Source organism: Aeromonas sp. Y318-1 (assembly GCF_027706125.1).
GTDB lineage: Bacteria > Pseudomonadota > Gammaproteobacteria > Enterobacterales > Aeromonadaceae > Aeromonas > Aeromonas hydrophila.
Genome location: NZ_JAPDCM010000002.1, coordinates 230319 through 287989, shown reverse-complemented (window position 1 = coordinate 287989; position 57671 = coordinate 230319). Strand labels below are relative to the sequence as shown.

45 protein-coding genes and 3 pseudogenes (2 of these 48 cut by a window edge) are annotated in these 57671 nt (G+C 55.2%); 14 read left to right on the top strand and 34 right to left on the bottom strand.

Annotation, left to right across the window (positions count from 1 at the left end):
* The 6 genes from OKB87_RS03795 to OKB87_RS03770 all read right to left on the bottom strand — a co-directional run.
* On the bottom strand, window positions 1–66 hold the beginning of the coding sequence (locus OKB87_RS03795) for a hypothetical protein (RefSeq protein ID WP_270826530.1). Its footprint begins 1314 nt before the window's first position; the window shows 66 of its 1380 coding nt (coding positions 1–66); it begins with the start codon at window positions 64–66; its stop codon lies off the left edge, out of view.
* Between the two features lie 59 nt (window positions 67–125).
* On the bottom strand, window positions 126–581 hold the full coding sequence (locus OKB87_RS03790; protein WP_103260388.1) for a hypothetical protein: 456 nt from the start codon (window positions 579–581) through the stop codon (window positions 126–128).
* Between the two features lie 24 nt (window positions 582–605).
* Window positions 606–782, bottom strand: a complete 177-nt coding sequence (locus tag OKB87_RS03785; protein ID WP_270826529.1) for a hypothetical protein — start codon at window positions 780–782, stop codon at window positions 606–608.
* 132 nt (window positions 783–914) lie between these two features.
* Window positions 915–2120, bottom strand: a complete 1206-nt coding sequence (locus OKB87_RS03780) for a site-specific integrase (RefSeq protein WP_270826528.1) — start codon at window positions 2118–2120, stop codon at window positions 915–917.
* An 88-nt stretch (window positions 2121–2208) separates the two neighbouring features.
* Window positions 2209–2754, bottom strand: a complete 546-nt coding sequence (locus tag OKB87_RS03775) for a hypothetical protein (RefSeq protein ID WP_270826527.1) — start codon at window positions 2752–2754, stop codon at window positions 2209–2211.
* 196 nt (window positions 2755–2950) lie between these two features.
* Complete coding sequence (locus OKB87_RS03770; RefSeq protein ID WP_270826526.1) at window positions 2951–3325, bottom strand: hypothetical protein; 375 nt, start codon at window positions 3323–3325, stop codon at window positions 2951–2953.
* 258 nt (window positions 3326–3583) lie between these two features.
* Here OKB87_RS03770 and OKB87_RS03765 point away from each other — a divergent pair.
* Window positions 3584–3802, top strand: a pseudogene (locus tag OKB87_RS03765) (DUF6444 domain-containing protein); the annotation flags it as partial.
* A gap of 116 nt (window positions 3803–3918) precedes the next feature.
* Here the strand turns inward: OKB87_RS03765 and OKB87_RS03760 are convergent.
* The 6 genes from OKB87_RS03760 to OKB87_RS03740 form a co-directional block, all read right to left on the bottom strand.
* A complete protein-coding gene (locus OKB87_RS03760) occupies window positions 3919–4515 on the bottom strand; it encodes a hypothetical protein (RefSeq protein WP_270826525.1) in 597 nt (198 codons plus the stop codon).
* A 428-nt stretch (window positions 4516–4943) separates the two neighbouring features.
* Window positions 4944–6389, bottom strand: a complete 1446-nt coding sequence (locus OKB87_RS03755) for a hypothetical protein (RefSeq protein ID WP_270826524.1) — start codon at window positions 6387–6389, stop codon at window positions 4944–4946.
* A 160-nt stretch (window positions 6390–6549) separates the two neighbouring features.
* Window positions 6550–7239: a hypothetical protein gene (locus tag OKB87_RS03750; RefSeq protein WP_270826523.1), complete on the bottom strand. Its 690-nt coding sequence runs from the start codon at window positions 7237–7239 to the stop codon at window positions 6550–6552.
* A gap of 10 nt (window positions 7240–7249) precedes the next feature.
* On the bottom strand, window positions 7250–7576 hold the full coding sequence (locus OKB87_RS23660; RefSeq protein WP_442866074.1) for a TM2 domain-containing protein: 327 nt from the start codon (window positions 7574–7576) through the stop codon (window positions 7250–7252).
* A 132-nt stretch (window positions 7577–7708) separates the two neighbouring features.
* Window positions 7709–7918: a hypothetical protein gene (locus tag OKB87_RS03745; protein ID WP_270826522.1), complete on the bottom strand. Its 210-nt coding sequence runs from the start codon at window positions 7916–7918 to the stop codon at window positions 7709–7711.
* 126 nt (window positions 7919–8044) lie between these two features.
* Window positions 8045–8938 (bottom strand): helix-turn-helix transcriptional regulator, encoded by an 894-nt coding sequence (locus tag OKB87_RS03740; protein ID WP_270826521.1) that lies wholly within the window; start codon window positions 8936–8938, stop codon window positions 8045–8047.
* Window positions 8939–9345: 407 nt separating this feature from the next.
* Between OKB87_RS03740 and OKB87_RS03735 the strand changes: the two genes are divergently transcribed.
* The 3 genes from OKB87_RS03735 to OKB87_RS03725 all read left to right on the top strand — a co-directional run bounded on the left by OKB87_RS03735 (window position 9346) and on the right by OKB87_RS03725 (window position 17440).
* The gene (locus OKB87_RS03735; protein WP_270826519.1) at window positions 9346–14658 is read left to right on the top strand and encodes a DUF4011 domain-containing protein; all 5313 of its coding nucleotides are present in this window, start codon (window positions 9346–9348) and stop codon (window positions 14656–14658) included.
* A 323-nt stretch (window positions 14659–14981) separates the two neighbouring features.
* Window positions 14982–15719: a hypothetical protein gene (locus OKB87_RS03730; protein ID WP_270826518.1), complete on the top strand. Its 738-nt coding sequence runs from the start codon at window positions 14982–14984 to the stop codon at window positions 15717–15719.
* Window positions 15707–17440 carry a hypothetical protein gene (locus OKB87_RS03725; protein WP_270826517.1) on the top strand — a complete coding sequence of 578 codons (1734 nt, stop codon included), beginning with the start codon at window positions 15707–15709 and terminating at the stop codon, window positions 17438–17440. The genes OKB87_RS03730 and OKB87_RS03725 overlap by 13 nt, the downstream gene beginning before the upstream one ends.
* A 195-nt stretch (window positions 17441–17635) precedes the next feature.
* Here OKB87_RS03725 and OKB87_RS03720 read toward each other — a convergent pair whose 3' ends face one another.
* The 6 genes and pseudogenes from OKB87_RS03720 to OKB87_RS23650 all read right to left on the bottom strand — a co-directional run.
* Entirely contained in the window at window positions 17636–18211 is a 576-nt protein-coding gene (locus OKB87_RS03720; RefSeq protein ID WP_270826516.1) for a hypothetical protein, read from the bottom strand.
* A 116-nt stretch (window positions 18212–18327) separates the two neighbouring features.
* Window positions 18328–19827 carry a hypothetical protein gene (locus tag OKB87_RS03715; protein ID WP_270826515.1) on the bottom strand — a complete coding sequence of 500 codons (1500 nt, stop codon included), beginning with the start codon at window positions 19825–19827 and terminating at the stop codon, window positions 18328–18330.
* A gap of 196 nt (window positions 19828–20023) precedes the next feature.
* A complete protein-coding gene (locus tag OKB87_RS03710) occupies window positions 20024–20806 on the bottom strand; it encodes a nuclease-related domain-containing protein (protein ID WP_234932820.1) in 783 nt (260 codons plus the stop codon).
* 586 nt (window positions 20807–21392) lie between these two features.
* Window positions 21393–26987, bottom strand: coding sequence for a sacsin N-terminal ATP-binding-like domain-containing protein (locus OKB87_RS03705; RefSeq protein WP_270826514.1), 5595 nt, complete (start codon window positions 26985–26987; stop codon window positions 21393–21395).
* Between the two features lie 805 nt (window positions 26988–27792).
* Window positions 27793–28140, bottom strand: a pseudogene (locus OKB87_RS23655) (methyl-accepting chemotaxis protein); the annotation flags it as partial.
* Between the two features lie 177 nt (window positions 28141–28317).
* A pseudogene (locus OKB87_RS23650) lies at window positions 28318–28986 on the bottom strand (PAS domain-containing protein); the annotation flags it as partial.
* Window positions 28987–29679: 693 nt separating this feature from the next.
* Here OKB87_RS23650 and OKB87_RS03695 point away from each other — a divergent pair.
* The gene (locus OKB87_RS03695; RefSeq protein WP_270826512.1) at window positions 29680–31701 is read left to right on the top strand and encodes a methyl-accepting chemotaxis protein; all 2022 of its coding nucleotides are present in this window, start codon (window positions 29680–29682) and stop codon (window positions 31699–31701) included.
* Between the two features lie 153 nt (window positions 31702–31854).
* Here the strand turns inward: OKB87_RS03695 and OKB87_RS03690 are convergent, their stop codons facing one another.
* From OKB87_RS03690 to OKB87_RS03680, 3 genes are read right to left on the bottom strand one after another with little or no spacing between them, the layout of a single operon-like run.
* Entirely contained in the window at window positions 31855–33846 is a 1992-nt protein-coding gene (locus OKB87_RS03690; protein WP_270826511.1) for an MtrB/PioB family decaheme-associated outer membrane protein, read from the bottom strand.
* Between the two features lie 11 nt (window positions 33847–33857).
* Window positions 33858–34829 carry a DmsE family decaheme c-type cytochrome gene (locus OKB87_RS03685; RefSeq protein WP_077097851.1) on the bottom strand — a complete coding sequence of 324 codons (972 nt, stop codon included), beginning with the start codon at window positions 34827–34829 and terminating at the stop codon, window positions 33858–33860.
* Window positions 34830–34884: 55 nt separating this feature from the next.
* Entirely contained in the window at window positions 34885–36999 is a 2115-nt protein-coding gene (locus OKB87_RS03680; protein WP_171280788.1) for an OmcA/MtrC family decaheme c-type cytochrome, read from the bottom strand.
* A 247-nt stretch (window positions 37000–37246) separates the two neighbouring features.
* Here OKB87_RS03680 and pdsA point away from each other — a divergent pair, with 247 nt between their 5' ends.
* The 4 genes from pdsA to netD all read left to right on the top strand — a co-directional run bounded on the left by pdsA (window position 37247) and on the right by netD (window position 40304).
* Entirely contained in the window at window positions 37247–37858 is a 612-nt protein-coding gene (pdsA, locus tag OKB87_RS03675) for a periplasmic diheme shuttle PdsA (RefSeq protein WP_021469996.1), read from the top strand.
* 149 nt (window positions 37859–38007) lie between these two features.
* Window positions 38008–38637 (top strand): Nrf-like electron transfer protein NetB, encoded by a 630-nt coding sequence (gene netB / locus OKB87_RS03670; protein ID WP_270826510.1) that lies wholly within the window; start codon window positions 38008–38010, stop codon window positions 38635–38637.
* Window positions 38634–39302 carry an Nrf-like electron transfer protein NetC gene (gene netC / locus OKB87_RS03665; RefSeq protein WP_270826509.1) on the top strand — a complete coding sequence of 223 codons (669 nt, stop codon included), beginning with the start codon at window positions 38634–38636 and terminating at the stop codon, window positions 39300–39302. The genes netB and netC overlap by 4 nt, the downstream gene beginning before the upstream one ends.
* A gap of 48 nt (window positions 39303–39350) precedes the next feature.
* The gene (gene netD / locus OKB87_RS03660; RefSeq protein ID WP_270826508.1) at window positions 39351–40304 is read left to right on the top strand and encodes an Nrf-like electron transfer protein NetD; all 954 of its coding nucleotides are present in this window, start codon (window positions 39351–39353) and stop codon (window positions 40302–40304) included.
* 87 nt (window positions 40305–40391) lie between these two features.
* Here netD and lpxH read toward each other — a convergent pair whose 3' ends face one another.
* Genes lpxH through OKB87_RS03645 form a run of 3 tightly spaced genes read right to left on the bottom strand, consistent with a single transcriptional unit; the run spans window position 40392 to window position 42326 of the window.
* A complete protein-coding gene (gene lpxH, locus OKB87_RS03655; protein WP_270826507.1) occupies window positions 40392–41117 on the bottom strand; it encodes a UDP-2,3-diacylglucosamine diphosphatase in 726 nt (241 codons plus the stop codon).
* A complete protein-coding gene (locus OKB87_RS03650; protein WP_270826506.1) occupies window positions 41114–41839 on the bottom strand; it encodes a DUF4269 domain-containing protein in 726 nt (241 codons plus the stop codon). The genes lpxH and OKB87_RS03650 overlap by 4 nt, the downstream gene beginning before the upstream one ends.
* On the bottom strand, window positions 41829–42326 hold the full coding sequence (locus OKB87_RS03645) for a peptidylprolyl isomerase (protein WP_005302674.1): 498 nt from the start codon (window positions 42324–42326) through the stop codon (window positions 41829–41831). The genes OKB87_RS03650 and OKB87_RS03645 overlap by 11 nt, the downstream gene beginning before the upstream one ends.
* Window positions 42327–42516: 190 nt before the next feature.
* Here OKB87_RS03645 and cysS point away from each other — a divergent pair, with 190 nt between their 5' ends.
* Window positions 42517–43893, top strand: a complete 1377-nt coding sequence (gene cysS, locus OKB87_RS03640) for a cysteine--tRNA ligase (RefSeq protein WP_017782367.1) — start codon at window positions 42517–42519, stop codon at window positions 43891–43893.
* 158 nt (window positions 43894–44051) lie between these two features.
* Here the strand turns inward: cysS and OKB87_RS03635 are convergent, their stop codons facing one another.
* Genes OKB87_RS03635 through OKB87_RS03625 form a run of 3 tightly spaced genes read right to left on the bottom strand, consistent with a single transcriptional unit; the run spans window position 44052 to window position 47658 of the window.
* Window positions 44052–45983 (bottom strand): hypothetical protein, encoded by a 1932-nt coding sequence (locus OKB87_RS03635; RefSeq protein WP_270826505.1) that lies wholly within the window; start codon window positions 45981–45983, stop codon window positions 44052–44054.
* Window positions 45984–45985: 2 nt separating this feature from the next.
* Entirely contained in the window at window positions 45986–46459 is a 474-nt protein-coding gene (locus OKB87_RS03630; protein WP_270826504.1) for a hypothetical protein, read from the bottom strand.
* On the bottom strand, window positions 46456–47658 hold the full coding sequence (locus OKB87_RS03625) for an ABC-three component system protein (RefSeq protein ID WP_270826503.1): 1203 nt from the start codon (window positions 47656–47658) through the stop codon (window positions 46456–46458). Before OKB87_RS03625 ends, OKB87_RS03630 begins: the two co-directional genes overlap by 4 nt.
* Window positions 47659–48664: 1006 nt before the next feature.
* Here OKB87_RS03625 and OKB87_RS03620 point away from each other — a divergent pair.
* Both OKB87_RS03620 and OKB87_RS03615 read left to right on the top strand, forming a co-directional pair.
* Entirely contained in the window at window positions 48665–48973 is a 309-nt protein-coding gene (locus OKB87_RS03620; RefSeq protein ID WP_171283135.1) for a hypothetical protein, read from the top strand.
* Window positions 48974–49667: 694 nt separating this feature from the next.
* Entirely contained in the window at window positions 49668–50681 is a 1014-nt protein-coding gene (locus OKB87_RS03615) for a GGDEF domain-containing protein (protein WP_270826501.1), read from the top strand.
* A gap of 61 nt (window positions 50682–50742) precedes the next feature.
* Here the strand turns inward: OKB87_RS03615 and OKB87_RS03610 are convergent, their stop codons facing one another.
* The 7 genes from OKB87_RS03610 to OKB87_RS03580 all read right to left on the bottom strand — a co-directional run bounded on the left by OKB87_RS03610 (window position 50743) and on the right by OKB87_RS03580 (window position 56184).
* On the bottom strand, window positions 50743–51489 hold the full coding sequence (locus tag OKB87_RS03610; protein ID WP_011706560.1) for a substrate-binding periplasmic protein: 747 nt from the start codon (window positions 51487–51489) through the stop codon (window positions 50743–50745).
* Between the two features lie 100 nt (window positions 51490–51589).
* Window positions 51590–52336 (bottom strand): substrate-binding periplasmic protein, encoded by a 747-nt coding sequence (locus OKB87_RS03605; protein ID WP_270826499.1) that lies wholly within the window; start codon window positions 52334–52336, stop codon window positions 51590–51592.
* A gap of 73 nt (window positions 52337–52409) precedes the next feature.
* Window positions 52410–52907 (bottom strand): GDYXXLXY domain-containing protein, encoded by a 498-nt coding sequence (locus OKB87_RS03600; protein WP_017410864.1) that lies wholly within the window; start codon window positions 52905–52907, stop codon window positions 52410–52412.
* A complete protein-coding gene (locus tag OKB87_RS03595; protein ID WP_270826498.1) occupies window positions 52904–53911 on the bottom strand; it encodes a DUF4401 domain-containing protein in 1008 nt (335 codons plus the stop codon). Before OKB87_RS03595 ends, OKB87_RS03600 begins: the two co-directional genes overlap by 4 nt.
* The gene (locus OKB87_RS03590; RefSeq protein WP_270826497.1) at window positions 53904–54842 is read right to left on the bottom strand and encodes a DUF2157 domain-containing protein; all 939 of its coding nucleotides are present in this window, start codon (window positions 54840–54842) and stop codon (window positions 53904–53906) included. Before OKB87_RS03590 ends, OKB87_RS03595 begins: the two co-directional genes overlap by 8 nt.
* Window positions 54843–55040: 198 nt before the next feature.
* Window positions 55041–55598 (bottom strand): TMEM165/GDT1 family protein, encoded by a 558-nt coding sequence (locus tag OKB87_RS03585; RefSeq protein ID WP_270826496.1) that lies wholly within the window; start codon window positions 55596–55598, stop codon window positions 55041–55043.
* Between the two features lie 256 nt (window positions 55599–55854).
* Window positions 55855–56184, bottom strand: a complete 330-nt coding sequence (locus tag OKB87_RS03580; protein WP_226031955.1) for a translation initiation factor — start codon at window positions 56182–56184, stop codon at window positions 55855–55857.
* Window positions 56185–56303: 119 nt separating this feature from the next.
* On the opposite strand from OKB87_RS03580, the gene OKB87_RS03575 reads away from it, so the two are divergent.
* Window positions 56304–56531: a FeoA family protein gene (locus OKB87_RS03575; protein ID WP_005302641.1), complete on the top strand. Its 228-nt coding sequence runs from the start codon at window positions 56304–56306 to the stop codon at window positions 56529–56531.
* Between the two features lie 55 nt (window positions 56532–56586).
* Window positions 56587–57671 carry the 5' portion of a Fe(2+) transporter permease subunit FeoB gene (gene feoB / locus OKB87_RS03570; RefSeq protein ID WP_270826494.1) on the top strand. It continues 1189 nt past the right edge of the window, so 1085 of the gene's 2274 nt are visible here — the first part of the coding sequence; it begins with the start codon at window positions 56587–56589; its stop codon lies off the right edge, out of view.

The window sequence follows — 57671 nt, the reverse complement described above, 5'->3', positions numbered from 1 at the left end:
ATCTGCGTAGGGAAAGCTCACCGCTGTGTCTCCAGCATTATGTGCGGGGTTTTCTTGTCTTTTCATGCGTGTTGGCTCGTAAAAAAAGGGCCTCCTTGGAGACCCTTTATTGAAGAGGAATACGGTTAGGCGCTTAGCTGGCGTTCGATAGCCTCCATGTCCTCATCAAGTTCTTCTTTAGAGTCGCATGCAACCCACAGGGGCTTGGTGTCCGGCAACAGAAGGGAAATACTGATCCAGACATTGGCGTCTTTTACGATCGGGGTGCAACCGGCAATCAGGTCTGTTGCGACCAGTAACTTCTTGGTTCGGATGAACTTGCGCTTCTTTTGCTTGAGCACGAGACTAGAGACCTCTTTGAAGCGCTCCTCGATTTCTTGTCGGTCACTGCTCCTGTACATAATGGCCGGGTATGAGTTGCTGTCGGACCATGCCATCAGCGCATGTGGCTGGTCGGGATCATTGAGCTGCATGTGTGCAACGCGGCTGATCGTGCCGAGGTTCGTCAAACCATCGTTCACTTTGATGAATGCACCTACGATTTGATAGGCAGCGGTGTGTTGAGTGTTATTTGTGCTCATGAGAGCCTCCTGTAGTTAGGGTTGTTAATTTTGGTTTTGCAGTTGTTTACGTTCCCACTTCTCCACTTCACTGAGTGGGAAGCGGGTCTGCCGACCGATGGTTACAAACGGGGGTAACGTCTCAGGGGCGATGACCATCTGCTTGTCCAGCCAGCTTTTTGAGATGCGCCACCGCAGCGCTAACTCGCTTCGTGTCAACATATGTACACCGTCCATCACTGCCTCTCGTTTGCCTGTTCGTGCGACTGGATTGCAGTATTCAGAAGTTGACCCCCCAAAGCATTGACAACACATGCATTGCGGAATTTTGTGTGCATTGGTCACAAATGGGTCTTAATGATATTCTGCGCAACACAACTGCAACACAACTGCAACACAACTGCAACACACTGTGGGCTGTGGTATGTTTTCAGAGAGCCATTGCTGTTGAGTGGCATTGATATGAGGGAGTAAGTGGGTCGTGGTGCGTTGCTGATATCGCATCGCCATCTGTAGTGATGAGTGGTTCAGGGCCTGCGCAACCATGGCAATGTTACCCGTCTGTAGCATCAGTTCCGTGGCAAAGGTTCGGCGGAGATCATGAATGCAAAGGTCACTGATCCCTGCTGTAGCACAAATCCGCTGAAAGGCATGCCGTGGGTAGCTCATGTACCCTGAAGAGGATTGGGAGGAGGGGAAAAGGAACCTCTGTTTGTTGACCAGTAATTGCTGTGTTTCGATGAGCCTGATGGCATGAGACGTCAGGGCCACTTGGTGAGGTAATCCATTCTTGGTCGTAGGCAGGATCAGGTAAGCCTCATCGAGGTGCAAGTGGGCTTGTTCTATGGAGCACACCTCCCCAATTCGCATCCCTGTGTAGAGAGACAGTAATAGCGACCGACTTGCTTCCGAGTTTTGGGCATAACATGCATCGATAAAACGTGACCGTTCATCAAGGCTCAGGATCTGCTTGCGTTCATTATTTTCCTTGAGTTGCCGTAACCCATTCATCGGTGAGACAGAGAGGTATCCGTGCTCCACGGCCAAGGTCAGCATCCTCGACAGGGCAGACAAGATTTTGTTCACAGTGGCAGGCTTGAGGTGTTCAGCAAGTCGCCTTTGGAAGGCCACAATGGTTTGGCGATCCAGTGTTTTTAGACGACGGCTTCCAAACTCTGGCAGGATGTGTTTTCTGACCTTGGACAGCTCTGACTGTGTATTGCGCTTATGCAGCTGCAGATCGTCGAGGTAGGCGGTTTCAAAGATCTCTTGGAGGGTTTTGTTTTGTCCCAAGGGATACGTATTGCGGGCAAGTTTATGGAACCTCGCATGTACCTCATCCCTGGCCTCTTGTATGGAGATCTGCGGATAGGGGCCAATGGTCTCGAAGACCCGTTTGTAACGATGGGTTGTGTCGAAGACGAAAGACGTAGATAGAGCGTACCGGTACACGTATAGCTGCCTTACGTCAGCATCACGATATACCTGCTGCTTGCCATCCGCTGGCGGTGGTAAGGTCTCAAGTGCTCGTTTTGTTAGCTTCAGATTAGTAATGGACATAGATCCTCCTTCAGAAAAAGGAGGATGCTAGGCCATCGGGGATGGTTACATCATTGACATCACATGCATTCAGGAAATGCCATTTTTGTTAAGTAGCATTCTCATTATTTGTCGGCTCAGACAGGAGTGGTCCATCTTTTCCGATAATCTTATTAAGATAACGCCGCATCACTCTATTTTCATGCCGGGTTTTAAGGTTGTCGAGTTTCGGCCTAGAAGAGAGGTCGATTGGTGTGGCACCTTCATAAACAAAAACATCATCACAAATGCTTATCAAAACAAGCAATAGGTTGTTTATAGTGTATGTAAAGGGCTTCCCTGGCGTACTGTATAGTGCAGAGACGTGATCCCAATTTCTTTCCAAATAATATATGACTAACTTGAGGTATAGGTTTCTTGTGATAGTTCGAACGGCACTGTTGGTTATTTTTGTTCCTTGGAATCGCTCGTTCCTCATGTTTAAAATTGCATATGCATCAGGGGATTTAATCCAAGACCTGCGATCTTTCAGTTTCACTTCGTCGGCAGCTTCTGTCAGAGCCTGGAAAGCTGCGATGCTAAAAACCGTTCCTATAAACCCGGCTCTATCAATTACGTAGGCAGTGGAAGTGTTTACATCTATCTTAGCTAGCACGCGAATCGCATGTTCGATGAACAGCCCTCTGGCAAAGTGCGCTTTTATGTTCTTTCTCTTGGTTATATCATTTTCAATTTTAATATATGCGGGGATGTCTACTCTATCTAAGAATGATATCAGCAGAGTGGAAAGCCTTGTTGCGTATTCGGTGAGTGCATTATGCTCAGGGTAATAATAGGAATCCGTTGTTGATTTATAAATTTGGTCGCACTTTTAATAGTGCAATATACAAGCGTTTAGTTTCTCCAGTTAAACTTTCTCTTACGTCAGTTTTACCAAAAAGGCTTAAGCAAAAAGAAATTAAAGTTTCAGGCGTTTTCCTCTGTACATTAGACTTTTTAACGCTTTCGGCATGAAGGTAGTGCAGATATTTACTAAGTAGCTCTAAGTTGTAGTATTGTTCTAGACGAGAAGTTTCACTCTCAGAGTAAATTTTTATGGACTGCTTCTTTAACGTAACTTTATCTCCAGTGACGTCAAATACGAGATCAGGGGAATAATCAGGGTGATTTTCAAGAACATATGCGATATCTGGGTCGTTATCATCAACTAGATATTTGTGCTGCATAAAAAATCCTAAGGTGAGAATAACAGCTTCTAATAGTATTTTCCTGATTATCCATGATCCTCAAATCGCTGCAAGAGCTGGTATAGCATTGAAGGGTAAGCAGCTACCATGACGTTGCTTCCTAAATCATCCCTCAGGACATCCCCCTAGCTCGTAAGCGTTCACCGAGACCGCGTTGACACAACAAAAAGTGGGACGATCGTCTCTTGATCCCACTTACCTGCTTGCTTGATCCCGTCCGTCAGGCACGCTACATCTATGAGCAAAATCACCATACCTCCATCAGGCGTACCATCCACCCAGGAGCAGGCCAACGAATTGATTGGCAAGCTCCTCGATCGTATTGCCGAACTGGAGGATCGCCTCAAACAGAACAGTGGCAACTCTTCCAAGCCGCCTTCAAGCGATGGTCCTGAGGTTGTTCCGCCTGTTCGCAAGCGGCCTGCTTCCGGCAAGAAGCGCGGAGCCCAACCCGGCCTCTTTTGACTCAAATTCCACGATGGACCGAATCTTCAAGCGCTTGATTATCTAGGCCCACCAGTACGGTGGGCTTCTTCGTTGGTCTCTCCAACCAGAGGGATAGCAAATCGAGTTTACGTGGGATTGAAGATTAGGAAACGTTTTATTGCTTTTAAAATCGTCGGCCCATAATTAAGTAATATTTCCATAACTCCTCGCGCGTTGAACAACGAGATAGCACCCCAAGAACTCTGGCCAACACCTATATTCGAAAAATCAGCATGTTTTTTAAAATCAAAATCTTTTAATGCTGTTTTATACGATGAATTGTTATGCTTGAAAAAATATGAATAAAGCTTTTCGTTAACTGGCTTAGCAAACCGAATTTCTTGTTTGTTAATATGAGGAAAAACACCTTCACCAAAACGCGCCAGCAGTGTTCCGCCGACAACAGCTCCGCGCAGGCTGCTTGATGTCGCGTACAGCGTAGAGACAACGGCAATAATCGCGCAAATGGTCTCCTTGTCCCGCACGATAGAGGTATCCATCGCTAATTGGATGCTTTCTTGCAAGGTTCGTTTGTTGGTTTTCCCTAGCTTCTCTTGAACCCAGTCATCGATAGACTGAGCGGTTGTTAACAACTCCTCTCGATACTCAGGATTATCCGCTATTTCGCTGAGGGCATTTTCTGCCATATCAACAAATATCATCACGAGCGGTATTTCGACCATAGCTTTTCCATCTCTATCAAAAGCCCACACTCACCATACTATGTAGTAAAAACCATAAAGAGAACAAGTGTTTGGTATGTCATCGTGTGGAATGGGCAGCATTGAAGAGCAAGCAACTGCGGTGGGTTGCCATGACGTTGTTTCCTAAATCATCCCTCAGTGCCCTGGACCAGTACACTATGTATCCCCAATGGCGCTGTTACACCTATTACTTCTTCGTCAATAAATCAGATGGTTACGTACAATTGGCAATACGCATTTCAAGCGTGTTGCGCAGAATGATGGTTCTTCATGTAGGCGATTGAAGCCAAATCAGGGGATGCGTCTCGGCCATTAGTCAGGATCGTTCCGTTTTAGCTAAGCTGTGCGAAAAAGAGGCCAGTGCCGCCCGACCCTGACCTCTGTGTTTTCTGCTGTATGGTGCCGGATTACTGACAGGTTCCCCAGTTTACGCCGTCCGTGCCACATTCTAGGCTATGAGTACCGTCCGCATAGGTTGTCTGCTTCTGATAGAGGCCGCTGCTGTTGTGGCTGGTTTTGATGGTATTGCCATTTTCACTGGCCATCATGCTCTTGACCCAGCTAGCCGCCTCAGGATCTTGGGATGGTTCGTTATACTGATAGGGGAGTGCTTCAAGAGCAGCAGAGAGCTCACCCATATTCAGGGTGGATAGCTGCCCTTCCAGACCTACCCAGTCGTTCAGGAAGCTGAATGTGCCCGCCTGCCGGTTATAGATGAATTGGGTCGAGTAGCTCAGATCGTTGTTGCTGTAGTTGATGAAGGCGTAGCGGTGGATGATCGCTGCTGCCATATCGTCAGGTGCACAGTCGTTGAAGCTCTCTGCCGATGTTTTAGCCAGATTCACCAGTGTGTACGTCTTGGCGTTTGATCGGGCCGAGAGGGTTTCCTTGATGTCACAGCTATAGGGAGTGTTGTCCCCATGGCGCGACTCAAAGTCGTAGCGGGTTGTGTAGGTGTAGTTATTGCCTGTCACTTGGCGCTCTTCACCGTAGATGATGGTCTTGATAATTTGCGCGAAATCATCGCTTACCTTCACCAGCTCGGTGCTGCTCTGGGCTGCCCCTTGCAACTGGAGTTCACGATACCAAGCATCCGGATAAGCATTGTTGTGGTCGCGACTATCCCCCTTGTGGTAATCGACATAGACAAAGGTGGCGTCCGGGTTTTCCCGTTTCAAGGTTTCTGTCTCGGTAAAAGACTGCTGCAAGCCGTGCACGATCTCCTGGGCCAGCGTGGCTGTCTCGCTATCACCGCTGGCGATGAAGTCCGCATACAGCTTCTGCTCAGAGATGTTGTAGTGACTGACAACACGGCTGACGGCCTGTTTCATCGAGGCGATCAACTGCTCCTGCTTTTGCCGGTTCGCCATGACGGTCTGGCAAGTCGTCTGTGATTGGGCTGCCAGCTCACTTTCTACACTGCTCCAGAGCACCGTGGTCAGCGGCGTCACATGGTAGACATCATCCTTGGTGATGGGGGCAAAGGTGGGAGGAAGGACCATCTGATAGGCTTCTGTTACCGGGCCAAGATCCTGGTCCACGGCATCTACCGGCACATCGACCACCAAGGGGGCGTATTGAGCGCAGGTTTGCAGGTCTACCGGCAGCTCTAACCGATAATCACCGGCATCATTGGTGGTTGTCTTGGGTTCACCATCATCCCACTGACGGTTGAAATTGAGATCGAGATAGACGGTAGCGCCTTGAATGTATCCATCAATCGCCTTTCCTGACATCGCCAAGGAGGCACTCGGTGGGGTTGGACTATCCGTGTTTCCACCGTCGCTACCACCACCACCGCCACAGCCTGACAAAGTAGCCATCAACACCATGGCCAAGGGGGTTTTCTTCATTTTTAGTTTCCCGTTTATTATTGGTATGCGATAACGCCCAGAGCATGGTCCGTTATCATCGTGATAATTTTATCTCGGTGTACGGCTATAAAATGTTGATTAGCCTCTGATTTATTAGTTTCTATTCACCGTGCTTGTTGTTGTTTTTGGCTTCTGTGCATCAAGGTGCAGACAGTCCTGTCTCGCACACGATGACTTCGCACTCTGATGGGTCAGGGAAGTCTCCGCCGTCGTCGGTGACATATATCTTGTCGACATGAACGCGGTAGTTACCCGCCGGGGTCAGCAGTGGGTTTTCATACATGCCCTGATAATCGACAGAGACAGTGGTCGCACCATGGGATCTCAATGTGACGCGTCCATTGGGGGCGATAGTGATGGATTGTTGAATCCCACTTTCACCCCCGAAGTTGAAATAGCGGGTTCCCGTGAACGGCAGCGCCACGGCTTGTTGCTGTGGATCCCCGGTATGGTCAGAGCCTCTGGCGCTCTGGCACATTTTCTCTAGCAGCAGATCCAGCATTCCCTCCGGCTGGGGTCGTCCGTTAATCTCCAGCGCCTCCACAGAAAAACCATCGGCTTGCATCCAGACCTGCACCATGGCCCGTGCGGGCTGATTAGCATAGGTGATGGTGCCGCTGACATTCACCAACTTCCGACCATCCGCTGCTTCCCCGCCGGTCCACTCGGGATCTTCGAAGAAGCTGTTGACCATCTTCTCGACGGTGATGTTCGGGCACATTTCCAGCTCGCTTTCCTTGACAGTCGCTACATCCAACATGCTGAGCAAACCGGCATGTACTTCCGCCGAACAGAGCATCAGTAAAGCGATAGCTAATTGCTTATTCATGCTGGGTTCCTCACCAGACCCATGAGAATGCGAATACATGGCGGTAGTTATAACGACGGTCAAACTCCTCTTGTGTCAGGCATAAAACACGAATGAACTCGATCACGGACAAGACCAGGGGAAGGCCGGTGGTGCAAAGCGCGAGGTAGATAAGCCCCCAACCCCAATTCCCGGTGTAGAACTTATGCAGAGCAATGCCGCCGCCCAAGAATGCGAGCACAGCGGTGAGCCCCTTGCGCTTGCCACGGTGCGCAACGGCGTTTGCGCCGTTTAGCGGTGCCTGCGGGGGAGTGGGTACGGCAGAGGGGCGCGGGGAAACTGCTGCCCCCTCTTTAATCGGCCATGCTGCAATATTGATAGGCTTCAGCAGCTCATCCGTGATTGCCCTGGCTTTCTTCTTGGCGGCACCGAAGGTATCGATGGCATCGACAAATGAGCCATTGAGGGTGAGCTGTATGACCTCATTGCCTTAGGAAGCGAAATTCACGGTGATGCGCATACCGAATGGGTTAAAGCCATATTTCCAGGCGGCTTCGATCCTGCCTTGGGTGCGCTCGACGGTTTTTAACGTCCCGCCCTGGGCTTGCAAATGGGCGGCGACATGCTCGAAGAGTGGCTCATAGGGACTGGTGGAGCAAAGAGTGTTGTCGGACACTTTTTGCAGGCTGATTGTGTTCATGCATGACTCCTTGGATATCGACTGCGGGATGGTTGACGACAATGTGAAACAGCGGCGACAGGTGGTGTCGCGGCATGTCAGGCGGTGTCGCCAGATGTATAAACTGGGATCTTTGTCACACATGGGTCAGGGTGGGGCCTGACTCATCAGGGTCAATAAATGGCGTAAATCACGGACGATCTGCTCATGGATAAAACCGGGCGAGATCACGGTGAGCCCCGGCATCCAGGATTTGATGACAGGCAGAATTTGATTGGCATCGAGCACACGACTGCTCAATAACAGCGCACCGTCATCCAGGGTTTTGACAATCTCCTGCTCGGGCAGCAACGGGCGATGCAGAAAGTTGATGGCGATGGAGGCACTGGCCTTGAGGAGCACCTCGATCATGCCGGAGCGCCAGAGCGTTGGATCGGTATCGATCTGTCGCGCAATGAGCGGATCGCGGGTGAAGGTCTGTTGCGATAGCTCAACCAGCGCGATGTTGCTCAGCGGATAGGCTTGCAACCGCCCCTCGCTGACGCCGACCAAGTGCCAGGTGCCTTTATAGTTGACGAGCTGATAGGGGCTAAACAGTTGCTTGCGCTGGTCTTTGGTGATGAGCCAGCATTGCAGATGTTGGGTCAGTGCCTGCTCTAATACCGGTAACTGATGACTCAGTGAGTTGGTGGATTGGGCATCGAATCCCTTGATGGCGAAGAGGCTTGGGGTGTCTCTGTCCAGCAGCTGACCTAGACGATGTTCACTGGCGTGGGGGAACAAGTCGGTGATGCCCAACTGTTCGGCCAGCTTTCGCAGCTTTCCATCGCTCTTGTGATTGAGGAACCCAGGATCCAGCCAGTATTGCTGGTTGCGGTGCTCTATAGGTAGATAGCTGAGGCGTTGATTGAAATCCCGCTGCAGGATGCGCACGGTGACGTTGTACTCGGTGGCCAGATCACCCAGGTGCAGCTTCTCACCACTGTACAGGCGGGTGAGGAGCATACCGAGGCGTTGAGCAATCTTGTCGTGTTCGTGCATACCATCACAGAAGGGAAATAACCGTGTCGCGGATTATCCAAACAGGCCGCGACACGGCGTGACGAATTGGCTGACAGGCAGTTTTTCGCAAAACCCATCATCGGCGATGGGCTTTTGTCATCAGTAGAGGGGCTTTGTTATCAACCGGCGAGAAGCGGTTGAGCGGGCAACGATGGTCGTTTGTGTTCAGGAGGAACTAAATCCACCATGTATGTTTTTTAACCGCCCGGTGAGCCACAGCGCACAATAAGAAAGATGTGTTAATTTAGATTGTCTATACAACGGGTTGTCCGTTATGGTAGACCGCACAACCATTCCCTTTCTTTATGGAGGGTTTTTTTGTTTGTTTGGTAACACGGTTTCGAGTGATATGGTTTGTCTCTGATTGCGATATAAGGAAATAGTGAATGAGTGATACATCCGAGAATCTACCAAATGAAGGTGTTGTGGTTAATACGGAGGTGCAGTCCTCAGACACTTTATTTAGTAATTCATTTGAGATTGCAATTGAAGCGGCAAAGATAGTAAATTACGCCGCAGCTCAAAATAATATCCCACTAATTCAGTGTTTAATTATTCGCAACAAAAGCGAACAGTCGTTCAGACAGGTGGATTTTCAGATAAGTGTCAATCCGGCATTTTTTGAACCCAAGCGTTTCACCTTTGATATCTTCGGTGCTGAAGAGTCTCGAACCTTCAACTCAGTTCAACTAAAACTCTCGCTAAACCACGACTATCTATTCAATTTGGATGAGGCTGAGTCCGGTAATATCATAATTACCGTGTCTAAAGAAGGCGAAGAAGCTTTGGTTCACAACGAACCGATCCGTGTATTAGCTCGTAACGAGTGGGGAGCAACACTGGGTTTACCAGAGCTATTGGCTGCACATGTTCAACCCACGCCTATAGAAGTTGATCGCATACTGTCAGCCGCATCTTCTTTGCTTAAGTCATCCACAGGCTTGAGCATGAATGGATATCAGAGTAAAAACCGTGAGCATGTCTGGAAACAGGTAAATGCAATTTACCAAACTCTAGCAAACATGGGGTTCCATTACGCACCGCCACCTGCCTCTTTCGAACGAACAGGACAGAAAATTCGGACTACTGCCCAGATCCTCGATGGTAAAATGATGACCTGTCTGGATTCCAGCGTACTTTTGGCGGCTTGTTTGGAACAAGCGGGTTTGAACCCGGTAATTTTGGTCAAGGAAGGCCATGCTTGGGTTGGGGTCTGGTTAGTTGATTCGTATTTTTCCAACCCGGTAGAAGACTGTGCTCAAGATGTGAGAAAGAGAATTGCTTCCGGAGAATTTCTCACGCTTGAGACCACTGTGATTCCTCAGGCTGCTTCTATGAAAAAGGCTATTGCCGATGCAGCAAATTATCTGGAAGAAGCCCAGGAGCACACTTTTGAATACGCGATTGACATCAAGCGGGCTCGCCAGAATCACATTCGCCCGATGCGTACTATTGCTGCGCTAGGCAAAGGCACTGTCGACTATGGTGAGAGTTTTTCACCAGCGGGACCAATTATTGAAGATGTCCCAGAATTGCCGCCATTAGATCCAGGAGTCATAACCACCGAAAACGTAGTGACTGACAACACTCCGGAAGGTCGTATGGCAAACTGGAAGTCCAAACTGCTAGATCTGACTTTACGAAATCGTCTACTGAATTTCAAAACCAGCAAAAAATTCCTAAAAGTAGTGACTCATGATGCGGGGGATCTTGAAGACGCATTGGCAGCAGGTGGTGAATTCAAGCTCGTAGCCAAACGTTCAATGGCTGACATGGGCGACCCCCGAAGTGAGGAAGAATTTAAAGCCGAATACGGCATGACCTCGGCTGAGCAATATGCTAAATCGGCCCTACCAAAAAAAGAAATCTGTTTTGATGTAGAAAAAGAAAAACTGCAGGACTACGCCACTGTTATATTCCGTGAGGCTAAAAATTCCTTAGATGAGACCGGGTCCAACAGCCTATATATTGCGTTGGGTACTTTATGCTGGAAAGAAACCCCAGAAGCCGAGACTGTATTGAAGGCGCCAATTCTCCTAGTTCCAGTGAAATTGAAGCGCGGTGCGGTAGGCTCCGGCATCCGATTAGAACGTTTGGATGAGGAAACAATTTTTAACCCCACACTCTTACAAAAGCTGGCAATAACATTTGACATCTCTTTACCGTATCTCGACGGGCAACTTCCAAATGATGATTCCGGTGTAGACGTAGACAAGATTTTTGCGACATTAAGGAAGAAAGTTGAGGACCTGAAAGGTTTTGAAGTCATCGAGGACTCTTATCTTGGATTGTATTCTTTTGCTAAGTACCTCATGTGGAGAGATTTATCCAAAAGCTCTCAGGATTTACTCAAAAATAAGGTGGTAGACCATTTGGTTAACCATCACGGTGAAAATTTTCAGGATGACACAAAAGCGATCAGGCCTGAGGATTTGGATCGCGACTTCTCACCTCAATCTTTGTACACACCATTGTTGGCTGACTCGTCTCAATTGGCTGTCATCTGCACAGCCGAAAAGGGTCGAAACATGGTCGTTGAGGGACCGCCAGGAACGGGCAAGTCTCAGACTATTACCAACCTTATATCTCATTTCCTGGCCAATGGTAAGACTGTGCTCTTTGTAGCTGAGAAAATGGCTGCGTTGGAGGTAGTACACAACCGATTAACAGACATTGGGTTGGCTGAGTTCTGCCTAGAGCTGCATTCGACTAAAGCGAAGAAATCAGAGATTTCCAAGCAGTTTGTGAAGGTGCTCGAATGCGCGGACAACAAACTCGTTGCTGATTGGGAGTACGAGGCAGAGCGGTTGGCTGCGCTGAGAAACGAACTGAATGCCTTGGTTAGGGTGTTACATCAGACACATAGAAACGGTTTGACAGTGTACGAAGCTATGGGCTGGACGTTAGTGAGCGGCAAAGAACCAGCTCGCTTTGATTGGACTGACCCAGAGACACATGACTACAAGGAAAAATGCAGTCTGGAAGATTTTGTGGGAGATTTGGCAGCGTTGGCTACACGCCTTTCCAAAATATCGACTCACCCGCTCAATGAAGTAAAGAAGACAACTTGGACTCCTACTTGGCAGGACAGCCTATTGCAAACGGCTAAGCAATCCGTTGAGCAAGTGAGCGATATCGAGGCCAGCTTGCAGGATTTCTCCGCGCTCGTAAAAATCGAGGCTAATCAAGCGAGCTTGGATCAGTTGCAGTCCATTGATGAACTTGCCGCTGCTTTACTTAATGTTTCACAGGTGCCAATGGAGTCAGCTAGTCAAGCGTTCAGCACGCAAGAACGTAAGAAATTGGGCGAACTTATCCGGCATGGCGAGCAGCGTACCGCCCTATGGTCATTTTTCAAGAATTACGACGCGGAACTAAAAACGCTAAAAGCCGCGCCGTTAAAACTTCAATGGAGAGCGGCATCCCAAGATTGGTGGCCCAAGAAATGGTTTACTAAGCGGAAGGTTTCTAATCAGATTAGACTTTTTAGCCTTGATAAGTCGCGCGTTGCTGACGAGGAGATGGACGCGTTCCTTGATAATCTGGCCAAATTAAATGTAGAGGATCAGTACCTTCACGAAAATGCTGCAATCGGGTTAAGTTGCTTAGGAGCCGTTTTTAAGGCCGAGAATACCGACTGGAGTGAGGCGGCAGCCTACCTTCGCTGGATGGATGATCTGGCTTTATCTGTGCAAAAAGCCTTTGACGCACAGATAGAGCAGTTAGACGCCGCTCGAAGTTCGCTTCGAGTGCTGCTTTCTGATCAAAATGAGTCCTTTAGACCGGGTGGGCGGCTCTATAACGTGGCCCAGGCTTACAGGAATTCATATTCGGAGTTCATAGCGCTGTTTACCAGCCTTAGGGAGCTCACTGGTAATAGCGAATTTTTGGGGGGCTCGGCCAAAGTGGGTTTACTGGGTTGCATACGTTCAATGAATGCTCAGTGGCAGTCACATAAACAGGAAATCCAACCATGGTGTGTCTGGAATGACTCCCGTGCGAAGGCTTTGTTACTTGGATTGCAGGGCTTGATTGAGCAGGTCGAGCAAGGTGCAGTAGATCTTGCTGATCTTAAAGAACATTTTGTGGTGTCTTATGCTAGCTGGTGGCTAAAGTGCATTTTGGATAGAGAGCCGTTGCTCGCGAACTTTTCTGGCGCATCACAAGCCCATAAAATTGCAGAGTTCCAAAAGGCTGATGAGCGTTTCCAGAAACTCACCGTCCAGTATGTACAGGCCAAGTTGCGCGGCAAGATTCCAACTGGGTCAGAATTGACGGGTGACTTGAAAGGGGAAATAGGGTTTTTGCGCCATGAAGCGCAGAAGCAGAAGATGCATCGTCCGATAAGAGAGGTACTTAAAAAATCCTCCGCAGTGCTGCCACGCTTAAAACCCTGTTTACTGATGTCACCTCAGTCCGTTGCACAGTATCTAGACACGAGCACTCAGATGTTCGATGTAGTTATATTTGATGAAGCCTCGCAGATACCGACGTGGGACGCTGTTGGTGCAATATCACGCGGTAAGCAATTGATTTGTGTTGGTGATCCTAAACAGCTACCTCCGACCAACTTCTTTAGTGCTTCGGATGCCTCTGGAAACTTTGATGATGAAAGTCTCATCGAGATGGAATCTATTCTGGATGAATGTTTGTCCTGTGGCATGCCGTTGTCTCGGTTGGCTTGGCACTATCGTTCACGTAACGAAGGGTTGATTACATTCAGTAACCACCAGTATTACGGGTCGGATTTAGTTACTTTCCCAAGTCCCGTGGAAACGGATAACTCTGTGGAGTTTGTTGATTCGAAAGGGATATATGAGCCCGGCAAGTCGCGCACAAACAAAATTGAAGCTGCCAAGATCGTTGATGAGATCGAGCAGCACTATCTCTCAGGTGCTGGTAAGAAGTTCTCCATTGGAGTCATTACCTTTAACTCTACTCAACAGGCTCTGATAGAGAAACTAATGGATCAGCGGCGCCTTGCGAATCGGCAACTGGATGAGGCTATTGCACAGGTTGGCTCAGAAGAACTCTTCATCAAGAATTTGGAGAATGTTCAGGGTGATGAGCGTGACATCATCTTGTTCTCAATTACCTTTGCTAAGGATGCAAGTGGAAAGTTGAGTATGAATTTCGGTCCAATGAACAAGGAAGGGGGCCATCGCCGCCTTAACGTGGCTGTTACCCGTGCTCGACACAAAGTCAAGATATTCTCAAGCCTACGGCCAGAGGACATTGATCTATCGCGCACTAATGCCAGGGGGGTGGCAGATCTAAAAGCCTATCTGGACTTCGCTTTGCATGGCGCCCGTGTTTTGACTGAACAAGCCATACCAACTGGGCGGGAACCTGACAGTCCTTTTGAATATCAGGTCATTGACGCCTTGCGTAATCGTGGGTGGCGTGTTGTGCCACAAGTTGGTGTATCCGGTTATCGAATCGATCTGGCTGTAGTCAATCCTCATGCTCCAGGAAAATTTTTGCTGGGAGTAGAGTGCGATGGCGCTACTTATCATTCCGCACCGAGTGCTCGTGATCGAGATCGCTTGCGCCAAATGGTGCTTGAAGGTTTAGGCTGGAATATTCACCGTATTTGGTCGACTGACTGGTGGTTTAACCGAGAGATCCCCCTGAAAGCGCTTCTAGCACGGCTAGACGTATTGGAAGAGCAGGCGCGTCTTGAAGTACAACCGGGTTAAATGAAATTCTCTGGTGGGGGTATATACAGGGTTATGTGTATATCCCCAATAGTGTTGTTACACCTATCGATGATTTGCATATAAATCAAATAGTTACGCAACATAAGAAATGCGCATTGCTCATGGTTTGCGTCGGATAGTGCATTTCTCGCCTTGGGTAATTGAAGTTCACTCAGGAGTGAATCAGGGCCATAACCCTCCAGTCATCGCCTCATGGTAAGGCTGAAAAGTGTTTAGTGAACTTGGGGTGATTCAGCCATTTTTTCTTGGTGGGCTTGGATAGGTTGTTGTTGCTCCTGGAGCCGCACTGAAGGGAGTGAGTAGTGAAGAAAGCAACGTTACCCGCCATCGTCGTCACCGGTCTCTTAATGACCGGGTGCTCGACACAAGGCAACGCCGTAATACCTATCGTTGGGCCGCTGGCCAGTTTCGCGAGTTATGAGTCCGTAGGGTCGTTCGCTCTCAGTGGGGATCGCCCCTACCTCGGGAAGGTTCGTCGCAACAGATTAGATGGCACCTATGACATCACCACGGCGTACATGACCATCGGCGATCTCATCCGGGGGATGACCGGATTCAGCTCGCTCGAAAACTTTATCGACACATCTGCACGGACGGGGCTTGTCGTCGTGCGCGGGACCAGCGCCAACTGCCCCACAGCGCAATGGGCTGTGTGGTACGACGACCGCCAAACCGTAATCCACCCGTTCCCAGGATGCCAGCCGTACACCAAGAACACCGTAACCCGTAATGGGCAATACATCATGTTTGAAGACCCTGCAGGGAAAAGCGACTCGCTTTACGCATTCGACGTGCGCCAGGCCAAATTTGCTGAATACCGAGTGGCAACCCCTACCGAAACAAAGACAGCTCGCCAGAGCTCGCCAGCGCGTCCCAAGCAGACGGCAACGGCATCACGCAAACGCACCCCGGCAGCCAAGACCAGACCGGCCACCAGCACCCCTGCGGTCATTCGCCAGGCAACCTATCAGCCTGGCACCATTGAGATTAAGAAGGTCTCCAGCCAGACCACCCAGGAAGTGGTGACATGGGAGCAATAACATGGCGCTTTAAGGCGCTGCTTGGCACAAAACTGTTTTGGCTCACCCTGCTCTATCTGTTGTGCGAATTGGCGTTCAGCGCAAGCCTGCTGGAGCTATGCAGCCGGGAGGCAACCCTGGATGAGATCAACCAGCTCGAAAACGTCGGGCGGCTGCTGACGGGGGTGGCCATCTCGCTGCTGTTCATCGGGATGTTCATCGACAAACAGCACATACGACCCTCCCGTCGGATCCTTTGGTCGTTCGGGCTGGTACTCTTGTTCACGGGTCTGAACCATAAAGCGCAGGACGCCTTCATCGACCATCGGATTCAGACCGAGTTTGCTACCGCTGAAGCGAGAAAAGGCGCCTTTTTGCTGACCCTGGCGGGCCGTAGCCTCTCGAATGGCACCCTGAACTTACGCAGCATCCATACCCCGGAGGTGCTGGAGCACAAGTCATCCGTAATGGCATTCATTGCCATTTTCCCGGCATTGGCGTTCAACTACCCCAATGTCCAGGACGAGATGACCCTGCTGCTGAAAAAGGCGATCTCCATCAGCGTGACCAAGCCCTGCGACGCCCTCGATGATCGGACCAAATGCCTGGGGTCTCCAGCCCAGTTCAACAATGACACTTGGCCCCAGATCGTTCGGGGGGTGGAAGAACGCTATATGGAATATACCCGCGGCTATAACAAGGCCGTTGTAAGGACTAGCCCGGAGGCATTGAAGCAAGCAGCCACAGACGCTTGGGATGACTATCTGTTCCAGCTAAAACGTGCGGGGTTTACTAACCTGTTCACCAAACACGCCCGCCCTTACCAGGTCCCGTCCTCTAAATTTGCCCAGGTACGTCAAAAGGTGCGCGAGGCTGGGGTGCCAGTGCCGAATAACTGGCGCCCTACCGATCGCAAGACTTTCGAGGCTGTGGTGCGGCAGAAAGCCTATTGTGACACCTGGAAGGCTCTGGGCGACTCGATGGGGATCAGCAATCCCAGTCGCTACGTGACAATCGAATCGTTCATGCTGCTCAAACCGGTACAGGCCGCGGTGCGCGAGCAGCTGGGAGTAGACGGAATTAGGCGGATCCCGCTTGTGACGGAGTTTGCTGACATCGAGCGCCAGGTGTACCGCCCAATAGCAAACAGCATCATCGCCAGGCTACAAGCGCAGGTGGATTCGTCCACCGCTCGATTCGTGGGGCCGGGACCGCTGGCTGAGAAGGCCGATTCCGCGGTCAAGACCCTGGTGGTTGTTCCGCTGGCCCTGCTGTTGTCGCTGCTCGGGGGGTTTGGCCACATGATGAAGCTCACCACCTTGATCTTCCGCAGTTTGCTCGATGAGCAGAGCAAGGCTCGCACCTTGAAAGCCATGACCGCAGCTATAGCCCTGCTCTCAACGGGGGTGTCGGCTCTGTATTATGCAGCTAATCCCCTGGTCGAAGCCAAGGCATATCAGACCTTCTCCGCGGCAACTACCCTCAATAGCGGCAGAGCATTTTCGCTGGGGTTGGAGTTCATCATCCGGTTACAGGAGTTCGTCTACCCGGTTAACGCCGTTCTGCTCCAGCATTGTTATGTGATTATCCCCCTGGTTGGCTCCCTGGCGCTGTTATGTCTGTATCATTGCGCCGAGCCAAAGCGCACAATGCGAGAGGTTCAGGTCAACGTGGCCGCGCTTCAGAAACAATTACAGGCGGCGTTAAGCAATGAATCTCAACGAAAACGAAATGCAGCCTAGGTATCGCAATGATAACTTTCAAAGTCATTTTGTAGTGGTCAACTAAATCCGGACACATAGTTAAGCCGCTTTTCGGCTTCTGCTGGCGGTATCCCATCATTGTGTTGGTGTGGATCCGCCAGAAGAGTGTGAGAAGCAATATTCCGAACGGCTCAAAAGTGTCTAGCGAAGCCGGGGCGATTCAGAAGCAGCATTTTACTTAAGGGTCTCGCGCATTCCCGCGTTGAGCTGGCGGCCACCGTTCTCTGCATCACGGTCTTGCATCAATTTGATCGAGACCTCGTTGGCACCAATGGTGTAGGTTGCGCTGTAATTACCACACATGCTGTCGGTTACACATTCAAAAAACGGTACCGATTTATCCTTCACTGTGCGGATGATCACTGGCTTGACTTTCAAGGTATTGGTCGCCTGACTGACTAATTCCTCAAAGTCTGCCTTAGCCTGTCTGACAGAAGCAACGGAGTCGTCTTGGTACGATGCCTGGGTACCGCCGAAGGAGAACACTTTATGTTGGTAGACTGCATAGTAATACTCACCCGTAGTTGGTCGTCCTAAGAATCCCTCGCCTGCCTTGGGTTTGCCGCGAAATTCTTCATCAATGTCACTGCGCCAGTCGTAGCGTATCAGACCATCGTTGACCGCTTGGAGCGTGGTGATGGGTAGGCCGACAGTCAGGGTTTTAAAGCCCGTATTTGCGGCAATGGCGGGTGAGGCAATGAGACTGACGGCACAGGTCAAAGCAGAGAGCAGCGGGGTTTTATGTGGCATGGTGACTCCTCATGTAGAGAGTTGGTTGATGTGGGGTGAATCGCCACCAGTGATCTAGACACTTCCCAGCTGTAACGGGTTGCGATTCACTCTCGGTTTGCTAGCAATAATGTCAGTTACGCCTTGGCCTGACGCCACTTAGTTAGCCATCGATACTGTTCGGGATGAATGCGCAACAGCTCTGCGATAACTGCTTCACGCTTATCGGCTGTCATCTGGGTAAGAAGCGACCTGACATCCGACATAATGCTGTCACGGCCAGCGCCTCTGGCTTCCGCCTTGCAATACCACTCATGTCCCTCACTAATGTTGCCAAGCTCGATACAGACTGCACCAAGTAGTGTGCAGGGGCGAAAGTTGTTGGGTTGAAGGCGGTGAGCTTCAGCACCCATGTTCAATGCGGCAGCATGTTCGCCATGGTCACGCATCGCGCCACCATGCGTGGTGAGAATGGCGGATTTCAGCTTGGGCTGACCCTGCCTCTTGGCTGGGATGGCACTCAGCAGCGCAATCGCCTCATTCGATGCTGCGCATTTACGCAAGTGTCCGCTGGCATTGACTGCACTCCATGGGTTCTTGCTGTTGCGGTACTCCGCTAGCCAGTGATCAGCTTCGAGTCGGTTGTAGCTATGCAGAATCTCCTTTGTCTCGTACTCACGGCCATTGCTCTTGAGCCAGATGGTTTCAGTCTCCAGCAGCCGTGTACCTGCATCCAGCTTGAGAAGGATTGCCATGAGCTGTTTGAGGTGATGTGATTCGACATATCCAGTTACACCATACTTCTCCCTGAGTGCTTGGTTCTTCATCCGTGCGATGTACTTGGGGTCACTCTCACGCTGAATCCGCTCAGCCTCAAGTCGCACACTTCGGGCTTTCTGCTCGGCTTTATAACGTTCTTCATCTGCGGCCTTCTGAGCGGCGATCTCGCGTTGTTTCTGTTGCGCAAGCTCGTTTCGTTGCTCCTGTTCCGCTTTCCCTTTTTGGTCGAACTGCTCTTGGGAGAGTTCGCCGCTCAAGAAGCACAGCAAGGCATTCAACCCTCTGTTCAAGAGAAATTGTCTGTTAGCTGCTGATATCGTCGCGCCTTGTCCTGCCGCGACAAGGAGGCTGTGCAACCTGGCACCGCCCGTGATCGCACTGGTGATATCATCCACCCAGAATTGTCTGGCCAGTTCATGCGGGGGGAGGGACACAGAATTCTGGCCATCGGCCAGACCATTTTTGATCCGGAATTTCTGCAGGTAATCCCAAGTGGGATTTTGACTGGTCTTCTCTATATTAGCTTTGTCGTCTGGCTGAGCAGCCAAGGGCTTCGTGATTGAAGGTTGGTAGCGATGCACAATCTTTCGGCCCTTATAGTAAAGAGATTTAGAACGGCGCTGCTCTTGTTCTACCGCAGATTGGCGTCTGAACTCAGGGAGAGTCATATCGCCGTTGATAAAGCCCCTCAAGGCGTTGAGATCGTAGCTGGCTAGAATGTCGTAGCGGGGCGAAGTCAGAGGCTCATTCCTGAATATGGCTACGAGCAAACTATGGAGGTTATCGCCTATCGATATGGCAGCAGGAATGTCATCGACACCGTAATAAGTTGCGAGATCCATAGGCGAGATAGACATCGAGCACACTCCTTGTGCAAAAAAAGAATTAGTACAATAGCGCCGCTGACTTTTTACCTGCAATGGGTGGCTTCAAATTCATCGCAGCGAATCCCCCGGTGTTCCCCTATACCCAAAGGCCTCAAACTGAGGGGCATTCAAGGGTGGCGGGATAAGTTTGCTGACTGATGGCGTATCAGTTGGCAATCAAGCCCTGTTAGCCTGCCTTGGCGACGTCCCGTACTTTTTGCTCTACTTGGTGTGCTATGGCCTGAATCTGAGCCAGTTCTAGTGAGCCTGCTCTAAATTGGGGGAGTTGCTTGGGGAGTGCAGCGGCACTGACGATGTAGGGGAAGGTGATCTTCTGGCGTAAATCCACAAACCAGCCAGGCAGAACCAGAACGCCACCTACCGGGACTTCGGTCCCAGTTGCACTGTTGAGCCAGTTACGCACCGTGGTGACGTTACGGCGGACCTGTTCGAGCGGTGCTTTTTCAACATGATTTGGGAAGTGAAGCGCATCGTTTTCAACCCGCACCTTGAACTGTTTTTCTCCATTGTTGATGGGTTTGGAGCGGCCTTTAGTCTCGATGACAAAGACCCCGTTAGGGCAGATGATCAAATGGTCGATATTGAATCCATCAAACGGGATATCGTGGTAAACCCGATAGGGGTGCTGTTGGGGCCTAACGATTTGGTCCAACTCCTGCCCCACTGCCAGTTCACAGGAGTAACCCAGCTTGAGGTGCTGAACCTTGTTGGCCATTTTGTAAGTTTTGGTTGTGCCATAGATAAAGAGGCCCAGCATAACGACCCCGGAAATCAGCATCACAGTCGTGCTCATAGCTCTCTTATCGATGTAGCTCTGTAACAAGAGGTAGAACCCGATCATCATCATGGTCAATGGCGTGAATAGCATTTGGGAAAAGAGGTCTATCTGCAGATCCTGGATTTGCTGTTGCAGGGTGTGACCCGCAGGCCTGAGCAGGTCGGCGGTCAACGGGCTGACCCTATGTGAGCGAAGCCTTTTTCTTATTAACAAGATGATCCCGACAGATAAGAATATTGGGCACAAGAACAAGCCAGTAGTTGCCAGAACAGATACCGCGAGCGACGAGAATTCCATTTCATGCGTCTTTTGGGGATGTGGTGAGGACAGGTTAGCTGACCTATAGGAGTCTATCCATTGAGATGTGGGGCAAGTATCACAGTATCTGATTATCCCCAATGGAGATCTTACACCTTGTGGTGTTAGTGAGATAAAACAGAGAGTTACTGCGCCCCCTTTGTGCGCAAAGGGGATTTATTGCGCTTGAGTTGACTTTGACCGCTACAGATGAAACCTGAAAGCGGGTCTGCACGGGATTGCATCGACGGTGTGATCCCCCCTCATCTTTGTGAATTCTGTGATAAGTGGTTTGCAAAAGGGGGTTAGGAGCCGCGACAAAATACGTGCTCGTTCGGGTCAACGGTGCAGACCCGTAGCCTGTACTTGTGTGGGGCCACCATCTCATGACTGTAGCTTCTAGAACATCGCTTTAGACTATGTCTCGTGTCTAGGTAAGTCGGGGTAATTTACCATGATCTCACGACTTGGACCGATACCTGACCCGAGCATCCGCCTCCTCGATAACAAAGTGGGTTTGGTACATCGGATCGTACGGGTTTGGCAGCAACTGGAACGAGGGCGCCTTTGAAAGTGCGTTTGAAATACGTAGGATCAAGAAGATTTCTTTCTTCTGATATCGTGATTTTTTGGCCAGTCCCATCGCCAATCGGATTTCCGAGGAGCCCAGAGTGAAGCTCTTGCTTTCACCTTCGCTTGCTTTCACTTCGACATAGTAGGTTCGGTCCTGTAGTGTAACTACGAAGTCACACCCCCTTCCGTCATCCGTCTTGTTGTCAGGGAACACGTGAGCACTGTTACCTGAAACCCATGAAGTGGCCGAAACTGCTGATGCGCCATAGGTGTGCTGAAGCATCCGGAATGCGTGTATTTCGCCGCTCAGCCCGATCAGATTCTCCATCGATTTGGATAGGTGTTTTTGCTTCGGTTTGTTTAACGGTTCTCTGTCTCTGTCTCTGTCTCTGTCTTTGTCCTTCAGACGCGTCGCGACATTTTCAAGGGCGCTCAGCTTCTTGAGATCCACTGGTGTCAGATCGCCGAGGGCCGCAGCGGGAAACCCGGAGCAGATGTGCGTCCAGAGCCCTGAGAGGTTATCTTCAGACCCGTCGAACTCCTTGCCACAGACCTCGACGACCTTTTTTCGGCGGCGGGCATCTTCCCGTAGGGCGTCAAGTTGTGTGCTGGCGCTACGGAGATCCTCATTCGATAGGCCGAGCCGAACAATCAGGTCGTCGAAGCTGGAAGTAGCTGCGATCATAGACCAGAAAGCTGTTGAAGGGGCGTCAACGGGCAGCTTGCGCAAGAGCGACCAGACTTCCGGTTCATCCCAAACATGCGTGAAAGCTGTGGTTTCAACTTCGACAGATAGATGGTTAAGATACCCCTGAATCCTGCACTCCCAGTCGGAAGGGTTGGGGTAACCGCTCCCCAATGCCCAAGCAAGCCCTATTTGCTGTAGACGCATCAGTGATTGTCGAAGCAGCTCCCGATTGTCGCGAGCAGCCTGGAGCGGGTCGAGTGTCACGTCAATACCAACAACCACGAGCCGATCTATCAGATCTTCAACAGACAATGACTCCCGAACCGCCTCAATCTCTTCAGAGGTCGCACCCCATTGCTCGAGCAGTGGGGTAGTTGCTGAGTGGGCTTGGCTGAAACTGATATTCCAACAGCTGGTCTTGAACTCCTCTGGGCACGCTAAGGCATTTAGTTGTACCGTCAAAGCCCTGAATGTTCCTGCTTCTGGTCGCCTGGTGATAAGTGTGGCAAGCAAACACCTCAAAACTTGAGTAGAGGTCGCAAGGTGCGCATTGAATGTCGCCTGTGCATCGCTGTTCACCAAAGGTTTCAAATCGTGGAGCGCCAACGCAGCGTTCCATTCGGACATCTGAACAGCATCCCCAAAGAGATCAAATGCTTTACTGCCAAATTCAAACATATCTGCAGATTTACGGGCGATCTGAATTATGGTCTGGCCGTCAAATCGATCATCGCTGAGATTATCAATGAACTCGATAATGGCATCATCGGTGTCGATTTCTACTAGTTCGCCAATACTTGCATCAGGTCTCAGGAGCGTGAGCAATGGAACGAGCATTTCAATGATCTGACCGACATCGCCGCGCCAATGCTCGCGAACATCACGAAAGTGTCCCTCGGATAACTTGAGCTGTTCCAAGGCGTGGATGATGTCTTTGAGCTCTGGTTGTGCCCCTGTGATGCCGAGCATTAGCTTGATTGGAATCTCCAGGTCTTCTCGATCAATAAGGTTGGATAATGCCTCGCTTAAAGCAGGCATATCTTTTTTCCAACAATGGCTTAGAAGCAGTACCTGAGATGCATTTAGCCATAGAGCAGGCACGGACAGTGGTGGTGCAACAGATATTTCTTCACGGAATAGACCAGTCTCGATTTTTTCCGCAAAACCCAATCGCGCATTCCGGAAAGTTTCAAGTAACTTTCTGAAGGTCTTCGAGGTGGTGCCTTGTGATTGGGGGCCAAAGTACGCGGTAATGGTCAGCAGAACTGGAATCACCCATTCAAGCTCAGCGTCGTCACGCAATCGATCTTGAGGCGATTTCTCCAACGGTTCGCCATCTACCAGCGGCACTGGCTGTAGGGCAGAAGCGCGAAGCACACTTTGTGGGTATGCGGTGGTGAAGCTGTCAGCCAAGCGTTTCGCGTCCTCTGTCTCAATAGCAATGACAGGCAACTCAAAGTGCTTAAGTGCTGCGAGAAAGGATTTTGATGAGTCTGGTAGGTAGGCGGGGCCGTATTCATCTGGGCTTTCTGCCGTGAGCCTTGACGAACCCCGCTGGACGAGAAGCCTATTGGGGAATGGGGAGCCTACTGTGGGTTCAAACCCTCGCCAAGCCGATCGAACCTGTCCGAGAAAAACATCCCAATGCGGAACATCACCACGGGCCACAGCATCGGCCAGTACGTCGAGAAGTTGCGTGCTCGGGCTTTTTGTTTCTGGGTCGAACCGAGGGGTGCCGAGTAGCCGCATCATCGCAGCAAGACGGCTGTCCATATCAAGGCGATTCGCCAACTCGCCCGGCAGTGGTTTGAGATGAGAAAACTGCCATTTTCGCCCTCTCGCCAACTCAAGGGCGGGAACGTGCCACCGATCTGCAGGCCGGGACCATTCGATGACATCTCCATCCTGCAAGCCGAGCCAAGGCAATTTACTCAGGCTGCGTGCTAGAGGGGACTGCAGGCGGATGCTGTTCAAATTCCCCTTGATCCGGTTGATCGACAATATACCCCACCCATCTTCCCAATGCCCTACGCTGCCGAGGACTACTTCCATCATTGCCTTGCGCGTTTCTTCGTCGAACTCCTGATATTTGTCGAGACCAGGAAATACATAGAGCCGCTGGATCTCGTAATTACCCCAGTTGTAGATGGGGCGAGCGTCATTGCGAGCAACGGAGCAGTATTCATTCCAGTCGTTTTTTGACCAGCCTGGTGGTGGGTTTTGCGGCAACAGAAAACTATGCCTGTACGCTTGGAAGCGACTATTCCACGACTTCGAATCGACTGGAATTAATCGAATCCCATCGAATACACCGACAAGCCTGTGAAATCTAATGTGCTCGGCGCCGTTGCCCTCCCACCGTTCATCACTTGGTGATAGCAGCAACCGCTGATGTGCCTCTCGGGTTTCAGGTGTTCTGATGCGGGCCAAGTAGTTCTCAGTAACGTCACCTTGTGTACCGGGCCAGCCCGGACCGAAGGAGGACTCCGCCAGCGGGTACCACCCGCCCACGCAAGGGGCGGGGAGGTTCCTGAGCTGTCGCAGTGACTTTTCGGCCTTGCCACGTTCAATCTGGTGCGCCATCAGACGGAGCGCCCACAACAGAATGTCGCGGCAGAGCGGAGCATCTGGGCTGGTGAGCGGAATAGGAAGGGGTGGCAGCCTAGCAATCAGGACGTCGTTGAGAATGTCCTCACGCCTAAATCGGCTGACCAACTTTGATTCGAGCAGCATCTTGCGAACCCGCCTCTGCTGTAAACGCCCGCTCTTTTCTTCGTAGACTTGAATTTGCTCGTTCAGAAACGCGACGAATGGTCTGAGCGTGGAAGGGATCTCCTTGACGTCTCCGTCGTTCTCGTCCTCCTCCTCATCGCTAGTACCTTGGCGCGGGATGAAGAAGACTGTGCAGCCAACGCCGCCACCTGCATGAAGTTGGCCGTCATTGCCGAGCAGGACAAGTTTGCCCGCAAGAGCGATGCAGTCCCCGTCGAACAGTTCGTCCACATCTGACCAAAAGCCATTCCAATCGGCCTTGGGGTCTTTGTGGAGGCCGAGAGCGATCGATTCCACTGTGTTGGCCAAATCGTCCTTGGCCGGGTATGCATCTATTCCATTGGCTTCCGACAAGGCTTCGATCAATTCTCGTCGGGAATCGAGTTCTTCGACATAGGCCGCAAACGCTGCGTGCTCGCGTAGGGCTCTCGGCGTGAGTATCGATGGGTTGTCCGATGTCGGCAGTAATGAAGTTTCACACAGCGCTCCCCATCCACGGTCAGAAAGAAACCAGGCGGTTGTCTTGATTTCGGTCCCAGAGTTATCTGCTGCACTGGCGGTGAGTTGCTGCCACCGCTTGGTCGCACCTTCATCCGTGCCCAAGGGTGCCAACAGGTCGACAGTCGCTCGTGCTTCATCCAATCCGCGGCCTGCCAATTCCTCATGGATGACAGATGTAGCAAGTCGAGCTGCTTGTGAGAGCAGGAAGTGGTTGTAGATGGCGCCACTTGACGAACTCTTGTCGACGTCCGCACCAAAGTCAATGTGAGTACGGCTCATGTCGCCGAAGAACGGAGCATTGATGTGGGTGGCGCAGCCAGTCTTAAGGTGGGTCGGGAGGAAGATGCTAAGTGCGCCCGATTCAGGTTTCTCACCGAGCCTCACTCCAATCGAAACTGCAGCTTCTTGAAGTTGTGGCCATTTACCTGGCAATTGCTGTACTGCCGTTCGGATCTCTTCCGGAGAGCTGACCAATGCAATATCGCGAGTCCAGACCCAGTAGCGACTAGCACAGTCATTGCTCCCTTCGGAAATGCTAACCTCTCGACCTCTGAGCTGACTGCCAGGGCGTGCCACCTGTTGTCTCGACAATTCACGACGCTTATCGTCCGAGTCGAGTACCAACGAGGACGCCTTCTCAAGAAACAAAAGAGCGCTGTCATCCAACTCATCTAACTTCTCACGGACGAGAGCCAATGTGGCAGCATTCTTCAGAGGAAAGCGAATAAGGGTAGCGAACCCACGGCGTTCGAACTCAGCAACATAGGTGCTACTCTCCCTGCTATCTGTTGGGAAGGGCAACAGATACGGTGAGAGATAAGACAACTCCTGGTTTAGCCAAACATCGGCACGCATATTTGCTGTCTTGGCGAGTTGGGCTACGCTTGCACGAAACTTCTCCAGCAACTGCGCTTCCCAGTCCACCAAGGGCACATCGCCGAAGGGCGAACCAGCCTCGTTATCTCCATTCAGCAGAGCCAAGATGGGGGCTGCCAGGCGACGAATAACCTCAGGGGAGAATGCGAAACAGAAGCCGTCGAAGTGCTGGCTATTCGGAGCGTTACGTGAGTAGATTTCCGGAGCGTGAGTAATCTCCAGTACGCTGCGAAAGCCGATGCCCTTGTTACCGATCGACTCCTGTGGGTTCTTGTCGCTCTGCCCCAGTTGAGACAGGCTGTTGAAATTGGAGAGCGAGAATGGCTGCCCGTCGTTCGCAACGTAGAGCGTACCGAAGTCACCTTCGTTGTTCTTTAACGCAATTTCGATTCGAGCAGGCAGCCCTAACTCGCCATCGGTTGACAACAGTGCATCGTGGGCATTCTGGATCAGTTCGACAATGAAACGACCGTGATATTGATGCTCCACCTGTTCCGTGAGGCTGTGGAGACTACGATAGTTACTTGTACCCTCTGCTAGTTCATATAGAAAAGTGCGAACCTTGCGGCTGGTGGCCTCAATCACAACCTTGTCAGCAATTCGAATGGTCGCTGTGTTCTGCTCTCCGGCATCCGGAGCAATCATGCCTTTATCCTTATGAACTTGGTGATGAAGGTGTGATTGCTCTCATCAAGAGCAGCCTCCCTAAAAAACCGAGTGAAAACAATCCAGAATGCCTGGTCTCCGGATGGAGCACACCATAGAAGTTAATCCCCATGTTTTAGGGGCATTCAAAAATAGAGGTCATGTTAGCTGACCTGTAAGAGTCTATCCATAAGGATGTGGAGCAAGTAACACAGTAGTTTCTATCCCCAGTACAGCTGTTACACCTTGCGGGCTTCGTGAAGTAAAACAGAGAGTTATCTTGTTTCCTTTATGCGCAAAGGGGATTCATTGCGCGTGAGTTGACTTTGACTGTTACAGATGGAACCTGAAAGTGGGTCTGCACGGGATTGCATCGACGGGGTGATTCCCCTCATCTTTGCGAATTCTGTGATAAGCGGTATGCGATGTCCTATGTCGAGGTGCCATTCGTTGCGAATTAGCGGTGTTACTTGCTCCATCTACTTGCTATCATATATTATAAGATGCAAACGGAGCCGTTCGATTTAAAATCCCTCGACGTTCGCGTCGTGCCGGTTCGATTCCGGCCTCGGGTACCATTAAAATCAAAGACTTACAAAGGCCGCTAGCGATAGCGGCCTTTTTGTTTTTGGTCAATGTCCACATTTTGTCCATACAGATTCATTCCGGTAGCTCGTCGAGCTTCACTTCGAGCTGGAGGCGGTTGGTGTAGCCCTGGTTGGTGAGGTCGTGCGCCACCTGGATGAGCAGCCTGTTTCTCGTCTACTAGAGGGTTGAGCTCCTAAGGTGACCCTTGTTGCTTGCTCTAGAGTTCCGAGATGATGGTCGACACTTCTTCGGCGCCATTTCTTATCTCTTGCATCACTTTCGCGACATCATCGATCTGCCTTTGTCCATGGATGGCGCCATCAGCCGCGGACTGGATCTGTTCGCTGACCTGATGGGTGAGCTGCTGGTTCTGGCTGACCACGCTCGCTATCTCGTTGGTGGATTGAGAGGTTCTTGCCGCCAGTTGACGCACTTCATCAGCGACGACGGCAAAGCCTCTGCCTTGTTCACCGGCTCGCGCGGCTTCGATGGCGGCGTTGAGTGCCAGCAGGTTGGTCTGATCTGCAATGCTGCTGATGGTGGAAACGATGGCGGTGATATTCTGGGATTGGGCATGCAGCTTGCTCATCAGCGAACTGGCATTTTCCATCTGGGTGACGATGTTGTCCGAGGTGGAGACGACGGTGGTCAGCATGTCCTCACCCTTGATGGCGGAAGCCTTGGTGGTTACGGAGGTTTCGTTGGCCACTTTGGCCACATTTTGTACGGCCTGATCTTTTTTGATTTGCGAGGTGATGTTGGAGGCAAACTTGATGACCTTGATCACCTTGCCATGGCTGCCCCGCACTGCGTTGTAGGTCGCTTCCAGCCAGATTTCATGACCTTGCTTATTAAAGCGCTGGAAGCGCCCCGATTTGAAGGTTCCCTGAGCCAGTTCCTGCCAGAAATCGGGGTGTTCCCGATAAAACGACTCATCACAGAACATGCGATGCTGACGACCTTTTATTTCATCGAGCCGATAGCCCATGGTGTCGAGAAAATTACGGTTGGCGTTGATGATGACGCCGCTTGGCTCAAACTCGATGACCGCAAGGGAGCGATCCAGCGCTTCGAATATCGCTTTCTGCGTCATGAGCTGATCATGTTGCAAGGTTACATCGGAGGCGATTTTAACGACTTTGTTGACCTTGCCATCCTGGCTGACCGGGAAGTAGGTTGCTTCCAGCCAGATTTCCTGGCCGTGCTTGCCGACTCGCTGGAAGGTACCCTGCTGACTGTGGCCATTGGCCAGCTTCCTCCAGAATTCCCGATAGGAGGGGGAGTCAGAGTCCTCTTTTCGACAGAAGATGGCATGGTGCTGCCCCACGATCTCCTTGAGGCTGTAGCCGACGGTGCTGAGGAACAGCGGGCTGGCATCGAGGATATGGCCCTCAGGGGTGAATTCGATCATCGGCAGGTGACCATGCATGGCGTGGTTCAGCGCCTCGCCCTGCAAGGCCCTTGCTCTTTCTGCTGCCAGCTCGTTCTTGAGTTTTGCGTTGAACATAGGAACTCCCCAACCAGGTCAAATCATTCAATGAGCCTTCAATCCACCTCTTACACCTTGCAGGCATAAGGCTCCGCTTGTGAGTGCAACACACGCCGACTACTGACTCGAGCTACTCCATACAAAAACCAGGCCTAATACACCATGGTACGCCAGCGGATGGTGTTGCCCCCTGGGCTGGGCACCTGCCGATACTGTGCTGATAGTCAATATGACTGGGCGTTGGCGGCGTCTCACACCAAGCTGAAAAGCTGTCCCTATAAGTCCGGCATGGTAAAGGTGGTAGTACCGATGAGGGTAAGGCGTGGTGGTTTGAGGGGGCAGCTGGGGCCTTTTGTGCAGTTTGCATCGCATTTTGCGCGCCTTGAGCGGACCTTGTGGCAAGTTGCTCGCTTTGGGGGGCGGGAGAGGGGGCAAACCAGGTCGTTTTTCCTGGCTTGGGTTTTGCTTGAGTCGACAAAACGGATCGGCTCTCTGCAGCTCAATGCCTTGCTGCGATGGCCCAATGACGCTCTGCTACCAGGATGAGGTGATGCCATGGCTACTGCACAAGGACTCTTGCAGGACACCGCCTTCGACCATACAGAGGCACATGCGATGTCGCATGCGCCCCGAGGAAGGCATTCGGTCAAACGGATGATGATCCTGGGGGGGATCCTGGTGGCGGTGCCGCTGATCGTGGCATCCATCGTCTCCTTGTGGAGCAGCCAGGCCCAGTTGCGCGCACAGGAGAAGGTCGAGCGCTTCAATCAGGCTCACCTCATCTTCAAGGAGACGCGCTATGACCTGGTGCAGATCCAGCAGTTCATCACAGATGCGGCGGTGACCGGCAACACGGAAGAGGGCCTCGCCGAGGCCGCCACCTTCCGCGATACCGCCTTGCAGAATCTCAATACCCTGATGCGCAGCCTGCCGGACTTGAGCGACGAGCTGCTGCCGATGCAGGAGACGGTCAAGGGGCTGTATGAGAAAGGGGCGGCCATGGTGGATACCTACAGTCGCCAGGGCCAGGCGGCGGGCAACCTGATGATGAGCAGCCAGGGTGGCTTTGATCACATGGTGATAAACATCAACGAGCGGCTTGAGCGCATCAATCATCAGCTGGACAGCCGGATCACCCGTGCCGTCGCCAGCCGCGACGAGGCCAAGGAGCTGGCCCTGCTGATGGGGCTGGTGGCCGGGCTGGTCTCCCTGTTGTTCGTGGCGCTGGCCTATTTCATCCAGTACCGTCACCTGATGCGCACCCTGGGCGGAGAGCCGGATTATGCCGCGCGGGTGGCCGCCGAGATTGCGGCGGGCAACCTCACCGTCGCCATCCAGACCCGTTCGGCAGACAATCACAGCGTGCTCGGGGCCATGCGGCTGATGGCGGCGCAGCTCAGCCGCCACATGCGCCAGATAGACCTGCGGACCCGGCAGCTGGCCCAGTCCTCCTATCAGATCTCCGATATCTCGAGAACCATCACCGATGCTTCCCAGCTGGAGCAGCACCACTCGACGGAAGTGACCCGCGCCAGCAATGACCTCTCCTGCGCGGCCGAGGCGGTTTCCGGCCTGGCAAGCCAGGTGGGGCAGCAGGCCGAGCTTGCCTATCAGAGCGCCCATCGCAGCACCCGGGTGATGAGTGAAAACATCGAAGAGATGCGCCACGCCGTGACCGAGGCGCAGCAGGCGGAACAGAAGACCCGTCAGCTGAGCGAGGCGAGCCAGCGCATTCAGGTGATCACCCAGTCCATCACTGCCATCACCGAGCAGACCAACCTGCTGGCCCTCAACGCCGCCATTGAAGCGGCCCGAGCCGGGGAGTATGGCCGCGGCTTTGCGGTGGTGGCCGACGAGGTGCGCAAGCTGGCCAACAATGCCGGCCAGGCCACCAAGGAGATCAACGAGATCGTCACGACCCTGAGCCGGCTCATCGGCGAAAACGAGACCTCGGTGAAGAGCGTCATCGCCCGCACTCACCTGACCATGGACAAGGCGCACGAGGCGAGTCAGTCCATCAACGGCCTGATGACGGAGATCGAGCGCAGCGTCGGTGCGGCGGATCAGATCCGCGGCACCAGCGACGAGCAGATGGGCAAGCTCTCCTCGCTCAATGCCCACCTGCACGACCTGCTGCATGCGCTCGCGGAGAACACCGAGAAGGTGCAGACCACCGGGATCATCAGCCGCACCCTCTATCAGGAGTCGAGCCAGCTGCGCGACATCATGGAGCAGTTCCGCTTCGAGGCCGAGAGCGGGGCAGATCGCAGTGAGCACGAGCTGCGGCGGGCGCCGCGCATGTACCAGCACATGATGGTGAAGGTGCTGGCCGGGGGCGGGTTCCACGAGTCGATCACCGAGGACTTCAGCGTCACCGGCCTGCGGCTGCGCACGGTACAGCCCCTGGCTCTGGACAAGCGCGCCGAGGTGGAGCTCAAGATCTACACCCCCAAGCCCTCCATCGATCTGTATCGCAGCCAGACGCCGCTGGCGATCAAGGCCAGGGTGATGTGGTCCCGTCAGGCGGAAGAGGGCGAGGTATACGGACTGGAGTTCATCGAAGTGGCACCGCAGGCGCGCAGCCAGCTGGAGGCCTGCTTCAAGCACTATGCGCTGGAGCCGACCTATACCGGCTGATGCCGTGCCGAGCCCGACTGGTGGATGGCGACAGGGGCTGAGGGCAATCAAGAGAACAAAGACGAGATGATGAAAGAGGGGAGCCTGGGCTCCCCTCTTTATTGTGGGCTGACAACACACGGTGTCTGCCCTTATCCGGCGCCAATAGTGCCTTTAGAACTTGTAGAGCCAGGAGACGGCAGTGAAGTAGCCGTTGTAGTCCTGGTTCAGGTTGCCGAGGTTGCGCTCTTCGCCGGTGTAGAGGTAATCCACGTCCTGGAAGTATTCGTAGCGCACATCCCAGCGCAGCGAATGCTGCTTGGTCAGCTGATAGAGGGCGTAGCCTTCCAGCCGGTGCTGCTTGCTGGTGAGATCCGGGTAGTCATAGCCCTTGCTGGCGTCGGTTTTGCCGCGGCCATAGGCGAAGCTGTAATCGAGCCCGAGCTCGAGATCCCGGTCAAACGCCTTCTTCTGGGTGAGCCCGAGCCCGAGGGTGGTGATCTCGTCGCGCACTGCCGTGCTGTAGGGATCCCAGTCCGGTGCGCCTGTGTAGGCGTGGTTCTGGCTGGAGGTGATCCACTGCAGGTTGCTGAACAGGTGGCCGCTCAGGTTGTCGTCGAACTGCTGGTTGAGGGTCAGGTCGATGCCATAATCCTTGCCCTCGCTGCGCCCTATGTCCGGCTCCTTGTAATCATCCCTGGCCCACCACCCTTCGAGGCGGGCATCCATCCCCTCGCTGAACTGATAGCCGAGATCCCCCCTGAGCTCGACCCTGTCCCTGTCGGCCAGATAGAACTGGCGCAGGGTCGGGCTGCCGTTGCCACCGGCGCTGTCGTGGCGCCAGTCCGAGCCGTCGCGGGTGCTCCAGGCGAGCTTGCCGCCCAGTTGCAGCGCCCCGGCCGGGCGGTAGTGCCCCTTGAGGAACAGGGTGTGCTCGTCGGTGTCCTGCCGGTCGGCCTGCTCGCGCTGATCGGCCTTGTACTGATAGCCGGTGGTGAGCTTGACCGAGCGGCTGAGCCGGTAGTCGGCCGCCAGATCCGCCTTGCTGCGGGTGCGATCGCTCTTGCTGCGCTGCTTGCCGACCACCGCGTATTCATCGGACTTGTCCTTGCGGTCCCGATACTCGCCGCCGGCGCGCAGGGTGAGATCCCGGCCAAAGCGACCTACCCACTTGGCGTCGGCCTGCAGGGTGCTGACCTCGCCGTGGAAGTCATCCTGGCTGATGGGGGCGTTGCGAAACGCGGTCAGGCTGCCGTTGGAGGTGGCCTGGCTGGTGAGCACGCGGCCGGTCAGGCTCTGCCGGTCCCAGTTGTACTGGCCGGATAGGCTCAGCTGGTGGAAGTTGTTGTCCGGCTCGTAGGCGCGCTCGTTGGCGTAAGGATCGGCGACGCTGCCATAGTAGAGCGCCGTGTCATCGGTACGGTAGAGGGAGCCGTTGTAGGCGAGATCGACCAGCCAGCCTTCTCCCAGGTAGCTGACGCCGCTCTTGACCAGAGTGGTCGAGCTGCCGTCGACGGGCTTGGGCAAAAGGCCTGGCCCGCTGCCGATGCCGGGCACGCTCGACTGGTAGTAGGCGAGGGTGGCCTCTTTTTTCTCATGAGAAAAATCGGCGTAGGGGCGCCACGGGCTCTTCGGGGTGTAGGCGAGCCCGGCGGTCAGCTTCTTGCGCACCACCTCCTTGTCGAACTCGGCCAGCGACCCCTGGGTCAGCGGGCTCTCGCCCGGCTGATAGACGCTGCGGCCGTGGCTGTTCCAGTAGAAAGGGGACTCCGAGTAGCCCAGCCGGGCGCGCATGCCGTCGTAGTGGCCCTGTTCGGTTGTCAGGCTGAAGCGCTCCATGCCGAGGTTTTTCACCGCCAGGCTGCCGTAGCGGGAGCCTTCCCCCCGGTATTGCAGGTCGGCGTTGAAGATGCCGAGCATGCCGCTGTCCTGCTGGCTGGGAACCCAGTTGCGAAAGCGGGTGGCGCCATCGTCGTTGGCATAGCCGGCACCCAGCCCCACTTCGCCAAACCAGCCCTCATCGCGCTCGCAGGACTTGCAGCTCCAGCGTTCGGTCTTGGCCGGTTTGCTCTGCTGCAGGGCGTAATCCCCGACTGCCAGCGGCTCCTCGGCCGCCTGGGCCGAGCAGACCGCCAACAGGGAGAGCCAAAGTGTTGAGTATTTCATGACTTCTCTCCTCAGCGCCGCAGTGATTGACCGTTGGGATGGTTGGTCCCGTGGATCTGGTTATGACAGTTCAGGCAACTGCCGCCACGCACCTTGAGATCCCCCTCGGGGATGGAGACGTTGGCATGGGGCACGCTGTGGCACTCCTGACACAGCTGGGGTACCCGCTTGTTGAGCAACGCCTGGTTGATGGAGCCGTGCGGGCTGTGGCAGAGGGAGCAATCCTCGGTCACCGGCTCGTGTTCCCACAGGAAGGGGCCCCGTTTCTCGGCGTGGCATTCGTAGCAGCTCTCGTTGAGGCTGGGCTGCTTGAGGCTGGCCTCGTTCTGCGACTGGTGCGGGTTGTGACAGCTGGAGCAGGGCAGCTCGCCATTGAGAATGGGGTGGCTGGTGCGCTTGTGCAGATCGGCCTTTTGCTGGGCGTGGCAGTTGGTACAGGTCTCCACCTGCAGCTTGCTGTCCATCACCGGATCCTTGGCCTGGTGCAGGCTGTGGCAGCTGGTGCAGGAGACATCCTCCACCGCGTGAGCACTGGCATGCCAGCCCATTCGCTGGGTATCGGTGTGGCAGGAGAGACAGACGCTGTTCTGCTTCTCCACCGGGACCGGCGAGTCGGGGCCGAAGGTGATCATGGGTTCCCGCTTCTGCCCCTTGCGGGGATTGCGCGGGTGGTTGCCGGCGGGGCCGTGGCAGGCTTCACACTGCTTGTCGGCCATCGGCCCGTTCTGGTTGCCGAGGTTGCCGTGCACATTGTGGAAGATGCCGGTGGCGGGCTTGCGCGAGTCGGCATCGTGGCACTTGAGGCAGGTATCGGCCCCCTTGGGGGAGTATTTGCCCTGGTCGAATTTCTGGTCGAGGGTGGCTTCGACCTGCAGGCGCGGATCGGCATCGGCCGCCGGCTGGGCATCGCTCTTGGCCCAGACCGGCAGGCAACCGAGTGCCAGCAAACCCGCCAGGAGCCATTGCGGGGTGATTCTTTTCATATCGTGTCCTTCAACGGCAAAGGGCCGGGGGGAGGCATCCCCCGGCCTGGTGGTCTCAACGGAAGTCATACACCTTGTGAACCTTGTCGACGCCCTGCTCCTGCCCGACGGCATGGCAGGACGCGCACTGTTCAACTCCGGTGGCGGCCTCTATCGTCTCTGCACCAAAGATGGCGCCGTTGTTCTTCATGTGGGTGGCCCACTCATCCCCGGCGACCGGGTTGTCCGGCTTGACCAGCCCCAGCGGCGACTTGAGGTGGCAGCTGGCGCAGACCACCAGGGTCGGACTGAAGAACTTGGGCTGCTTGTTGTCCGCCGTGGTCGCCACCAGCGAGGGTCGTTCGTTCTGCTGGTTGGGCAGGTTGTACTGACCCTTGGTGTGGCAGGACTCGCAGTTGTTCAGCTTGCCCGGGAAGGTGGCATCACCGCTGCGATGGGAGCCGAAGGCGTGGAAGGAGTGCACGTGATACTTCAGATCCCCCGGCACACCCGCATAGAAGGAGGTGCGGGTGGCGTTGTGACAGCTGGTGCACTGGGCGAAGTCCTTGGAGGCGTGGGCCGAGCCCGCGTTGCCCTCGGTGTGGACAGCCAGGTCCTTGTGACAGCCGTTGCAGGAGGCCAGATCCGCGCCTGCCTTGAGCACATAGCTGCCGTCGACCCCGCCTTCGACCCGGAAGTAGGCCTTGACCGGGTTGATGGCCACGTAGGAGAGGGCGCTGGCGGTGCTGCTGCAGGGGAGCAGATCCCCGGCGGCGAAGGCACCGTTGCGATCCGCCTTGCGGGCCACGCACACCTGCAGTTCGGCGACCGTGGCCGCCAGGGTGCCGGTCACCTCGTTACCCACCTCTTTGCGGCACAGGAAGCTGCCGCCGCCCTGGCTTTCGCACTTGGTGAAGTCAATCTTGTTGCCGGCGACGAAGGTCTGCGGGTTGGTGTAGCCCAGCTCGAAGCCGCTGCCCTGATCCCAGTTGACCAGCACGTAGGGAGCCTTGGCCAGATCGCCGTACTTGATGTACTTGAGCACCCCGTCCATGGTCTCGACCGGCGTGCCGTTGGCGGTCACGGTCAGCTCGACCTCGATGTTGGGCGCGGCGTAGCGCACGTCGTCAAACTTGAACACCAGCTTGTCGCGACCGGCGGCCTCGTTGGCGAGGTAGCCCATGTGCACGCTGCTGGGGGACTTGGTGTTGCCGGGGGTCTCGGCGTGGCACTGGGTACAGAGGGTGCCGCTGTTGATCTTGCCGTTGATGTGGCTGACGTAGCCGGTTGCCGTGGTGGAGTCCGCATGGCAGGCGCCGCAGGGTTTCTCCTGGGCGTGCTGCCAGTTGTTGGCATCCGGAGTGGTTGGGGTGACGCCCTTGTGGCAGGTGTCGCAGTTGCGTGGATCCTGCGGGAAGTGGCTCACCAGCTTGGTGGCGGTCGCATCCAGGTTGCCGTGCAGCTTGTGCACCAGGGTGGTCAGATCGCCTCGTCCGCTGCCGGGCACGCTCTCGTTGTGGCAGGTGACGCAGAGCTTGGGATCGGCCCGGTTGCTGTGGTGGATCGGCTGCTTCATGTGGCAGCTGTCGCAGCTCTGTTGTTCCAGGATGTCGCGGGTCAGCAGTGGCGGCGTGCCGGCCGGTACCCAGTCCAGCACATAGTCGGTGACCGGAATGCCGTTGCTGCCGCCAAAGTAGATGCCGAGGCGGTGGGTCGCTGCCTCATCCCAGCGGATCAAGCCGTTGTTGTCCTGCGAATCGCTCGGATAAGGGTCGCGCACCGTGGTGGCATTGAAGGAGAAGGTGTAGCGGTACTGGCCATTGCCAAGGGCTTCCAGCTTGCCGCCGTTCTCGCCGGTGGGCCGGTTGTTCTTGGTGCTGTAGATGAAGCTCTTCCAGATGACAGGGTCTTCCCGTTTGGCGTCGCGGCCGGGGATCACCTTGGCCAGGGTGAAGGAGGGAAGGGTGGTTCCCAGCTCATAACCCTTGCCTTGCTTGTCGGTTACCTTGAATTGCACCGAGAGCTGACCGCTCTCGCCAAGTTGTGGGGTGGAGGCCGAGATCACCAGCGAATCTGGGGTTCCCGGAGGAGGGGGAGGTGGATCCGTCTGGTCATTGCCATCACCGCCGCCCCCACAGGAGGAGAGGGTGAACACCATTGCTGCAGCCACCAATACTTTCCAGTATTTCATTGTTTTATCCTTTTTTATCGGACTTATTGTTCCATATATGAGCCAGCTCAAAAAATTCCCAAAAAGATACCACTTAAGGGTCAAAAGAGGACTAAATACGGTATAAATCATTTCCATCTTAATTGTAAGGTTTATATATTAGACGGCGTTGATCTAAGTCTCAAAAACGGATCGAAAATCAACCTTGAGTATAAAAATGTCTGTTTTTACTGGGGTTTATAGACCTTTTCTGGAAGAGGGATAAGAAATGAAACGCAGTGTGAAGCTGGAAATACTGGGACTGTCGTTGCTTTTGGGCTCTATTGGCACCGCACATGCCAGCCTGGACTCATTGGTGGATACATGTAACTCATGTCATGGAAATCAGGGGATCAGCACCCAGAACGATATTCCGACTATTGCAGGGCTGGCAGAATCAAATCTTGCCGAGCAGATGCGCACCTACCTGGACGGCCGGCCGGCCAAGACCGTTAATCATGTCACCGGTGATACCAGCAAGAAGGGGAACATGACCGACATTGTTAAGGGCCTTAGCGACGAGCAGATCGACGAGTTGGCGGCGCACTATGCCGAGCTGCCCTACAAGCCGATGAAGCAGCCGTTCGATGCGGCACTGGCCAAGGCGGGGCAGAAACTGCACGACGACTCCGGCTGCAAGAAGTGCCACTCCGAAGGCGGTTCGGTGGCCGAAGACGAGGCCTCCATCCTCGCCGGCCAGCCCAAGGGCTACCTGCTGACTTCCCTGCAGGAGTTCAAGGCCGGCAAGCGCAGCAACGACGAGAAGATGAACAAGGCCATCATCGCCATGAGCGATGCCGACCTCAAGGCGCTGGCCGAGTACTACGCAAGCCAGCAGTAACGTCGCTGCCCCTCCCGTTGACGCAGCCACCCCGCTTCTGGCGGGGTGTGGTCTCGTGTTCATGACCGTCAAAGGAGCTGTCACCAGCTCCTTTTTGTTGCCAGGCGGGCAGACGGCACCCGGCGGGTGCCACCGTTTCGGAGTTTCCTATGAAAAAGATCATCAAGTGGCTGCTGCTCGCCTCTCTCGCTCTGGGAGCGGGTCAGCTGGCGCTGGCCAGCGCGCAGGCAGCGGATGCCACGCCAGCGGCGCCGAGTGCCACATCCAGTGCCGCTCAGGCAGAGCAACCCACCCTGGCTGAACGGCAGGCCAAGGCGGAAAAGAAGAAAGCCGCCGCCAAGAAGGCCGCGGCCCGTTTCGCCAAGTGCGAGAAGTGCCACGACGGGGAGGAGGGGATGCACGGCAAGCATGGTCAGGTCACCAACCCCAACACGGGGGAGCAGGTCACCTGCACCAACTGCCACGGCAATGCGTCGGCCGATCACCGTAAACAGCGCGGTGGCATGGTCGATGTGATGCGCTTTGGCAATGACGCCTTCCCGCTGAGCCAGCAGAACGGCGTCTGCATGAGCTGCCATGAGCCGGACGATTTGCGCAAGGCCCTGTGGGCCCACGACGTGCATGCCACCCGGATCAGCTGCACCAGCTGTCACCAGCTGCACCCGGCCAAGGAGCCCATGGTGGGGATCCCCGAGAAGTCGCGCATCAAGCTGTGCGTCGACTGTCACCGCAAGCAGCACGAGGCCGGCCTGGGCGGCGCCGTCAAGGAGGGTTCATGAGCACGACCCGCCGCGACTTCATGGTGGGCATGAGCGTCGGCGCCCTGAGCCTGCTGACGGGGGCCCCGCGCGCCCTGGCCAACAGCATGACCATCAAGGGCGTGCGCTACGGCATGATCCACGACGAGACGGCCTGCATTGGCTGCACCGCCTGCATGGACGCCTGCCGCGAGGTGAATCAGGTGCCGGCAGGGGTCGCCCGCCTGCAGATCCTGCGCAGCGGACCGGTGGGGGAGTATCCGGCGCAGGAGTACCGCTTCTTTCGCAAATCCTGCCAGCACTGCGACAACGCCCCCTGCGTGCACGTCTGCCCGACCGGCGCCTCCCACATCCGGGCGGAGGATGGCATCGTCGACATCAACCCCGACCTCTGCGTCGGCTGTCGCTATTGCCTGGCCGCCTGTCCCTATCAGGTGCGCTTCATCAACCCGGTCACCCGGGTTGCCGACAAGTGCGACTTCTGCCGCAAGACCAATCTGGCGGCGGGCAAGCAACCCGCCTGCGTCGAAGCCTGCCCGACCAAGGCGCTGGTATTCGGCAATCTGGACGATCCCAACAGCGCCATCAGCCGGCGGCTGGTGCAGGAGACCACCTATCGCTACAAGCAGTTCCTCGGTACCTCGCCCAAGATGTACCGGGTGCCCAAAGGGGAGGTGAAGTCATGATCCCATCTCATCCGTATGATGCAGACTGGCTGACAGGAGGGAAGCACCATGTGGCATGATGCGTTTCACTTCGACTCGCTGGTGTGGGATGGCCCCATCGCCATCTACCTGTTTCTGCTCGGTATCTCGGCAGGCTCGGCCACCCTCTCGGTGCTGCTGCGCCGGCAGGGAGCTGGCAGCGAGAGCGGCATCATCAAGGCGACCGCCATTCTGGCGCCGGTGAGCGTCGTGTTGGGGCTGCTTATCCTCATCTTCCACCTGGCCCGTCCTTGGACCTTCTGGAAGCTGATGTTCCACTACCAGTTCGACTCCGTGATGTCGATGGGGGTCATGCTGTTTCAAGTCTACATGGCGGTGCTGTTCGCCTGGCTGGCGGTGGTGTTCAGAGCCGAGATCGAGGCCCTGCGCCGACGGCTGCTGGTGGACAAGCTCGCCTTTATCGACGGCCTGATAGGCTGGCTCGCCCACCTCGAGCGGCTGCTGGCGCCACTGCTGTTGCTGCTGGCCGTGCTGCTGGGTGCCTACACCGGTTTTCTGCTCTCCGCCCTCAAAACCTACCCCATGCTCAACAACCCAATCCTGCCGGCGCTGTTTCTGGTCTCCGGCATCAGCTCGGGGGTGGCCTCCACCATACTGCTGGCGGTCACCCTGTTTCGGGAGGATGGCCACAGCCGCGGGGTGAGCTTCGTGCACCGCTTCGAGCGGCCCATCGTCGCCATCGAGCTGTTCCTGCTGCTCTGCTTCTTCACCGGCCTCTATTTTGGTGGCGGCCAGCGGGAAGCGGCCATGTGGGCGGCCATCGGCGGCGGTTTCTGGTCCCAGGTGTTCTGGTTCGGGGTCATCGGGCTGGGGATCCTGCTGCCCCAGCTGCTGGGGCTGGTGGGCAGTCCGGCCAAGGCCCATCAACCGGCCCGGCTGGCGCTCATCTGCAGCCTGAGCCTGGTGGGGATATTGCTGCTGCGCTACTTCATCCTCTACGCGGGGCAGATGACGGTGATGTAGCCGTTGTCCCGGCAAAGAGCAGAGTAAATCGCAGGCAAACAAAAGGCGGGATCTTCCCGCCTTTTTTATTGCCGTCAGCCTGCTTGGTCAGATCAGCGCGCGCTGCTCGAGGTGCTGCTCGCCGGGGCGGCAGACCAGCACCGAGCCCTGCTCGAACCAGTCCCCCAGCACGATGCGTCGCGCCGGGTGACCGTCGAGGCGGAAGTCGTGGATGGCGGGTCTGTGGGTGTGGCCGTGGATCATCATCCGGCAGTCGTGCTGGCGCAGCATCTCGTCCACCGCCGCCGGGGTCACGTCCATGATGGTCTGGCTCTTGTGGGCATTTTCCATCTGACTCTGGCCGCGCATCTTGTGGGCGATGGCCTGGCGGCGTGCGAGCGGCAGGCGCAGGAACAGCCAGCGCAGCCATTTGAGCTGGGTGATGCGGCGAAACTTCTGGTAGCCCTCATCCAGGGTGCAGAGCAGATCGCCGTGGCTCAGCAGCACCCGCTCGCCGTAGAGCTCGATGACGCAGGGATCCCCCAGCAGGGTCATGCCGGCGCGCTTGGCAAAGGCCTGGCCCAGCAAGAAGTCGCGGTTGCCGTGAATGAAGTAGAGGGGAACCCCCTGCTGGCTCAGAGCCGCAAAGGCGTCGGCCACCTCGCCGTGGAGGGGATTGGGATCGTCGTCGCCAATCCAGAATTCGAACAGATCGCCCAACACATAGAGGGCATCGGCGCCGGGGGCGTCGTGCGCCAGAAAGCGCACCAGGGCGGCGGTCATGTCGGGCCGCTGGGCACACAGGTGAATGTCGCTGATAAAAAGGGTGCTCATGAGAAAGTGCGCTGGGCCCTGTTGAGGTGGCTGGAAGTGGAACTGGTATTGGAGCTAGCAGTGAAATTAGAAGTGAAGCGGGGGCCCGTCGCCCTCGGCTGCCACGCCAGTGAGGCAAGCTCGCCGCCCTCCAGGGTGAGCAGCGCGGCATACGGGTCGCCGGCAAGGCCCAGCAAGTGGCAGATGGCCGCTTCCCCTTTGAGCCCTTCATCAAGGCGCAGGCGCAGCACTTGGTGATAAAACGCCGCGCCGAACTGCTCAAGCAGCGCAGCCATCAGGCTGAGGTGGCGCCAGCCGTTGAGGCGCTCGAGGGGTTCTGGGGTGAGGTAGAGCTCAAGGGGCCAAGGGTGGCCATCGGCGCCGGTGACGGTCTGCTCGGCGAGCCAGATGTCAGCGCCCTTTTGCGCAACCCGCCAGCCTTGGGCGGCCAGCGCCGCTGCAAACGTGGCCGGCTCCGGATGCTGGCAGACGATGTCGAGATCGCTGCCGGGGCGGTCGAGCCCGATGGCGACCGTGCTCACCAGCGCCAGATCACTGCACTGCGCTGCCAGCGCATCCCACACCCCGGCCGTGAGCAGGGCATGGGCCGAGCGTTGGCGCGGGTTGCCGTGGGCCAGGTAGTCGAGACGGCGCCAGTCGATGGGGCCGGCCTTCGCAGATGGAAAAACTGCGGCCGGGGCCGCAGTCAGTTCATCTCGCAGAAGGCAGAGATCACTCGGCAAGGGTCACCTTGGTGATCACCACGTCTTCGGTCGGCACGTCCTGGTGGATGCGGCCGTAGTTGCCGGTCTTGACGCCCTTGATCTTGTTGACCACGTCCATGCCGGCGGTCACTTCACCGAACACGCAGTAGCCGAAGCCCTGGGTGGTGGCGGATTTGAAGTCAAGGAAGTCGTTGTTGTTCACGTTGATGAAGAACTGGGCGCTGGCAGAGTGCGGCTCCATGGTGCGGGCCATGGCGATGGTGCCGACCTTGTTGGACAGGCCGTTGGCCGCTTCGTTCTTGATGGGGGCACGGGTGTCTTTCTCTTCGAAGCCCGGGGCATAGCCGCCGCCCTGGATCATGAAGCCGTCGATGACGCGGTGGAAGATGGTGTTGTCGTAGTGACCGTCACGGCAGTATTGCAGGAAGTTGGCCACGGTTTCCGGGGCTTTTTCAGCGTTCAGGGTGAGGGTGATGTCGCCGTGATTGGTGTGCAGAGTGACCATGATATGTCCTTTCATTTGATACGGGCGACGAGGTGCCCGCAGGTGTATGGCATAAAGTGGTGGCAATTCTAGCCCATCAGGGCCCTGCGGCATAGATGGTGCGCCCGATCCGGCACGTTTTCTGCCTCGTTTTCTACGCGCGATGCGGGTAGAATGGCAGGCCATTTTACTCACAGGCAGTGGTCATAAGATGCTGAAGATATACAACACACTCACTCGTCAAAAAGAAGAATTCAAACCTATCCACCCGGGCAAGGTGGGCATGTATGTGTGTGGCGTCACTATCTACGATCACTGTCATATCGGCCACGGCCGCACCTTCGTCGCCTTCGACGTCGTCGCCCGTTACCTGCGCTACAGCGGCTATCAGCTCAACTACGTGCGCAACGTCACCGATGTGGACGACAAGATCATCAAGCGCGCCGCCGAAACCGGCGTCACCTGTGACGATCTGACCGAGCGCCTGATCGGCGACATGCACGCCGACTTCGATGCCCTCGGCATGGTGCGCCCGGACGTCGAGCCGCGCGCCACCCAGCACATCGGCGAGATCATCGAGCTGGTGCAATCCCTGCTGGATAAAGAGCACGCCTACGTGGCGGACAACGGCGATGTGATGTTTATCGTCGACTCCTACGCCGACTACGGCAAGCTCTCCGGCCAGGATCTGGAGCAACTGCAGGCCGGCGCCCGCGTCGACGTGGTGGATGCCAAGCGCAACCCCTTGGACTTCGTGCTGTGGAAGATGTCCAAGCCGGGCGAGCCGACCTGGGACAGCCCCTGGGGCCCGGGCCGTCCTGGCTGGCACATCGAGTGCTCTGCCATGAACTCCAAGCACCTTGGCAACCACTTCGACATCCACGGTGGCGGCTCCGATCTGCAGTTCCCGCACCACGAGAACGAGATCGCCCAGTCCTGCTGCGCCCACGGTGGCGACTACGTCAACACCTGGATGCACAGCGGCATGGTGATGGTGGATAAAGAGAAGATGTCCAAATCCCTTGGCAACTTCTTCACCATCCGCGACGTCTTGGCCCACTACGACGCCGAAACCGTCCGTTACTTCCTGATGTCTGGCCACTACCGCAGCCAGCTCAACTACTCGGAAGATAACTTGAAGCAGGCCCGCGCCGCGCTGGAGCGCATGTACACCGCCCTGCGCGATCTGCCGGCGGCTGCTGCGGCCGGTGGCGACGAGCAGGTGGCTCGCTTCAAGGAAGCGATGGACGACGACTTCAACACCCCGGAAGCCTACTCCGCCCTGTTCGACCTGGTGCGCGAGATCAACCGCCAGAAGGGTGAAGACATGGCCGTTGCCGCCGCGTTGGGCGCCCGTCTGCGCGAGCTGGGTGCCGTGCTCGGCATCCTGCAACAGGATCCGGATGCTTTCTTGAAGGGTGACGAAGCGGATGAAGAGGTTGCCGAAATCGAGCAACTGATCGCCCAGCGCAATCAGGCCCGTGCCGACAAGAACTGGGCCGCTGCCGATGCCGCCCGCAACCGTCTCACCGAGATGGGTATCGTGCTGGAAGACAGCGCCGGCAAGACCAGCTGGCGCCGTGCCTAAGGGCAGTTGCCCTGTTGCTGGCAACAGGTTGAGCCAATAAAAAAACCGCAGCCTTAGGGCTGCGGTTTTTTTTTAATATGAATCTGATTGGTTGGTGATACCGTGAGAAAATAGGATCTCTAGAGATATTTTTGGCAATAAAATCATCAAAGTTTAAATTAATAGTCGTTAATCAGGCCCTTTTCGAAAACTTCACTGTGTTTACTGTATCGTTTTACCAGATGGAAATTATCACCCTCTTTTAAGAATTTTGGCAAATCGTTATCAACTACGATAATCTGACATTTTCTTTCATGTTGTTTAGCATGGTTGCAAATGTAAGAGAAACGCTTGAATATCTTGTCATAAACAACTGGGTCTGAGAATTCAGAATCCTCGTCATCCCGCACGTTCCGACCAATATTTTGGCCTGGGGTGTCGATCATCAAGAAAGTAGGAAGGTTGCCGGGAGTCATCAATAAAAACTTAAGCCGTGCGGTAAAACTCAAAATAGATGTAATTGTTCTAACTCCACCAGAAGAGTGATTGTAATATGACATATCTCTGAAGTGTGGGACAAATTTTTTATCAAGATACACATCTCTTACATTTTGCAGCCCACTATCTTGAACGTATTCTCTGAATATATTTGATAATTTATCAACAACAGTATCCAGACCTACCAACGCCTCTTGAGCTATTTTAAGACTCTGTTTAAGCCTAGAAACTACGGATTCTTTACTTTCAATTCTTTTAGATAAATCATGATATTTATTATTAATGGCAATGTCTCGTTTATATTGTGCTATTTTTACACGCAACTCAACTTTCTGTTTTTCTATTGCCTCGATAGACTTTAATAATGCAGAGATGTTATCAATATTTAGTTTGTCAAAACTTATAGACAATTCCTTTAATGCATCGGTAATGGCATTCGTTTCATTTTCTAATTGTTGATTTTGTTTCCAAGTGCTATCCAAAATATGTTGAACCCCAGATACTCGATTTTTAATCGACTTTACTTCAGCATCAATGACTTCATTGTTTAAATATTTTGCGGTGATAGAGATATTACTTTGGCATAACGGGCAGGAAAGTTTGTGGTCTTTTAACATGTCTAAAGAAATACTTTCTCTAGTTATTTTTGATATTTTTAAATTTTCCAAATCGTTTTGGTAAGTAGATTTTAGACTTGAAAAAGATCTATATTTAACTAGGTTCTTTTCAATTTTTTTATTTTTCGCTGCCAATATATCCTTGAGCTCAGATATTTCTCCTGCCATAGAAAGTGCAAGGTCGGTGGCAAACTTATAGTCCCGTTTTAAAATCTCTCCACTTTTGTTCAGGGTTTCTAAATCAGACTCTACAGAATGCAATTCATCATCAATAGATACGTTTTCAGTGGATATTTTTACGTCGACTAAAAACTTAGATATCGCAACATAGCTAGTCTTTATTTTATTTAACTCACTTGCTTCCAAACCTAGCTCTTGATTCAATTCTGCGATTTTATTATCGTGTATATTGAATACAAACTTTTGGACCTCCACATTTTTATTAAACAATGGGTTGTTACCATAGTTTAACAAGCTGTCAGCCCCAACTTTTGTCTGTTTTAAATAAAGCAATTTCATTAAATCACGGAAACTTAGTCTATCAGAGCTCGCATCATCTCGGAAACGGGATTCTTTAATGCTAACTTTTGCGATACCTAATGAATCTAAAATAAAATCTGATACCCAACCGTCAGGCATTATTTGTGTTGATGAACCTGCCATCAGCATAGGAAATGCACTGCTAGATTCATCAATATTACACATAAAAACTTTTATAGCGCCACTAGCGTCAGAAATAGTACGTTCAAATGTACATGTTGTGCCATTTAGATCTACTTCTAGCTGTGCGGTTCGTCCTCTAGCGGAGATTTCTTCGTATAGAAGACTTGAGTTACTACCACCTAGACAGTAATCAATAAGATTCAGAATACTTGATTTACCACAATCCATATCACCCCAAATTATATTAAGGCCCTCCTTAAATTCAGCCGTATAGTTTGAGCTTATACCCTTAACAACTAATTTGTTAACCAATAAATATGGGCTCAGTTCCATTATTACCTCAAGCAGTTTTTCTGAAGAACATTTAGAGACTTTCCAACAAGTGGCTTAAGAAGAGAAAGACTTGTCTTCCAACTGTCAACTTGTGTAGTTTTGATCTCAACAAGGAGCTTTTTAGATGCGATAAAAAAATCTAATCCAATATTTTTAATTTCAATATATCCTTCAGTTTCAAGAAGTAACATGCTCTGTAGAAATTCAGAAACGTCTTGATAAGACCCAAACTCTGCATCATTTTTATATAAAATATCCTCATAAGGACTGTTTTCGTGCAAACGCTCAAAGGACACAAGGAATGAATGCATATCTTTAGGGTTTTTAAGTAGATAATCAAAAAGTGCACCTTTTTGCATGGTGAGCACAAAATTATCCTTCTTATCTCTTCCTAATATGTCAACAATTAGCCAACGTCTGTACAGTGCAACGTAAGTTTCTTCTCTGAAGTCAATAAAGTTTGATGTGCTATTCATGACATTCGCTCCCGAATATCATCGATTGTAACGTTACTATCCCAAATTATGGTCCTATCTACCTTATTGGCCATCTGATGGAGTAAACCACCTTTGTGTATGAAGTTTATGTATTTAATGGCACAGAAAAGTAGGTCTTTATCTTGTTCTCTTAGTTCTTTGTGTACAGCATTAAATATATCGTCTGCATGTTGATTTTTATTCGAATTATACGTTTGGCGATAAATGCTTAAAACCTTATGTTGCAGTTCAGATAGGTGTTCTTTATCAATTCGATTGGCTGCTTTTGATATTATCTCAGCATGAAAGAAGGATGCTTTTGCGTTTTCAATTCCCATTTCTCCAATCTCAGAGAGAATCAGTTTTATGACAAAAACCTCTTTATCGAAATCAAAATCACCTTCACAGTATTCAATAGATGCCATGCCTTCCATTTTCCTTTGGTAAGCGATATCCTCTAAGAATTTTTTTACGCGTTTAAAAACTAGCTCTTTCTTATCTTGAGGTTTGCAAATAGTTGTATGATCGTAACTGAGTGTAAACCAGTCTGAACTTTTTACCTTATATGGTAAGGCACTGACTTCTGAAACGCACTCATCATGCATTGCAACCAGATATACGCATTTTGGTAACTCATCTCGACGTTCACACCACTCCATGTTTATGGAGTCAGAATACTCTGATAATGGCTGCATCTCTTGAGTGTTTGTATTTCCAATGGGGGATAGTAATAATGCACCTATGGAGCCCTTATGTGGAACAGCTATGGAGATATATCCTATTGGCCGAGGGCCCTCTCCTTCTACATAATTGAGTATATGGTCTTTAGCAATCAAGCCTCCCATACTGTGGGCGATAAGTATAACTTCAGTGAAATCATCAAGTTCAGTACGCAGATAACTATTCAATAGATTGCTAAGATAGCGTATTGGTTTGTTCTTCTTAATCCTTGTGTCAAGATTAATAAATGGAATCTTGTTTAGGATTTTTTTGAGGTTTTGTACTGGAGCGGACTTAAAAACATCAAGTACCTGAGTATAGTAGTCAAACTCAAAAAACTCGAACTCTTCACAAATAGTTTGTTCAGATGCCAACATTTCACTAAAGTGCGTACCTGATTTATTCATCCATGTTTTGGTATTACCGGTGAAACCATGTATGAAGACGACGCCAATTTTTTTTGTTTCTAGCTTAGTCATATCTTGACACCTCATATATGGCGCACTCAAAATTGATTTTTTTCCTTACCAATAAATAATGTCTGTTTTTTATCATTGTTTTATCGAACCTTAAGTTTATAAATGAAATTTTTATGTCAACACTCAACATATAGGTTTGATTAGCGAAGCGTAATCGGACGTTCGAGAATTAAATTGTTATTACGGTGAAATACTCACTGTCGGGCCTTCAATATAAAACTGTCTCCCGACAGGGATGTATTCCGCTTGCTGTTACATTCACAATAATTTTTACCTATGCAGCCATGTTGATGGCGCTTGTTGTATAGAGACGGAAATCTGATCTCGCCATGGAGTGGGCGAAGGGTCGGATCAGAGATAACAACCCTCCCGATCATTGCCCCGAATAGATAGGGGGCTGTTAACTGGCCTCGGGCTGAAGGTACGGGGTTGCCCCCTGTTGTTCGCCGAGGTGAGGCCGTTTGTCCAGGCCGCGAGGCAGGACGCCGAACGAGCGCCGCTGGGCCAGGGGCCAAACCGGAATTGGACGAGCAAGGCTCGGCCCGGTTTGGCGCAAGGACAAGGATGTCCGTAGCGGACTTTGACCGACGCCAGGGATGGCGAAGGTCAAAGCCCATCGGCGCGTGCCGTCGGACAAACGGGTGAACCGAGGAAACCCGACGCAGGAGGGCGAACAAGCGGGGGAGAAGACCTTTGGTGACTTTGGGTCTTTCCAAAGTCACTCGCCCAGCCGCGCAGCGGCGGCGAAACCCCGTCGAGGACGGAGTCCTTGTGTCCTGCATGGCGGAGCCATGCCAATCAGACGAGTGACCCCTCACCCTAACCCTCTCCCGCAAGGGGAGAGGGGATCGTTCCCCGGTGCAATGCGCTTCGCTAATCGACCCTACAGGCTGATTTCACCCCGCGCCTCATCCCGTGGTGGGGGAGGCGACCCTCCCGCTGCTTGGTGCGCCATCCTCTGGAATGCTAGGATGCCCAACCGTCCTTTATCCAACCCTTATCAGTTATGGCAAACCGGCTCGTAGGCAGTAAAAACAGGATCACTCGGGCAGGGCGCTGGCTCGCAACCCGTGGCGCCGCGCTCTTTGCCGAACTCTCGGAGTTTCAGCAGCGCATCTGGGTGGTCAGCATAGTGAACGACACCTACACGGATACCTTTATTGTCAACGAAGGCAGCTTCGAGGAGCCCATGCAGTGGATGCGGCGCAAGCAGTACAGCGCCGACATGCTGCAGCGGGTCGATGCCATGCAGCGCTCCCAGGTGATCCAGGTCGAGCTGGGTGACTGCCGCCATCGCCTGATGCGGGTCAAATAACCCGGATAGCGCCGAGCCTTATCGGGCGTTGGGCCAAACAGGGCGGCTGGCTCACAGTCCGCGCGCTATCCGCCAAAGACGCTGCCGCCCCTGACTGTCGCCGCCACCTTGCGCCCTTGACCATCCGTGAATATTCGGGGCCAACAGGGGCCGATGGTCATCTTACGGAACCCGCTTCGGCGGGGCCATCCAAATCCATGAAATTAGTGATGCAACTATCAGAATTAAATGGTTTTTCTCCTTTGCTGCAAAGTGGCAACCGGCGGTTGACCCGCAGCCGGGGTGTGATGGAAGATGAGCGCCGCACCCGGCAGATAAGCAGACAAGCAGGATAAGCAGAGCGCAGGACAGAGTGAGGGGCAGAGCGGGACAGCGCCACCAATAAAGGCGATGAGCACCTGGGGCCATCATGGGCCCAGCCCTCGACAGCATTCGCGCCACCGCCAAGCCGCCATAGCCAGTAACGCTGCCGACAGGTGCCCGCTGCCCTCAATAGGGGCGGTCACCACGGCTCAGATCTGGCCGACTTCGCGCTGGCTGCAAACGGAGCGCATTGCCGGACAATCGAGGGTCGTTCGACGACAAAGGCCGCCAAAACCGCAAAATTTGTGCCACGGCGGGGGCGCGCGGCTTGTGAAGGGCCCCCGGGGTTGGCTATCGTTTCAGGAATAGACATGCAAGCAGGGAGGTGTGCATGGACAGAATATTGCAGGCGTTGTCGCTGCAAGTGACCGGGGCGCGGGATCTGGAGAGCCTGACCCGCCCGCTGCTGGAGATGCTCGAGACGGTCACCGGGCTTGAATCCACCTATCTGACCGAAATTGACCTTGGTCACGACACCCAACATATCCGTTTTGCCCGCAACGCCGCCACCTTGCAGATCCCCGAAGGGGGCTCGGTGGCCTGGGGCGATGCCCTCTGCCGGCGGGCCCTCGACGAAGGACGCTTCTACACCGAAGATGTGGCGAGCTGCTGGGGGGATTCCCAGGCGGCGCGGGCCCTTGGCATTCGCACCTACCTGAGCTGCCCGGTGCAGACCCCTTCGGGCTCCCTCTATGGCACCCTGTGCGCCGCCAGTGCCGAGCAAAAGCCCCTGACGGCGGGCTCGGATCACCTGATCGCCTTCTTTGCCCGGTTGATCGCCGAGCAGGTGGAGCGCGAACAGCTGCTGCAGCAGTTGCAGCAGGCCAACCACGAGCTGTCACGCCAGGCGCTGAGCGACCCGCTGACCGGGCTACCCAACCGGCGGGCGCTGATGCACGAGCTCAATCGGCTGTTTTCGCTGGCGGAGCGGGTCGAGCATCCGCTGCTGCTCGGCTTCATCGATCTCGACGGCTTCAAGGCCATCAACGACACCCACGGTCACGACACCGGCGACCTGCTGCTGCAACGGGTGGCAGCGGCGCTCTCAACCGTGTTGCGCGGCAGCGATCTGCTGGCGCGGGTGGGGGGCGACGAATTCGTGGCGGTGGGGATGGGGCCGCAGTGCGGCGAAGAGACGCGGGAGGCGGCGGTGCAGGGCTTTCAGCGCCGGCTGTTCGAGGCGAGCCTGGTGCGGCTCGAGGTGCCCGCCGGCCTGCTGCACTACCCTGGCGCCAGCGTGGGGGTGGTGGCCATCGATCCGGCCAGCAGCACGGTGGACGAGGCGCTGAGGCTGGCCGATGCCTGCATGTACGAGGTCAAGCGCCAGCGTCGTCGGCCGAGCTGACTGCGCAGGCGAGACAGACAAGCAAAAGGGGCCCCGGCGGGCCCCTTTTTCATGCCGCCCCTCAGCGGGCGGGGAAGTACTTGGCCTGGATCTGCTGGAACTCGCTGCTGGCCAGCACCTGGGTCAGGCCGCTCTGGAACTCCTTGACCAGCTCGTCGCTCACCGGGTGGCTGAAGGCGAAGCAGAACTGCTCCGAGCTCAGCATCCAGAACACCTTGAACTGGGCGGGATCCAGCTGCTGGGAGGCGATCAGATCCAGCATGGTGGTCTTGTTGGTGGAGATGAGATCGACCCGGCCCGAGGTGAGCATCTTGAGCGCCTGGGGCAGGCGGTTGGCGGTCATGATCTTCTGCTCGTCAAAGCCGTTGTTGAGCAGCAGCTGCTCCCCCACGTCGGCCCGCACCGCCCCTATGTTGTACTTTTCGGCATCCTCCAGCTTGGCGATGTTGACCGGGCTCTTGGCCAGCCCCATCAGCACGATTTCGGCATAGCCGATGGGGCAGGCCCACTTGAACAGCGGATCCCGCGCCTCGGTGCGGGCGGTGGAGAAGAGCACCACGTTGGGTTTCTGGGTCAGCAAGTAGTAACCCCGCGCCCAGGGCATGATGGTGATGGGTTGCTGCGGGGTGTTGGTCTTCTGCCAGACCTGCTGCAGCAGCTCGACGGCGAGCCCGGTGGGGGCGCCGGATTCGTTGGAGAAGTTGTAGGGTTTGTACTCTTCGGTGAGGTAGTGCAGCTTGCCAAGCTCCGGGCTGGCCTGGGCGAGGGTGACAAACGCGAGTGCGGCGAATCCAATCCATTTTTTCATGTTGGCCATCCTGGTGGGGTGTAGCGTCATTCTCAAGTGTTATCAAAGCCCGCCAAATCGCCACTCACGACTGACTGGCGGCGAGAGGTAACGGGCCTTCTCAGGGGGCGGGCAGGTATTTGAGCCGCAGCCCCTGATATTCCGAAGAGGCGAGCGCCTGGGTGAGGGCACGCTGGAACTGCTTGATGACGCTGTCATCTACCTGGCGACTGAAGGCGTAGCAGAGCTCCTCGGCATCCAGCACGAAGGCCACCGTGAAGTCATTGGCATCGAGCTGCAGCGCCTTGATGGCGTCATAACCCGCCAGCTTGCCGGTGGCCAGCAGATCGGCGCGGCCAGATACCAGCATCTTCAGCGCCTGGCTCAGCCGGTTGGCGGAGATGATGCGGCTCTCGTCCATGCCTCGGTTGAGCAGCAATTGTTCAGAGGCATCGGCGCGCACGGCGCTGATGCGGTAGTCGTTGATCTGCTCGACGGCGCTGAGGGTGAGGGGGCGGCGCTTGTGGGCCAGCAGCACGTACTCGGAGTAGCCGATGGGGCACACCCACTTGAACAGGGGGTCGCGGGTGTCGGTGCGGGCAGTGGAGAAGAGCACCACGTTGGGTTTCTGGGTCAGCAGGTAGTAGCCTCGCGCCCAGGGCAGGATGCGAATGGGCTGGGCGGGGGTCTGGGTGCGCTGCCAGATCAGCTGCAGTAGCTCCACCGCCAGCCCGCCGGGCTGACCGCTCTGGTCGGTGAAGTTGTAGGGGGGATACTCCTCGGTCAGGTACTCCAGCTTGCCGAGCTCGGCCTGCGCCGTGCCAAGGCATGACAACAGCAGCAGGCAACCGCAAAACCTTATCCTCATGGGCATTCCTTGGCGTAGCGCGGGCGATCCATCTTGCCCTAGTGTGGGCAAAAAAGCCTGATATTGCCAGTAGTTACCAGCGCGCTCTGGTATTTCCCACCGGTTTCAACTGCTCATCGCGCAGCCCCACCAAGAGCGCCTTGCCGCTCTCCTGCAGGCGAAATTCGCCGTAGCGCGCCGCCTCGTACTGCTCGCCGGTGCCCTCTTCGAAGAAGTAGGCGTCGGGGCCGATGAGCCACTGGCCATCGCTGCGGCGCACCTGCAGCCGCCGCTCATCGCGGGCCAGCTGATCCGGCTTGCCCCCTTCCACCCAGCTGGCGACCTGCTGCTCGTCGAGGCGGATCACCAGGGTGTCGGCAGGGGCCTCATCTTGTTGCCGGTTGCCGAGCTGGCGGGCCAGCTCGTAGTTGAGGCGCATGTAATCCCCCTGCATCAGGGAGCGCGGGTCGACCGGGGCGAGGCGCAGCAGCACCACCTCGCCACTGCTCATGGCGCGCTCGTAGCGCCAGACGGTGACGTTGATGGCCGCCAGGATGGCGAGGCCGGTCAGCAGCAGGGCGAGTCGTCTCATGAGGGGCTCCGCAGGCTCAGCCGTTTGAGCAGCTGGCGGGCGCCGAGCAGCAGGGCGCCCGAGCCCAGCAGCAGCCAGGATTTGGTCATCAGGGTCAGCCCCAGATCGTAGTAATAGAGGGAGCCAAAGCCGACCAGCAGCAGGCCGGCCAGGGTCATCAGGCCGACGCTGCCGGCATAAAAGCCGAGCACCAGCACCAGGGCGCCGGCCCCCATGCCGGGAATGAGGGCGCTGATCAGCACCAGCGGCAGTCCGTACAGCAGCGGCAGTTTCAGCCTGATCATGAGCCCCAGCAACAGGGCGGCACAGAGCAGCGGGTTGAGCCAGAGCGGCAGGCGGGAGTGGCCCAGCTCGTCGAGCATGCTGGCGCCGCCGTCCCACAGCGGGTGGTGCAGGCGCCCCAGCACCAGCAGGGAGAGCGCCAGTCCCAGGGTGAGGGATTCATAGAGCTGATGGCGCTGTGGATCGCGCTCTGCCTGCAGCCAGCAGAGGGCCACCGCCGTCATCACCAGTGGCAGGGCCAGCAGTTGCAGGCCGAGGCAGGCGAGGCCAAGGGTGAGCAGGATGGCGGCGGCGAAGCTGTGGAACAGCCGGATCAGCCAGTGCTCGAACAGGGCGGCGATGGCCAGCGACAGCAGGGCGAGGCCGAACCAGAGCGGGGCCGAGTGCAGATCCAGCCGATCGAGCAGCCCGTAGAGCAGCCAGGCGTCGCCGGCCAGCGCCAGCGCCAGCACGAACTGATCCCACAAATCGCTGCGGGTGGCGAAGCGGTTGAGGCAAAAGGCGATGACCATCAGCACGACGCCCATCAGCAGGGCGCTGTCGGCATCCCGGGTGAGCTGGGAGAACGACATGAACAGGAAGAACAGCAGGAACAGGGCGGCAATCCAGCCCACCATGCCGAGCAGAAAGCGGCTCGACCAGTGGGGCTGGTCGTCACGGGGGGTATCCCCTTCCACCAGCTGGGCCCGTTGCAGTCGCTGCCAGGGGGTCAGATCACTCATGGAGCCTCCGTTGTTGTTGCAGCCAGCGGCTGGCCGCCACCGACAGGCCGATGGCGATGAGGCAGAGCAGCAGGAAGCCGTTCACGTCCGGCTCCATCCATTTGCCGAGTGCGGTCAGCAGCACCACGATGAGGCTCAGGCAGCCCATGGCGAGCCCGGCGATGAATCTGTGGTGCCAGCGCAGGTAGGCGGCCGCCAGCCAGCCGAGCCAGGCCGGCCAGACCCAGGGGGAGGCGACATCGAACAGCGCCAGCAGGGTGAGCAGGGTGACGCCGAACCCGGCGGCCAGCCCCGCCAGACAGGAGGGCATCAGCCGGTAGCGGGCGGGCACCAGCAGCAATATGCCCCAGAGGGCGGCGTTGAACAGGGTCAGGCACCAGCCGAGGGCCTCCTCGTTGAAGGCGAAGAAGAAGTTGAACAGCCCGAGCCGCCAGTAGAGCACCAGCGCCAGCTGGCCAAGCAGCCAGCTCAAGGTCCACAGCAGCGGGCTCTGGCCGAGCGCCGCCAGCGGCAGCAGCATCAGCGCCCAGGTGGCGAACAGCTGCCAGGGATCGGCGCCGGTCTGGTAGGTCTGTCCCACCAGCGCCAGCAGGGCACCGATGTTGAGGGCGATGGCGAGCAGCAGCGCCTGGCGCTGACTGTCGGCGAGGGGCTTGCGCCACAGCAACAGCAGCATGGCGAGCAGCGGCAGCTCCAGCAGCGCGAGGCGCGAGAGGCGGCCCAGCTCCTGCCAGTTGAAGGCGACGAAGAACACCAGGCCGGCGCCGAGGCACAGGCTGCCAAGCCAGAGCAGCAGCCGATCGAACAGCCACTGCCAGCGGGCAGGGCCGGGGGGCAGCTCGCACAGGGCGAGGGCGGCGGGCAGACTGGCCCGCGCGAGGCGTCCACGCCTGACCCAGTCGAGCAGCGTCTGTCTTGAAGTGAAGTGCATGGGATGCTCCATCAGGTTTGCCGCATTATGCCACGGCCATGGCGCCGATTGGCAGCCCCCGTCTGCGGGCGCTACCAGCCCGGCATGCGGATGCAAAAAGCCCCGCCAAAGGGCGGGGCTTGCAAGGACACGACATGGGCGCGGGAGTGGCGTCGGCAAGTGCTCACCCTTGCCTCGCCACCTTCTGATCCGGCCGGGTCAGGCGAACAGCAGGGTGCTCATCCCGAGGCCCACAAACAGGATGGCGCAGGCGATGCGGATCCCCTTGAGCGGCAGGCGATCGGCCCCCAGCTTGCCAAGCAGCACCACTGGCACGTTGGCCAGCATCATGCCGAGGGTGGTGCCGGTGATGACCTGGGTCAGCGAGTCATACTTGGCCGCCAGCAGCACGGTGGCGATCTGGGTCTTGTCGCCGATCTCGGCGATGAAGAACAGCACGAAGGTGGCCATGAAGGGGCCGTATTTGTCGAGCGGGCTCTCCTCGTCGTCCATCTTGTCCGGCACCAGGATCCAGGCCGCCATGGCGATGAAGGCACCGGCCACCAGATAGGTCATCACCTTGGGATCGAGCCAGCGGCTGATGAACTCGCCAAGCCAGGCGGCGCCGGCGTGGTTGAGCAGGGTGGCAGCCAGCATGCCGGCGATGATGGGCCAGGGCTTGCGAAAACGACAGATGAGCAACAGCGCCAGCAGCTGGGTCTTGTCGCCGATTTCGGCGATGGCCACGCTGAGGGTTGAGGTTAACAAGGCTTCCATAAAAATGACCGGGGGACGGAATTGTTATACCTGAGACAAGCCTGCGCCATCCGTCCCCGGTATTGGCACTGGCCCGTCAAAGGTCTTGTCAAATCCGCGGCTGGCGTGGATCACCCTGACCATGGTGAGTTGGCACCAAGTATGTTGATCAGGGTCGCGAACCGGTTTGGGGCCGGCTGGCGAGACTACTCCCCCTCGATGGGAGCGGGCATTCTAGGGAAAAAGCGAAAGTGACGCAAGCCGGGCGGTGCGGGGATCAGCCGCCCACCAGCTTGACGCTGAAACCTGCCTTCTCGAGCTCGGCCTTGATCAGATCCCGTTTGTCCCCCTGGATCTCGATCACCCCCTCTTTCAGGCCGCCGCCGGTGCCGCACTTTTTCTTGAGCAGGGTGGCGAGGCTCTTTTGCTGTTCGGCCGGGATGCCGTGGATGGTGATGACCCCGGCGCCCTTGCGCCCCTTGGTTTCGCGGCGGATGCGCACCACCCCGTCGGTGGGGAAGGGGGAGGCGGATTGCGGCTGGCTCTGTTCTTTGATGATGCCGCCGTCCGTGCTGTAAACCAGGCGGCTGTTGTTGTCGTGACTCATGGCAGTTATTTGTGGGTTAGCTAAGCGGAGTTTGATTTTACTCAAATAAGCGTTGAAAACACGGATTATAATGCCCCAAGTAAAAGAGAATTATTATTGTTTAACTTCAGGAGTCAGTCATGGTACTCGCGCAGTTGTCACCGGGACAGAGTGCTCGCATCAAGAACATGAATCAATTAACCCGTCCCCTGCGGCGCAAGCTGATGGTGATGGGCTTGTTGCCCCAGACTGAAGTCATCTATTTGCGCGCGGCCCCGCTCGGGGATCCGCTGCAGATCCAGTGTCAGGGGATCTGCCTCTCCATGCAAAAAAGCCTTGCCCAGCAAATCGAGGTCGAACCGGTATGAAATACACCTCACAAAACAATCGTCTTGGTCAAAGCACTATCGAGGTTGAACCGGTATGAACTACTCCCTGGTAACCGTCGGCAACCCCAATAGCGGCAAGACCTCCCTGTTCAACGCCCTGACCGGGGCCCGCCAGCAGGTGGGCAACTGGAGCGGCGTCACCGTCGACAAGAAGATGGGCGAATTCAGCGCCCAGGGCCACGCCTACAAACTGATGGACCTGCCCGGCATCTACAGCCTGGCCAACCAGGAGGGGAGCCTGGACGAGCAGATCGCCAGCCGCTTCGTGGAGGGCCAGCAGCCGGATCTGCTGCTCAACGTCATCGACGCCGCCAACCTGGAGCGCTCGCTCTACCTCACGCTGCAACTGCGCGAGCTGGGGCTGCCCATGGTGGTGGTGCTCAACAAGATGGACATCCTGCAAAAGCGGCGCATCACCATCGACGAGAGCAAGCTCGCCAACACCCTCGGCTGCCCGGTGGTGGCCCTCTCGGCCCACAACCGCCAGCAGGTCGCCGTCTTCAAGAACCTGATCCAGCAGTTCATCGGCCAGCCACAGCCGGCGCTGTTGCTGGACTACGGCCATGAGCTTGAAAAAGATCTGGCGGAGCTCGAAACCCTGCTTGCCCCGCACCACCTCACCACCCGTGGCCGCGCCCTGCGCCTGCTGGAAGAGGATGCGGTGATGCAGGAGACCCTGCTGCCCGGCCAGCAGGCCGCCGCCGCCAACGTGGTGGCTCGCGCCCACCACGGGCAGGATGTGGACCTGCAACTGGCGGATATCCGTTACGGCCACATCCACCAGTGGGCTGCCCAGGCGTGCCAGCAGAAGGGCAAACTCACCGCGGCCCAGAGCGAGCGGCTCGATCGGGTGCTGCTCAACCGCTGGTTCGGCATCCCCTTCTTCCTGCTGGTGATGTACCTGATGTTCATGTTCGCCATCAAGGTGGGCAGCGCCTTCATCGACTTCTTCGACATCATGGGCGGCGCCCTGTTTGTCGACGGGGTGCACCACCTGCTGGGGCTGATCCATGCGCCGGACTGGCTGGGGGCCATCCTGGCGGACGGCTTCGGGGTGGGCTTGCAGACCGTTGCCACCTTCATCCCGGTGATCGGCTGCCTCTACCTGTTCCTGGCGGT

What these genes read in the sequence shown, in the direction of transcription:
- OKB87_RS03790 (WP_103260388.1), bottom strand. Translation starts at nt 581, where the DNA reads ATGAGCACAAATAACACTCAACACACCGCTGCCTATCAAATCGTAGGT.
- OKB87_RS03785 (WP_270826529.1), bottom strand. Translation starts at nt 782, where the DNA reads ATGTTGACACGAAGCGAGTTAGCGCTGCGGTGGCGCATCTCAAAAAGC.
- OKB87_RS03780 (WP_270826528.1), bottom strand. Translation starts at nt 2,120, where the DNA reads ATGTCCATTACTAATCTGAAGCTAACAAAACGAGCACTTGAGACCTTA.
- OKB87_RS03770 (WP_270826526.1), bottom strand. Translation starts at nt 3,325, where the DNA reads ATGCAGCACAAATATCTAGTTGATGATAACGACCCAGATATCGCATAT.
- OKB87_RS03760 (WP_270826525.1), bottom strand. Translation starts at nt 4,515, where the DNA reads ATGGTCGAAATACCGCTCGTGATGATATTTGTTGATATGGCAGAAAAT.
- OKB87_RS03755 (WP_270826524.1), bottom strand. Translation starts at nt 6,389, where the DNA reads ATGAAGAAAACCCCCTTGGCCATGGTGTTGATGGCTACTTTGTCAGGC.
- OKB87_RS03750 (WP_270826523.1), bottom strand. Translation starts at nt 7,239, where the DNA reads ATGAATAAGCAATTAGCTATCGCTTTACTGATGCTCTGTTCGGCGGAA.
- OKB87_RS03745 (WP_270826522.1), bottom strand. Translation starts at nt 7,918, where the DNA reads ATGAACACAATCAGCCTGCAAAAAGTGTCCGACAACACTCTTTGCTCC.
- OKB87_RS03740 (WP_270826521.1), bottom strand. Translation starts at nt 8,938, where the DNA reads ATGCACGAACACGACAAGATTGCTCAACGCCTCGGTATGCTCCTCACC.
- OKB87_RS03735 (WP_270826519.1), top strand. Translation starts at nt 9,346, where the DNA reads ATGAGTGATACATCCGAGAATCTACCAAATGAAGGTGTTGTGGTTAAT.
- OKB87_RS03725 (WP_270826517.1), top strand. Translation starts at nt 15,707, where the DNA reads ATGGGAGCAATAACATGGCGCTTTAAGGCGCTGCTTGGCACAAAACTG.
- OKB87_RS03720 (WP_270826516.1), bottom strand. Translation starts at nt 18,211, where the DNA reads ATGCCACATAAAACCCCGCTGCTCTCTGCTTTGACCTGTGCCGTCAGT.
- OKB87_RS03715 (WP_270826515.1), bottom strand. Translation starts at nt 19,827, where the DNA reads ATGTCTATCTCGCCTATGGATCTCGCAACTTATTACGGTGTCGATGAC.
- OKB87_RS03705 (WP_270826514.1), bottom strand. Translation starts at nt 26,987, where the DNA reads ATGATTGCTCCGGATGCCGGAGAGCAGAACACAGCGACCATTCGAATT.
- OKB87_RS03695 (WP_270826512.1), top strand. Translation starts at nt 29,680, where the DNA reads ATGTCGCATGCGCCCCGAGGAAGGCATTCGGTCAAACGGATGATGATC.
- OKB87_RS03690 (WP_270826511.1), bottom strand. Translation starts at nt 33,846, where the DNA reads ATGAAATACTCAACACTTTGGCTCTCCCTGTTGGCGGTCTGCTCGGCC.
- OKB87_RS03685 (WP_077097851.1), bottom strand. Translation starts at nt 34,829, where the DNA reads ATGAAAAGAATCACCCCGCAATGGCTCCTGGCGGGTTTGCTGGCACTC.
- OKB87_RS03680 (WP_171280788.1), bottom strand. Translation starts at nt 36,999, where the DNA reads ATGAAATACTGGAAAGTATTGGTGGCTGCAGCAATGGTGTTCACCCTC.
- pdsA (WP_021469996.1), top strand. Translation starts at nt 37,247, where the DNA reads ATGAAACGCAGTGTGAAGCTGGAAATACTGGGACTGTCGTTGCTTTTG.
- netB (WP_270826510.1), top strand. Translation starts at nt 38,008, where the DNA reads ATGAAAAAGATCATCAAGTGGCTGCTGCTCGCCTCTCTCGCTCTGGGA.
- netC (WP_270826509.1), top strand. Translation starts at nt 38,634, where the DNA reads ATGAGCACGACCCGCCGCGACTTCATGGTGGGCATGAGCGTCGGCGCC.
- netD (WP_270826508.1), top strand. Translation starts at nt 39,351, where the DNA reads ATGTGGCATGATGCGTTTCACTTCGACTCGCTGGTGTGGGATGGCCCC.
- lpxH (WP_270826507.1), bottom strand. Translation starts at nt 41,117, where the DNA reads ATGAGCACCCTTTTTATCAGCGACATTCACCTGTGTGCCCAGCGGCCC.
- OKB87_RS03645 (WP_005302674.1), bottom strand. Translation starts at nt 42,326, where the DNA reads ATGGTCACTCTGCACACCAATCACGGCGACATCACCCTCACCCTGAAC.
- cysS (WP_017782367.1), top strand. Translation starts at nt 42,517, where the DNA reads ATGCTGAAGATATACAACACACTCACTCGTCAAAAAGAAGAATTCAAA.
- OKB87_RS03635 (WP_270826505.1), bottom strand. Translation starts at nt 45,983, where the DNA reads ATGGAACTGAGCCCATATTTATTGGTTAACAAATTAGTTGTTAAGGGT.
- OKB87_RS03630 (WP_270826504.1), bottom strand. Translation starts at nt 46,459, where the DNA reads ATGAATAGCACATCAAACTTTATTGACTTCAGAGAAGAAACTTACGTT.
- OKB87_RS03625 (WP_270826503.1), bottom strand. Translation starts at nt 47,658, where the DNA reads ATGACTAAGCTAGAAACAAAAAAAATTGGCGTCGTCTTCATACATGGT.
- OKB87_RS03620 (WP_171283135.1), top strand. Translation starts at nt 48,665, where the DNA reads ATGGCAAACCGGCTCGTAGGCAGTAAAAACAGGATCACTCGGGCAGGG.
- OKB87_RS03615 (WP_270826501.1), top strand. Translation starts at nt 49,668, where the DNA reads ATGGACAGAATATTGCAGGCGTTGTCGCTGCAAGTGACCGGGGCGCGG.
- OKB87_RS03610 (WP_011706560.1), bottom strand. Translation starts at nt 51,489, where the DNA reads ATGAAAAAATGGATTGGATTCGCCGCACTCGCGTTTGTCACCCTCGCC.
- OKB87_RS03605 (WP_270826499.1), bottom strand. Translation starts at nt 52,336, where the DNA reads ATGAGGATAAGGTTTTGCGGTTGCCTGCTGCTGTTGTCATGCCTTGGC.
- OKB87_RS03600 (WP_017410864.1), bottom strand. Translation starts at nt 52,907, where the DNA reads ATGAGACGACTCGCCCTGCTGCTGACCGGCCTCGCCATCCTGGCGGCC.
- OKB87_RS03595 (WP_270826498.1), bottom strand. Translation starts at nt 53,911, where the DNA reads ATGAGTGATCTGACCCCCTGGCAGCGACTGCAACGGGCCCAGCTGGTG.
- OKB87_RS03590 (WP_270826497.1), bottom strand. Translation starts at nt 54,842, where the DNA reads ATGCACTTCACTTCAAGACAGACGCTGCTCGACTGGGTCAGGCGTGGA.
- OKB87_RS03585 (WP_270826496.1), bottom strand. Translation starts at nt 55,598, where the DNA reads ATGGAAGCCTTGTTAACCTCAACCCTCAGCGTGGCCATCGCCGAAATC.
- OKB87_RS03580 (WP_226031955.1), bottom strand. Translation starts at nt 56,184, where the DNA reads ATGAGTCACGACAACAACAGCCGCCTGGTTTACAGCACGGACGGCGGC.
- OKB87_RS03575 (WP_005302641.1), top strand. Translation starts at nt 56,304, where the DNA reads ATGGTACTCGCGCAGTTGTCACCGGGACAGAGTGCTCGCATCAAGAAC.